This is a genomic window from Kineosporia rhizophila (assembly GCF_021277265.1).
GTDB lineage: Bacteria > Actinomycetota > Actinomycetes > Actinomycetales > Kineosporiaceae > Kineosporia > Kineosporia rhizophila.
The window spans coordinates 109,941-166,540 of the sequence record NZ_JAJSOH010000016.1 but is presented as its reverse complement, the minus strand read 5'-3'; the positions used below and the strand labels follow the sequence as shown (position 1 = coordinate 166,540).

The following is a 56,600-nucleotide window of genomic DNA, read 5'->3' as shown; positions in this document are numbered from 1 at the left end:
CCGTGCGGTCCCTCGGTCACCGCCAGTTCCCAGTGGTTTTCGAACTGAGGACGCTGGTGGGCCTCGACCGGTCCGGTCGGGTCGGTCTGTGGCGGGCTCGTGCGCAGGACGTCGCCCAGACGCAGCGCGCGCCCACCATGCCCGCCGAACTTGCCCAGGGTGAAGGTGGAGGCGCTGCCAAGATAGCCCGGAACATCGAGACCACCGGCAAAGGCGACATACGTACGCAGGCCGGCTACCGCGTCCCCAATTTCGAGGACTGCCCCGGCAGGCACCGTAACCGGCTCCCACATCGGAACTTCGGCGCCGTCGACGGTCAGGGTCGCCGGCGCACCGCTGACGCAGATCAGCGTCTCGTGGCTGAACTTCAGCGCCGGACCGGTGGCCGTGCACTCCAGCCCGGCCGCGTTCGCCTCGTTGCCCAGAGCAAGGTTGGCCAGCCGAAGTGACCGGTCGTCCATCGCCCCGCTCGGTGGCACACCCACCTGCCAGTGCCCCAGACGTCCGTCGGCATCCTGCACCGTGGTCATCAACCCGGCCCGCTCGACCGTGATCCGGGGCTCCGGATCGCCCACCCGATCGAGCGTTCGGGTGGTGTGGCTGACCTCGCGCACCTCGGCCAGGGCAGGCACGGCCCGCAGCAGGCCCAGGTTGACCTCGATGCCGTCGATCCGGGTGGACCTCAGCGCAGTGGCCAGCCGGTCGAGGGCACCGTCACGGTCCTCGGCGGTGACGATCACCTTGGCCAGCAGCGGATCGTAGGCCGGGGTGATCTCGGTGCCGGTGCTCACCCAGCCGTCCACCCGCACGTCGGTGGGCAGCTGCACGCCGGTCAGCGGACCCGCGCTGGGGCGGAAGTCGTTGGCCGGGTCCTCGGCGTAGATCCGGGCCTCCACCGCGTGCCCGTGCGTGGGCACGGCACCCAGGCCGGTCTCCGCGTCGACCAGATCGTCGAGGAGTTCCTTCTCGCCCCCGGCCAGCCGCAGCATCCAGGCCACCAGGTCCACGCCGGTGATCTGCTCGGTGACCGGGTGCTCGACCTGCAGGCGGGCGTTCACCTCGAGGAACGAGGCCTCCTGGCGCTCGGCGTCGTAGACGAACTCGACCGTGCCCGCGGAGCGGTAGTCGAGCGAGGCGGCGAGCCGGCGGGCGGCCTCGTGCAGCTGCTCACGCACCTGGTCGGGCAGGGCCGGGGCGGGGGCCTCCTCGAGCACCTTCTGGTTGCGGCGCTGCAGGGTGCAGTCGCGGTCGCCGAGCGAGACCACCGAGCCGGCGCCGTTGCCGAAGACCTGGACCTCGACGTGCCGGGCCCGCTCGACGTAGCGCTCGGCGAACACTCCGGCCGAGCCGAAGTTCTGCGTGGCCATCCGGGTGACCCGCTCGAAGCCGGCCCGCAGTTCGTCGGCGTCGCGGCAGACGACCATGCCGATACCGCCGCCTCCGCCGGTGGCCTTGAGCATGACCGGGTAGCCGATCGGCTCGACGGCCAGCACCGCCGCGTCGGCGTCGGCCAGCAGACCGGTGCCGGGGAAGATCGGGACACCGGCGGCCTGGGCGGCTGCGCGGGCGGTGTGCTTGGCGCCGAACACCCGCAGCTGTTCCGGAGTGGGGCCGACGAACACCAGCCCGGCGGCCTCGGCGCGCTCGGCGAAGGTGGCGTCCTCGGAGAGGAACCCGTAGCCGGGGTGGATCGCGTCGGCGCCGGTGGTCCGGGCGGCCCGGAGGATGGCCTCGACGTTCAGGTAGCTCTCGGCCGGGGGAGTGGGGCCGAGCAGCACGGCCTCGTCGGCCAGGTGCACGTGGGCGGCGCCGCGGTCGGCCTCGGAGAACACCGCGACCGTGCGCAGGCCGAGTTCCCTGGCGCTACGGATGATCCGGCAGGCGATCTCACCGCGGTTGGCGACCAGGAGCTTGGAGATCTCAGACACCGGCGTGCACCACCATCTCGGCCCGGCTCGGGTCGAAGCCGTTGCAGGGGTTGTTGATCTGGGGGCAGTTGGACACCAGCACCAGCGTGTCCTTCTCGGCCCGCAGGGTGAGTGAGAGACCCGGCGCCGAGATGCCGTCGACGATGCCCAGGGCGCCGTCCGGGTCGACCGGGACGTTCATGAACCAGTTCACGTTGGGCACGTGGTCACGCTTGCCCAGGCCGTAGCGGGACAGTTCACGCAGGAAGTTCTCCGCGCAGGCGTGCTGGTTCCAGGTGTGGTGGCCGTAGCGCAGGGTGTTCGACTCCTTGGAGCAGGCCCCGCCGAGCGTGTCGTGCCGGCCGACGTCGTCGCTCAGCACGGTGAGCAGCGGGTCGGACTCGTTGTCGCGCAGCACACTTCCGGTGGTCAGGAAGATGCTCCCCTGTTCCTGAAGGGTGGCCTGGGCGCTGTAGGCCCGGCTGGTCTCGTGCGCGTCGTAGGCCAGGAAGTCGACCGCCTGGTTGCCGTCCAGGTCCACGATGGTCAGGGTCTGACCGGCCTCGAGGACCCGGGACCACGGAGCGCGGGGCGGGACGGTCTCCCGGTGGATCTCGGTGCTGCTGCTCATGCCTGGCCCCGGCCCTTCAGGTAGTCGTGGGTGTTCTCGAAGGCGCGCCGGCCTTCCGGGGTCGCCGACCACAGCTCGTCGGACTTTTCGGTCGCGCTGTCCCGCCAGGCCGTGATTTCCAACGGAGTGCAGGTGTATTCGGGCCTTGGGTCGAGCGGGTGCGGCGCGTTGGCGACAAGCATGATCACGGGCATCTCGGTGCGGATGGTCAGCGACCGGCCGGGTCCGGCCGAACCCTCGAACACCGGGGCTCCGGCGTCGTCGATGCGTACGCCCTGGAAGAACGAGACCGAGGGCGGGATGTCGCGCCGGCCCAGACCGTGCTTGGTGGCGCCGAGCACGAACAACTCCCGGCCGGCGGGCGACGGGCCCTCGGGAGCGCCGTCGCCGTAGCGCCTTTCGTTACGGTCCTGGGTGGAGGTGCCGTAGATCGTGTCGTGACGGCCGGAGGTGTCCTGCGTCACCGAGGCCAGCACCCGCCCCTGGTCGGACAGCAGCAGCTGCCCGGCCGAGGTGTAGACCTGCCACTGCACCTTCACCGTGTCCGCCACGTTGAGGCGCTCGGCCGTGAGGTCGGCGTTGAACAGCAGCACGTGGGCGCAGGCGTCGCCCTCGAGGTCGGTCAGCCGCACGCTGGTGCCGCGGGCCAGGCTGCGATGGGCGTAGCCACCGCCGGAAACCCGCTCGGCCCAGACCATTGCGTCGCTCGGCACGCCCTCGGGGGGCGTCGGGACGGTGTGGACCGCCATGCCTTCCTGAGCCCGGGCGTGGGCGCGGGCTCCCGCGGTGGTCGCGGTGCCCGCTGCTTCGGGTGTCTGCTGTGTCATCGGCCCGTCCTGACTTTCTGTCGCTTGATCGAAAGTCAACGGGGGACGCGTGTCACGGGCGTCTCCGGTGTGTTAACTCCCGATGAAACGCGGCTTCGGGAGCCGGTTAACACGATTGTGTGCCGCCGGGTAGCACGGACGTAACACGAGGGGGGCTGAATCGGGCTCCATATCTGTCGATCGACAGAAATCTCCTCGTGTCCTCCGGTCAGGAGCCTTCATGATCACCATCGGTGTCGCGATCTCGGTGCTGGCCGTGCTCGTCGTCGGTCTGGCCGTCGCCCGCAAGGTCGACGGCGACAGCGCCAACTACCTCGTGGCCGGGCGCCAGCTCGGTGTCCCCCTGGTCGCCGTCTGCCTCACCACGGCCGCCGTCGACAGCAACGCCACCGTCGGCAACACCGACCTGAGTGCGGCCGCCGGCTTCTGGGCCGGTGCCTCCCTGGCCCTGGGCCTGGCCATCTGCCTGCTGCTGGCCGGGCTCTTCCTGGCCAAGCCGATGAACCGGATGGGCCTGTTCACCCTGGGCGACTTCTTCGCCCGCCGCTACAACCGCCCGGTCGAGGTGGTCGCGTCGATCCTGATGATCTTCGCCTTCACCATCCTGCTGGCCGGGAACCTGGTGGCGATGGGCTTCCTTCTGGAGACCTTCACCGGCCTGCCCTACGAGGCCGGCGTGGTGCTGGCGGTCGGCCTGATCCTGGCCTACACGATCGGCGGCGGGATGTACTCCGACGCCTACACCTCGATCATCCAGGCGGTGATCACCGGCGTCGGCACCGTTTCGCTGTTCGTCTGGGTCGCTGTCAACTACGGCATCTCCTCGCCCGAGGGCATGGGCCCGTTCGACCTGGGCCAGCTCACCGACCCGGGCCAGGGCGCCGCGATCAACTGGGCCACCCTGATCTCGCTGGGCATCGGCGACCTGGTGGCGATCGACTTCATGCAGCGCATCTTCGCCGCGAAGACCCCCGAGGCGGCGCAGAAGGCCTGCTTCATCGGCGCCGGGGCGACCGCCACCGTGGGTGTGCTGTGGTCGCTGATCGCTCTGACCTCGGTGGTCGAGCTGGGCCTGACCTCCGCCTCCGGACCGATCGTGTACCAGTTGCTCGACAACCACGCGCCGGTGCTGCTCGCCATCCTGGCCCTTTCCGGCATCGTCGCGGCCTCCTTCTCCACCGCCTCCGGCGCCATCCTGGCCACCTCGGCGGTGGCCGTGCGCAACATCGCCGGCGTGCGCCGCGAGGTCGCCCCCGGCCACCACGACCCGCTGCTGCGCTGGACCCGCGTGGTGATGATCCCGATCGTCCTGGTCGGCATCCTGCTGGCGCTGCGGGTGAGCCAGACCGGCATCCTGCTGACCCTGGCCTTCGACCTGATGCTGGCCTGCCTGATCGCCCCGTTCCTGCTCGGGCTGTTCTGGAAGCGCTCCACCTCCACCGCCGCCCTGGCCGCGGCCGGCGTGGGCCTGGTGCTGCGCCTGACCCTGCTCGCCCTCACGCCGACCCTCTACGGCGTGCCGAACGACCTCATCTACGTGGACAACAGCCTGGTGACGGCCGACTTCGACGGCTGGGCAACCATGCTCACCGCGATCGTCAGTCTCGCCGTGTTCGTGGGCGTCTCCCTGGCCACCCGCGCCCACGCCGACGAGGAGCCGGAACTGCGCACCGCCGACCGCTTCGCCACCGAACCCGCCGCTCTCGCCACCGCCGACTGATCCGCTTCACCGGAGGCCGGCCTGGGCGTTGGGTGCGTCCAGGCCGGCCTCCGGGCGACCCGGGGCAAAGCGACGGATCTGCGGGACCCGGACCTACTGGGCCAGGAACTCCCGCACGATGGTCGCGATGAGCTGGGGGCGCTCGCGGATCAGCAGGTGGCCGGCGCCGGGCACGATGCACAGCTGGGCCCGGGGGATGCTGCGGGCGATCAGGGCGGTGTGTTCCAACGAGATCATGTCGCGGTCGGCCGCCATCACCAGGGTGGGGGCGGTGACCCCGGCCAGGGACTCGGGGGCGATCTGGGGCTCCTGCTTCCACAGCTCGACGAGTTTGCCCACCACCACGTCCTCGTGACCGCCGCCGTCGGGCGAAAGGCGCGCATACTCGTCCGTAAGCTGTTGGTGTTGTTCGGCACTCATCGTTCCGGCCGCCTCCTCGTCGGACACGAAGCCCGACGGGTCGAGATTCGCCGCGATCGCCACCAGTGAAGCGACCCGGTCGGCGTGGTCGCGGGCCAGCAGCAGGCCGGTGATCGCGCCGTCGCTGAAACCGACCAGGTGGGCCTTGGGCAGGTTCAGAGCGTCGAGGTAGGTCAGGGTGTGCTCGACCATCGCGCTGTAGGCGAAGGGGCCCTCGACGTCGGCCGTGCGACCGTGGCCGGGACGTTCGGGGGCGTGCACCTCGTAGCTGGGGGCCAGGGCCTCGCCGATCTCGCGCATCGCCTCCGCCGAGCAGAAACCGCCGTGCAGGAGGACGAGGGGTGCGCCGGAGCCGCTCACCTCGTAGTGGGTGGGGCCGTGGGGGAGGTCGATGGTGGGCACCCGGTCACCCTAGGGCTTGGGTGGCGTCGGGCTCGTCGGGCACCAGATCTTGCTACCGGAGAGGCGGGCGGGCGAATAATTTCGGGCCGGATCGACCGGCGGGCGCCGATTGTTTGGTGGGGCTCCGTGCGGCGTCCTATCCTCGCCCGTGACCATTTCCGTGTTCGATCTCTTCAAAGTCGGCATCGGGCCGTCCAGCTCGCACACGGTGGGGCCGATGCGCGCGGCCTACCTGTTCGTCACCCGTTTGCGTGCGGCCGGGCTGCTCGGGCGCACGAGTGCGGTGCGCTGCGAGCTGTTCGGCTCCCTCGGCGCGACCGGGCACGGCCACGGCTCGGTCAAGGCGGTCGTGCTGGGGCTGGCCGGGGAGCAACCGCATCTGGTCGATCCGGTGGCGGCCGACCCGATCGTGCAGAAGGTCCAGGACAATGGACGACTGGTGCTGGCCGGGGAGCGCGAGATCGGTTTCTCGGTGGCTGAGGACGTGGTGCTGCACCGGCGCCGCAAGCTCGACTTCCACACGAACGGCATGATTTTCAGGGCCATGGACGAGTCGGGTCAGGTTCTCGAGGAGCGCGAGTACTACTCCGTGGGCGGCGGTTTCGTGCTGGACGAGGACGAGGCCGGGCGGCCGGTGCTGCGGGCCGACAGCACGCCGGTGGCCTATCCGTTCAGCACCGGCGACGAGCTGCTGGCGCTCACTCGCAGCACCGGCCTGCGGATCAGCGACATCATGCTGGCCAACGAGCTGGCCTGGCGCTCCGAGGCGGAGGTGCGGCAGGGGCTGCTGGAGATCTGGCAGGTGATGCGCGAGTGCGTGGAGAAAGGCACCCACACCGGCGGGGTGCTGCCGGGAGGGCTGAAGGTGCGCCGCCGGGCGGCCCGGCTGCGTGAGCAGTTGGAGAACGACCTGAGCGAACCCGATGCCCTGCACGCCATGGAATGGGTCACCCTGTACGCCCTGGCGGTCAACGAGGAGAACGCGGCCGGCGGGCGGGTGGTCACGGCGCCCACGAACGGAGCGGCCGGCATCGTGCCCGCGGTGCTGCACTACGGCGCGAAGTTCCTGCCCGGCTTCGACGACGACTCGGTGGTGCGGTTCCTGCTCGCGGCCACCGCGGTGGGTCTGCTCTTCAAGGAGAACGCGTCGATCTCGGGGGCGGAGGTGGGCTGTCAGGGTGAGGTGGGCTCGGCCTGCGCGATGGCTGCCGCCGGGCTGGCCGAGATCCTCGGCGGCACACCGGAACAGGTGGAGAACGCGGCCGAGATCGGGATCGAGCACAACCTGGGGCTGACCTGCGACCCGGTCGGCGGGCTGGTGCAGATCCCGTGCATCGAGCGCAACGCGGTGGCCTCGGTGAAGGCGATCACCGCGGCCCGGATGGCGCTGGGCGGCGACGGTATCCACCACGTCTCGCTGGACAAGGCGATCAAGACGATGCGCGAGACCGGGGCCGACATGTCGGTGAAGTACAAGGAGACCGCCCGGGGCGGGCTGGCGCTCAACGTGGTGGAGTGCTGAGCCGTTAGGCCGGGGGAGGGACGCTCCGGAGAGGCGTAAACAGGGGACAGGCCTGGCCGAGAGAGACCGTGGCACGCAAGTGGCACCCACGGCAGCTCAACGGAATGAGGCGAATGTCCACGCGCACGGTTCGGTACGCCCTGATCAGCACGATCGCGACGTTCGGTCTTCTCGTGGGCTCGGCCTCGGCCGCCTCGGCGGCGCCGCAGGCGTCCAAGGCACCCAAGGCGTCCAAGGCTCCGGTCTCCTTCGGGGCCGGCGGTCTCTCCACCTCTTCGGACAGGCCCGACCACGCCTGCCTCAGCGGCGGGGACAGCTGCGTCAGCAGCGACCCGAAGGTGAGTCTGGCCTGGTCCAGCGCGGTCAGCACCGCCGGTTGCCGCTTCCGCGTGGTGATCGACTGGGGTGACGGCCAGGCGGCCCAGACCGCCGAGCTCGGCGGCTCCAAGGACGCCAAGGTGTGGAAGGTCGGCCGCAACTACCCCGGTGGGGTGGCGGCGCGGCAGGCCTACCGGATCACCGCCAAGGCGAGTGTGCTGCAGGACAAGGACAAGCGCGGCTGCAGCATCGAGTCGGCGGCCACCGCGCTGACCCTGATGTGCACCCCGCAGCAGCTCAGCGGCCCGGCCTGGAACACCCGCTTCCCGGGCGGCCAGAGCGCGGTCGAACTGCTGAACGACAGCTTCCGCCCCCGGGTGGAGAAGTTCGTCGCCGCGATGACGAACGCCGGGATCACCGTGCGGCCCACCTCCTCGCTGCGCTCACCCCAGCGCTCGTACCTGATGCACTTCAGCTACCGCATCGCCAAGGGCCAGATCTCCCCGGCCGAGGTGCCCGCCTACGTGCCGGTGGGTTCGGAGCCGGCGCCCAAGGTGTGCTGGCAGCACCGCACGAAGACCGGCAAGACGGACACCCAGGCCTCGGTCGCGGCGGCCCGCCAGCTGCTCGGCGCGCTCGGCGTGGACTCCGCCCTGGCCACCCCGCCGGCCCTGCGCAGTCGGCACAACACCGGCGACGCGATCGACATGGCCGTGTCCTGGTCCGGCCCGAGCGTGAAGATCAAGAACGCCGAGGGCAAGTCGGTGCGGATCACCTCCAGCCCGCAGGACGGCACCAACGCCCGGCTGATGGCGGTGGGGGCGAGCTACGGCGTGCACCACTTCAGCCCGGCTGCGGTCGACCGGAACCACTGGTCGAGCGACGGCCGCTAGGGCTTCGGGGAGCCAGGCGGCCGGTGCCGGACATCCAGCAGATCAGTCCCGCTCCGGCCAGCCCCACCAGCAGCAGGAACAGGAAGGGCAGGGCCCGGCCGGGGCCCTGCCCGAAGCGGTCGAGCAACTGGCCCACGGCCACGTTCACCACGGTCGCGGCCAGGGCCTGCACCAGGTAGTAGAAGCCGTAGTAGGTGCCCCCGAGGCGCTCGCTGCCGACCTGGGGCAGCAGGGTCATCGAGAACGGGTTGGCCACGGCCGTGCCCACGGTGAACAGGGCCGTGCCGAGCAGCACCGGCAGCACGGCGAGCAGACCGCCGGTGCTCCACCGCCCGGCCGGGGCGTCGGCCAGGGCCGGGCCGGCCAGCGCCAGCGGCAGGAAACCGGCGCCCATCAGGGCCAGACCGGCGGCCATCGAGGCGCCCTCGCTGTAGCGGGCCTTGAACCACGAGGTCAGGGGCACCGAGCCGAAGATGCCGATCAGGGTCGAGGCGATGAACACGGCGCTGACCGCGGCCTCCACCCCGGAGACCCGCTGGGCCTCCACCGGCAGGGCCAGGTAGAGCTGCCCGAAGAGGGCGAAGTAGGCCGAGCCGCCGAGCGCGAAGAGCAGGAACCGGCGGTTGGTCAGGACCTCGTGCCAGCCCTGGAGCAGGCTGGTCTCCAGCCGGGGTACCGGCCGGGCGGGCAGGACCAGCACCTGGCCGAGGGTCAGCACGGCGAACACGGCGCAGGCCACCCCGGCGACCAGGCGGAAGTCCACGGCGATCAGCAGGGCGCCGAGCAGTGGGCCGATCAGGGCACCGGCGTGGCCCACGGTGTTGAGCAGGGCGAAGGCCTCGGCGCGGCGCTCGCCCGCGTCCTGCATCAGGTAGGCGCGCACCGCCGGGCCGAACACCGCCCCGGCCAGACCGGTGAGCATGGCCGCCGCGATCAGCCCGGGCAGCGAGCCGACCAGGGTGAACAGGCCGAAGGCGAGCACCCGCAGGGCACAGCCGAGGATGATCATCGGGCGGGCGCCCAGGCGGTCGGCGGCGGCCCCGGTGAACAGGGTCAGGCCCTGCTGGGCGAGCATGCGCAGGGCTAGGACCAGGCCGATGGTGCCCGCGGCGTAGCCCAGGCCGTTCATGTACCCGGCCAGGAAGGGCAGCACCAGGAAGAAGCCGAGGTTGATGCCGAACATGTTGATCATCAGCAGCCGGCTGGCTGCGGGCAGGCCGCGGTAGGCGCTGAGCACGGACGTTCCTCACGGCCTCCGGACGGGTGGACCAGGTCAGCGTAGGCTCCAGATCCGCACTTGCCACCGACTGTTGCAAAGATCTCGCAGTCCGGCGTCATGCCTCCGAGCTCTATTGCATAGGCTTCGCAACAACGGCCGGTGCACTGCGGGCCGTGAACCGAAGGTGGGTGACATGGCGGGGGAACTCGTCGGCGAGAGGCGGTCCCTGCAGCCCCAGGTCTCCGACCTCGGCCTGTCCGGGCAGCGCCGCCGCGGCTCGGCCTGGCTGATCGGCCTGTCCGGGCTGCTGGTGGTCAGCGTCCTGCTCGGGGTCGGCGTCGGCGCCGTGGCGATCGGCCCGGCCTCGGTGGCCCGGATCATCGGCCACCACCTCTTCGGCCTGCCCGGCACCCCGACCTGGAGCCTGCCGCAGGACGCGATCGTCTGGCAGGTTCGCCTGCCCCGGGTGCTGCTGGGCGTGTGCGTCGGGGCCGGCCTGGCCGTCTGCGGCATGGCCCTGCAGGCGATGGTGCGCAACATGCTGGCCGACCCCTACCTGCTGGGCATCAACTCGGGCGCCTCCAGCGGGGCGGCCGCGGCGATCCTGTTCGGGGTCGGCGTCGGCTTCGGCGAGAACGCGCTGCCCTTCACCGCCTTCCTGGGGGCGTTGGCCGCCTCGTTCCTGGTGTTCCTGATCGCCCGCAGCGGCGGGCGGGTGACCTCGGTGCGCCTGCTGCTGGCCGGGGTGGCCGTCGGCTACGCCCTCTACGCCCTGACCAGCTTCCTGATCTTCGCCTCGGACTCGGCCGAGGGCTCCCGCTCGGTGATGTTCTGGCTGCTCGGCTCGCTGGGCCTGGCCCGCTGGGGGGTCTCGCTGGGCATCGTGGTGGCCGTGGTGCTGCTCACCGTGGGCCTGCTCACCCTGTGGGGCCGCCGACTGGACGCGCTGGCCATCGGCGACGAGACCGCGCACACCCTGGGCATCTCGCCCGACCGGTTCCGCACCCGCCTGCTGGTGCTGGTGTCGCTGTGCATCGGCGTCCTGGTCGCCGCCTCCGGCAGCATCGGCTTCGTCGGCCTGGTGATCCCGCACGTCGCCCGGCGCCTGGTGGGGGCCCCGCACGCGCGCGCCGTACCGGTCGCCGCCCTGCTCGGCGCCATCTTCCTGGTCTGGGCCGACGCCCTGTCCCGCACCCTGCTGCAACCCCAGGAACTGCCGATCGGGATCATCACCTCCCTGGTCGGGGCGCCCTTCCTGCTGGTCCTGATCCGCCGCCTGCACGCCACCAGCGCCTAGAACCTTTGAACACTCAGTCGAGGAGCACGTTCATGCCAGTCATCACCCGCCCCGCCATCGCCGCCACGGCAGCCGGGGCACTGCTCCTCCTGAGCGCCTGCGGGGGTTCGTCCGAGACGAACACCAGCGACGTCGCCGCCGGGGGCAGCAGCAACTACCCCGTCACGGTCGAGAACTGCGGCGCCGACGTCACCTTCACCACCGAGCCGGAGCGGGTGGTGCTGCTGAAGAGCGCCTCGGTGCCCTACCTGCAGGCCCTCGGCGTGCTCGGTGACGTGACCGCCCGGGCCGGGCAGTACCCGGAGGCCTACTACGACGACGCCACCAACGCCGCCCTGGCCAAGATCCCGCTGCTCACCGACAAGACCGACACCAGCGGTCACCTGCAGATCTCCAAGGAGATCGTGATCAGCCAGGAGCCGGACCTGGTGCTGGGCGAGACCGACAACCTGAACCGCGAGACCCTCGACGCGGTCTCGATCCCGCTGATGGAGGAGCCGGGCCTGTGCGGAGAAGGCCTGAGCGACCCCGGTTTCGACGACATCTACTCCCAGATGGAGACCTACGGCAAGGTCTTCGACCGCCAGAGCGAGGCCGACCAGGCCGTCGCCGCGTTGAAGGAACGCCTGGCCTCGGTCGAGAAGAGCGCGGCCGGCACCGAACCCCGCACCGCCGCAGTGCTCTACCCGACCGTCGGCGGCGGCGTCACCTACGCCTACGGCACCCGCAGCATGGCCCAGCCGCAGCTCGAGGCCGCCGGTTTCACCAACGTCTTCGGTGACGTGGACGAGCGGGTGTTCGAGGTGACCCTGGAGAAGCTGATCGGGCTGAACCCCGACGTGCTGATCCTGCTGTACTCCGACGGCGACCCCGAAGCGGTCACCAAGTCGATCACCGACCTGCCGGGGGCCGAGAAGCTCACCGCGGTGGCCAACGGCGACGTGATGCCCCAGCTGTTCAACTTCACCGAGCCGCCGAGCCCCCTGGCGATCGACGGTCTCGAGGCGATCATGGAGCGATTCGGCTCCCAGTCGTGATCCAGGCCGAGGGGCTGCGGTTCGCCTACGGCAAGAGCCCGGTGGTCGACGACGTCACCGTCACCGCCCGCACCGGGCGGGTGCTGGGCCTGATCGGGCCCAACGGCAGCGGCAAGACCACGCTGCTGCGGCTGCTGTACGGCTCGCTGCGGCCGGCCTCGGGAACGGTCAGCGTGGACGGCCGGCCGCTGGGGCAGCTGGGCGCCCGCGAGGTGGCCCAGCACCTGGCCGTGGTGGTGCAGGAGAACGGCACCGAGACCACCATGACGGTGGCCGAGATGGTGCTGCTGGGCCGCGGCCCGCACCTGGGCACGTTCGCCCGCACCAGCACCCAGGACGAGGAGATCGCCTGGACCGCCCTGCAACGGGTGGGCGCCCTGCACCTGGCCCCGCGCAGCTTCGCCGGGCTCTCCGGCGGCGAGAAGCAGCGGGTGCTGATCGCCCGCGCGCTCACCCAGCAGGCCAGTCACCTGCTGCTCGACGAGCCGACCAACCACCTCGACATCCGCTACCAGCACGAGATCCTCAGCCTGGTCAGGGATCTGGACACCAGCGTGGTGGTGGTGCTGCACGACCTGAACCTCGCCGCCCGCTACTGCGACGACCTGGTGCTGCTGGAGAGCGGCCGGGTGGCCGGGTCCGGGCCCGCCGCCGAGGTGATCGACGCCGGCCTGATCGAGCGGGTCTACGGCATTGGGGTGGAACGGATCGAGCACAACGGCGGCATCCATCTACTGTTCGAACCGAGGGTTTTCTCCGGAATCTGAGCATGCGAGCCTGGTCTTGTCCGCCAGTCAAGGAAGACGAGGACAGGAGCTCGCATGCCCCAGCCCATCGGTCGCCGCAGCGTCCTAGCCGCCGGCCTGGTTCTGCCCGGTGCCCTGAGTATCACGAACGCCGCCGGCGCCGGAGCCGACGAGAGGCCCACCCGGTTCCGGCTCGAGGCCGAGACCCTCGACGGGGGTGAGCAGGTCACCGCCGTCACCCTGGACACCGCCCGGCTCGGCCCGATCACCGCCGGAGGCCTCACCACCAGCACGTTCACCGTGCACGCGAAGGCCACCAGCCCGATCCCGGGCGCCAGTGGGTACGACCTGGACCGGGTGGTCACCCGGGCGCGGCTGGATCACCGCGGCAACATCGTGCTCGAACTGGAGCACGGCGAGGGGAAACCCGGTGCGGCGACGCTCGGCTACGTGGTGACCCGCAGCCGGAACGTGCGCCTGAACCTGGAATACACGATCACCCAGAACCAGCCCCTTCCCCGGCGGTTCGGCAAGCCCCTGCTGATCGAGCGTTTCGAGCAGGGCAGGCTGGTCAACCCCGAGGTGGACGCGTTCGGTCACCACGAGATCAGCAACGGCCTGAAGTACCGGCTCTACACGCCTTCCGGGCGGGGCAGGCGTCCTCTGGTGGTCTGGCTGCACGGCGGCGGTGAAGGAGCCTCGCTGCCGGACGGCTACTACGACAACGAGACCACGCTGCGCGCGAACCGGGGCGCGCTCGGCTTCGCTACCCGGGAGGGGCAGAAGATCTTCGGCGGCGCGTATGTGGTTGCCCCGCAGAGCACCTCGTACTGGATGGAGGACGGTCCGCGGTTCGCCCCGATGATCAGGAAGGTGATTGAGGACGTGTCGGCGCGGCACCCGATCGATCGCGACCGGGTGCACGTGGTCGGGTGCAGCAACGGCGGTTACATGAGTCTGAAGATGACCACCACCTACCCGGACCTGTTCGCCTCCTCGGTGCCGATCTGCGGCGTGGTGGCCGGTAACCCGCCGCTCATCCCGGACGCCGAGCTCCGGGCCATCCGTACCCCCACCTGGCTCGTCACCTCGCTCGACGACGCCACCGTCGACCCGCAGGCCAACACCGTGCACGCGAGCGAACTGATCCCGCGCTCGCGGGTGACGCTCTACGACGAGGTGGTCTGGAACGGCTACAAGTTCCCCGGCCACTGGTCGTGGATCTACGTGGGCCGCAACGATCCCAGCATCAAGGGCACCCACGTCTGGCAGTGGATGGCCCGGCAACGCACCTGAACCGTATGCCCGGGGCGGGAGTGTCGGGATGAGAAGCTGACCCCGTGATCTCTGTAGCCACTCCCGCCGACCGGACCCCGATCGTCCGCACCCTGGTCGCCGCGTTCTCGTCCGATCCGGTGCTGCGCCACATCTTCCCCGACCAGGAGGAGTACGAGCACGGCGCCGCCGCCTTCTTCGGTCACGTGTTCGACAAGAGGGTCGGCATGGGGGCGATCTGGACCGTCGAGGGCGGTGTCTCGGTGGCGATCTGGGAACCGCCGGGCACGCCCCCGGCCAGCAGCCCTCTGGAACTGCCGGAGCCCGCCGCATCCCGGCTGCGCGCCTACGACGAGGTCGTGCACGCCGCCTTCCCCGAGTCCTCGTACTGGTATCTCGGGGTTCTCGGCACCCACCCCGACCACACCGGCCGGGGTCTGGGGCGGGCGGTCATGCAGGCCGGGCTGCAGCGCGCGGCCGAGGCCGGGCTGCCCGCCTACCTGGAGACGGCCACCCGCCGTAACGTGGCCCTGTACGAGCGGTCCGGCTGGAAGGTCGTCGCCGAGATCGACGAGCCGGTGCCCACCTGGGTGATGCAGCAGTAGTCCCGCGTGCTAGCCTCCGGCACGAACCGATCGCATCCGGGTGGATGCCAGGGAACTCCGGTGCAATTCCGGGACTGGCGCGCAGCGGTAAGGGCGACGGCGGCACGACTCGCCACTGGGGAGCCTCTCCCTGGGAAGGCCGTGCCACCGGTTGACCCCGAGTCCGAAGACCTGTCGGTTCACGTGTTCGTCGACGGGCTCTCGCGACCAGGGCCCGGGACTGGAGAGGTCATGCGTGGACCCGTCGCCCACCCCTGCCCGGCGCCGCCTGAAGTTCTGGCCCCTGGCCGCCGCGCTGACCGTGGCGTGCCTGGTCAGCGTCGTTCTCTCCCTGGCCTTCGGCTCTGAGCACATCCCGCTGGGTGAGGTGGTCTCCGCCGTCACCGACCGCCTCGACGGCAGCGGACCGGGCCGCTGGGACGTCATCGTCTGGGAGTTGCGGCTGCCGCGCGCCCTGATGGCGGTGGTCGTGGGTGCCGGACTTGCGGTGGCCGGCGCCGGAATGCAGACGCTGGTGCGCAATCCCCTGGCCGACCCGTTCCTGCTGGGCATCAGTTCGGGCGCGTCGGTCGGGGCGACCGCGGCGATCACCACCGGTTCCCTGGCCGGGTTCGGCATCTACGCGGTCTCGGGCGGCGCCCTGCTCGGGGCGATCGGCTCCGCCCTGCTGGTCTACCTGGTGGCGATGACCCAGGGCGGGCTGACCCCGTTGCGGCTGGTGCTGTCCGGAGTCGTTCTCTCGTCCGGACTCTCGTCGATCGCCTCGTTCCTGGTCTTCCTCAGCGACGACCCCCGGGCCGCGGACTCGGTGATGTTCTGGATGCTCGGCAGCGTGGGCGGTGCCACCTGGGAAAAGCTCTGGATCCCGGCACTTGTCGTGGCCGTGCTGGCGCTGGGCATGCTCGCCCTGCACCGCTGGCTGGACGCCCTGGCCGCCGGCTCGGACACGGCCGCCGCCCTGGGAGTGAACGTCGTTGCCTTGCGGACGACCCTGTTCGTCGGCCTGGCGGTGCTGGTCGGGGTGCTGGTGGCGGTGAGCGGTGGGATCGGCTTCGTCGGGCTGATCGTGCCGCATGCGGCCCGGCTGGTGGTCGGTGCTCAGCATCGGGTCCTGCTGCCCGTCGCAGCCCTCGGTGGTGGTGTATTCCTGCTCTGGGTGGACGTTCTCGCCCGATTGGCGGTTCGGCCGCAGGAGATTCCGCTGGGCGTGGTCACCGGGGTGATCGGAGCGCCGTTGTTCCTGCTCCTGATGGGCCGGGGCCAGTACCGGTTCGGCGGCGAACGATGAGCGTGGCCCTGCGTCTGAAGGGCGTGTCGGCCCGGCTCGGCGGCCGCGACATCCTGAGCGACATCGACCTGGACGTTCCGGCCGGGCAACGCCTGGGCATCGTCGGGGTGAACGGCGCGGGAAAATCCACCCTGCTGCGGGTTCTGGCCGGAGTGCTGCGCCCCAGCGCCGGAGAAGTTCAGATTGCAGACGCCTCAGGGCACCTCGAAGACTCCCGTCACCTTGCGTCCCGGGAGCGGGCGCGCCGGCTGGCCTTCGTGCCGCAGGAAGAAGTCGTGGCCGCGGAACTGCTCGTGGGTGAACTGGTGGCCCTCGGGCGAGTGCCCCGGACCCGCCCCTGGTCGCGCGGCGGCCGGGACGAAAGAGCCGTGGTCGAGGCGGCTCTGGACGCGGTGGGTCTGGCCGACCGGATCAGTTCACCGTGCGACCAGCTCTCCGGCGGCGAACGGCGCCGGGCGGTGCTGGCCCGCGGTCTGGCCCAGCAGTGCCCCGTGCTGCTGCTCGACGAGCCCACGAACCAGCTCGACGTCGCCTGGCAGCTCCGGCTTCTCGAGGTGTTCGCCACCCAGTCGCAGACCCTGGTCGCCACCGTTCACGACCTCGACCTGGCGCTGCGCTTCTTCGACACCCTGGCGGTGGTCGGCCGCCCGGAAGGCATCAGCGCCGGACCCGCCCGCATCGTCGCGATCGGTCCACCCGCCGACGTTCTCAGCGCCGCCCACGTCGACGCCCATTTCGGCGTCGGCTCGGTGCAGGTGCCCCATCCCCAGCTCGACCAGCCCCACCTGCTCATCCACCCCCGAGAGGAAACCCGGACCAGATGAACCGCCCCGCCACGAGACTCGCAGTGCTCGCCCTGGGCTGCACCGTCCTGACCGCCTGCAGTTCTTCCGACTCGCCGGAGGCAGCCTCCGGCGCGGGCGCCATCACCGTGGAGAACTGCGGGGAGAAGGTGAGCGTGGACGCGCCGGTCACCGAGCTCTACGCCTACGACGGTGGCATCATCTCGATCGCCCTGGCGGTGGGCGCCCGCGACGAGCTGGTCGCCGTCACCGGCATGGCCCGCGACCAGGACGTGCTCGAGCTGGCCTACCCGGACGCCCGGGTGGACCAGCTCAAGGTGGTCGGCGACGAGTTCCCCACGCTGGAGAACGTGCTCGCGGTCGATCCCGAGATGATGTTCGCCGGCTACGGCTACGGTTTCAGCGAGTCGCGCAACCTCATGCCGGAGATGCTGCACGAACGCGACATCAAGACCTACCTGCTCAGCGAGACCTGCCGGCAGGACGACGGGGCCCGGGGAACGATGGAGGCGTGGACGGCGCTGACCACCGACCTGCGTAACCTGGGCGAACTGACCGGGCACGGCGAGAGCGCCGAGGCGGTGGTGGCCGACATCGAGAAGCGCCGGAGCGCGCTGGAATCCGCTCCGAAGGGCGAGGAGAAGCCGACCGCCTTCCTCTTCGACTCCGGCACCGACGCCATCTTCACCTCCGGCTCGTTCGGGGCGCCGCAGGCCATCTTCGACACCGCCGGGGTCACCAACGCCACCGCCGACGTGGAGGACACCTGGACCGAGGTCGGCTGGGAGCGTCTGTCCGCCTCCGACCCGGACGTGATCTTCTTCGTCGACTACCCGGGCCAGTCGTACGAGGAGAAGGTGGCCGTGCTGAAGGCCAACCCGGCCTCCCGCGACCTGACCGCGGTGAAGGAGGAGCGCTTCGTCAACCTGCCCTACGCCCTGTGGGTCTCCGGGCCGCTGAACATCGACGCGGCGGAGTGGGTGCGGCGCTCGATCGAGCACTTCGGGCTGGCCCCGGAGTCGGGGATCCGCTCCGACCTGGACATCACCGGCCTCCCGGAACTGCCCGGGAACACCTGGGTGGAGTGACCTTCTAGCCGGATTTCGCGGGTTTCGGGCGTTACCTCCGTGAGATGTCTGACATGCCGTCGCCCCCGTGGGTCGATAACGTGCAGGTCAGGTATGTCCAGGAGGATGTCGAGGCAGGCGGAGGAGCGCACCGATGAGGATCGACAGCCAGGTGGAACCCCTGGTCCGTCAGACCCTGGCCGCGGTGGTGGCCCGTAGCCCGGAACGCTCCACCGGTGCCATCCAGGCCCTGGTCGACCAGGGCGACGAGGCCTACGGCGAGGCGGTCGACCTCTGCTTCGCGGTGGGCAACCAGGTTCTCTGCGACCTGCACGAGGGGCCGCCCCAGCGGGACCGGATCGCGACCCTGGCCCGCAGTGCGGTGCGGATGGAGGCCTGGGCCGGGATGGACCAGCCCACGGTCGAGACCTTCATGACCGCGCTGGCCGAGGAGCGCGATCCGGCCGCCGAGATGCTGCCCGCCGACGCCGCCCTCACCGGCTTCGTGGTGGGCGGCTGGCTGCTGTCGGCCTCGGCCCCCGAGAACGCCTCGTGGGAAGCAGTTCTGGACGATGCTCTGGACACGATCTTCACGGTTCCGTGACCGGACGCCGGCGGCGAGGTGCTGCGCTGAACCTGCCGCGGCCCGTAAAGATCGTTGGCGGGGTGGGTTTCGGCCTACTTGAAGTACTGGGACACGGCCCAGAGCACGAGCAGGATGATCAGGATTTCCACGGAGCACCTCACATCGGGGTGGGGACGACTCCAGCCATGGTGGTGAAGTACCGGCCGGTGGCCAAGACTCGGGTCAGGCCGGGGGCAGGGCCGGTTCAGTCCCACGCACGAACGCTGCACCCGAGGTGTTGTGGGGGCAGCGGTTCTGTGTTCACGGCTCCAGCAGGGCCTGCTCGATCTGCAGCAGTTCGTTCGGGCTCAGGGCCGGCTGCTCCCAGCCGCGCAGCTCGATGTGCAGGATGAACGGCAGCGGCACGGCGGCGTCGTACTTGTCCACGTAGTGGGCCAGGTCGCGGGGCCAGACCCAGGCGCCGTCGGTGACCACGGCCATCGGCGCCACGGCGGTGACCGACGGGTCGAGCACGTCGTCGAACATCGCCGCGGTGGCCGCCAGCACGGTGTTGCCCCACAGGTAGTCGAGCAGCATCTCCTTCTTCGCGCCCACCGGCTCGCGCCGGCCCGTGGCCAGGGCCTCGTGCAGGCTCGGCCCGTCGGGGCGGCCGTGGGGCAGTTCCCGGAAGAACCCGGCCTCACTGATGATCATTGCTGCCCCTGGGGCTGGTAGACGGCCCACTGCCCGGTCGGCACCAGCGGGGAGGGGCCCACGACGAGGCGGCCGGAGTCGAAGGCGTGGACCGTGTCGTCGGGGGCCATCACCGGCACCCCGAGCTTGTCGGCCAGGGCCTGGGCGGCGTGGGCCGCCGTCCCGCCCACGGCCCCCGGAACCAGCCGGATCGGGCCGCCGGCGTAGTCGGTGTCGTTCAGGATCAGCTTGGCCACCGTGCGGGGGTTGAATCCGTTGCCACTGCTGCTCAGGTCGGTCTGGAGCACCACGTCGTGGAAACCGGCGGGCGGGATGGCGCGCGCGGTGAACTCGGCGAACACCTCGGCCTTGGTGGGCACCCCGGCTCCGCCCAGCTGGAAGGTGTGCAGGTAGTTCTCGCAGGTGCGCCGCAGGGCCCGGCCCTCGACGGCACCGGCGAAGGTCACCGGGGTGAAGGTCAGGCTCAGCTCGGCCGCGTCGGCCAGCAAGGCTGCGGGAGGGGCCGAGCGCAGGTAGGTGCCCAGGGCCGCGCGGGGATCACGCACGAAAGTTCCGGCCCCGTAGCCGTGCCAGGAGAGGAAGGATGCGGCTCCGGAGACCGCGTACCCCTGGCCCAGGTAGCCGGTCGACAGCAGCATCAGCGCCACGCCTGTGCCGACCAGGAGCACCTGCTCGAGCACCGTCATCCCGGCCCACCAACCGCCCAGCTCGGCCAGGAGACCGGTGAGCCACAGCGACGTGGTGGCCCGGACATCGGCGGGCACCGCTGAGTAGGCCAGCCAGAGCGCAGCGGCCAGCAGGACGAGCAGGAGCCCGGAGCTGACCCGCCAGACGATGAGCTGGGACCGGCGGGCCGGGCCGCTTCGCCGGGCGTGGGCCTCCAGCCGCGCGTGCCGGGCCATCTCCATCGCCGCCCGCCCGCGCACCAGCCGGGTCAGGCGCGATTCCCCGCTCACTCCGGCGTGCGCCGCCAGGATGACCATCTTGTCGCGTGCCGCGTAGGCCGCCAGGGCGCACACGTCGACCGTCAGGGCGCGCCAGAGCCGGGCCAGCAGCCACTTGCTCACGGCCAGGCTTTCGCGGGCCACGGCCTTCACACCTGAGCCGCGCGAACCGGAGCCCCCTGTGGCGCGATGCCGCGCCCGGTCGCGGTCGTCGTCTTCCTCGCTGTCTTTCGCTTCCGGTGGTTCGGGCAGACCGGCGGGCGACGTCGGCTGGCCGGGAGGGGTGAGCTTCGAGGCACCAGTCGGCTGCGAGATAGGGGGCGCCGGGTCTTTCGCGGCCGAGGCGGCGGGCCAGGCACTGGGGGGAGTGACGGTGGGCCAGGCGGTTGAGGGAGTCGGCGAGGTCAATGCGTCTGGAGTCATCCGGCCGACGGTGCCAGCGGTGCCGACGGTGCCAGCGGTGTCATTGGTGCCGGGTTGTCCGCCTTCGGCGGCGGGCTGGGTGGCCGGCGGGCGCACCCGGACCGGCTCCGTGGACACGCGCGCGGCCCAGTTCTTCGTCCATCGGGCGGCCGACCAGGGCGTGGGCAGGATGGTCAGGTCGTTGCGCTGCTCGTCGACGGCGAGCAGGTGCCGGGCGTCGGTCAGCAGTGCGGCCAGTGCGGCCAGCCCGCTGGCGACCACCAGGATCGGCACCAGGGGCAACGACTCCAGCATCCCCGAACCCAGCCGGAGCCATTCCGGCACCAGCGCCGGTGAGGCGGCACCGACGTCCTTTGTTGGTGCCAGAACCGTGGGCCACCACAACAGAACCGGTGACACCAGCGAAACTGCGCGCAACAGGACGGCGCTCGCGCCGTCGAGGCGCGCCGCGCGCCGCCACCCCGCAATGGCGAGGCCTACTGCGGTGGTGACCAAGGGCGTCCACACCTGGACGGGGTGGGCGACTACGGGGGAGAACCACAGTCCCAGCACGGTGCGTTGGGCGGCCAGGAAGGCCAGGCCGCCGGCGAGACCAACGAGGAGCCAGTCACTGACGGCGAAGGCGCGCAGACGTTCGGGGCGGCTCAGGGCGATGACGAGCACCGGCGCCAGCGTGAGCACCGACTGGCCGAGCGCCGCACCGGTGAGTTCGGTGGCCACCGTGCCGGCGTGGGGAAGCAGGGCTGCGCCGAGCCCGGCGGCCGCAAAGGCCCAGACCAGGCAAACCGCGAAGAGGCCGGACAGGTGGGCCCAGCGCAGGGTGCGGGTGACCATGACCAGGAACCCGAGAACGAACAGCAGGTAGACCTGCCCGAACGAGGTCACGGCGGGGCGGGTGACCGGCAGCAGGGCGAGGGTGAGCACGATCCAGGCCACCGCGGCCCACAGGCTCACGGCCCGGGCCGTGGGCCCCGGCCGGAGCCGGGCCCGGAGCCGGTTCCTGAGCCAGGGGATGCGCCTGCCGCGGTCCTGCTCGTCCTCGTGCTCCTCGTCCAGCGTGGCCGGACCGTTCCCGATCGTCTGCGTCGCCATTCCCGGTTCCTGTTGTGACCCTGACACTCCCTTCGCGCCTGAAGAAACGGGCAGCGAACCACGCGATGCTGCCCGGCCGGGTGTTATCCGGGTGCTGCGTCAGGGGTATGTCCTGGTCAAGAACCGTCAGGCGCCCACGGTCTCCAGGGTGGGCCGCAGGACCGCGTTGCGCCGCTTCCAGACGAAGAAGCCGGCCAGGGTGAACACCCCGTAGAAGGCGTACATCAGGCCGGAGGCGTAGTAGCCGGCCGAGAACAGCAGCGGCACCCCGACGATGTCGACGGCCACCCAGATCAGCCAGAACTCGGTCCAGCCCTTGGCCATGCCGTAGGTGGCCAGGATCGAGCCGCCGAAGATCCAGGCGTCGCTCCAGACCGGCTCGTACGAGCCGAGCGCCCGGAACACCGGGGTCAGTGCCAGCGTGCCGCCGATCATCGCGGCGACCAGCAGGAGCCGGGTGCGCCCGGAGGCCCAGCTCGGCTCGACCACCTCGCTCTGTGCGCTGGGGCGGTGGGTCCAGCGCCACCAGCCGTAGGCCGAGACCGCGATGAACATGATCTGCCGCCCGGCCTGGCCGAGCAGGTTCACCGGGTTCGGGGTGCCGAAGGCGACGCCGAGGAAGACGGTCAGCAGCAGCACGTTGCCGACGATGCCGACCGGCCAGGCCCAGACCCGGCGGCGCATCCCGCCGAGCGCGCTGAGCAGACCGAAGAGGTTGCCGATGACCTCACGCCAGAGAATGGTCTGGTTGCCGATGGACAGCTGGGCGTCGAACACCCAGTGGATCAGGCCCATTTGTCACCCTTTTGAATGATCTGCTCAGGTCGCGTCCCGGTGAAGCGCACGACGGGGGAACTCGGCGGCCCCCGTCGGCATTCCGCCGGGTGCCGACTCAGGTGAGGCGGCGGCAGACGGCGGCCACCGGCTCCGGATGCACGGCCATGGCCAGGTGACGGGCGTGGGGGATCTCGAGCACCTCGGCGTCGGGTACCTGCTCGGCCAGGCGGTGCAGGAATCTGGCGGGGGCGATCGGGTCGTGCTCGCCCCGGATCAGGACGACCGGCACGAGCACCTTGGCCAGGCGCTCGGGCAGGGGGTAGCCGAGCATGTGGGGCAGGGTTCCGAAGAAGGACCGGGGCCCGCCGCGCAGGTAGTCGCGCAGCACCAGGGCGTTCAGATGCATCGGCTCGCCCAGGGTGTCGCGGCCCAGGCGCCAGGCCTGCCTGAGGGCGGTGGGGGCGTCGGGATCGGTGACCGGGCCGATCAGGACCACCGCGGCAGCCAGGCCCGGATTGCGCACCGCGAGCTCGGTGACCACCTGGCAGCCCATGGAATGCCCGACCAGCACCGGGTTCTGCAGGCCGGTCCGGTGCAGGACCGTTTCCAGGGCCTCGGCCTGCTCGGTGATGCTCAGGGCCGGGCGGGGGCGGCCGCCGGCGCCGAAGCCGGGCAGGTCGGGGACCACGACGCGGTGGGTGCGGGCCAGGTTCCCGGTGAGCGGGGCGAAGTAGCGGCCGGAGACGCCGATCCCATGCACCAGCAGCGCCTCCGGGCCATCGTCGGGGCCGGTGCTCAGGTAGGTCGCCTCACGGTCGTTCGCCATGTCCGCCACCGTAGTGTGATGCTCAGGACCGCCACCACGGCCAGCAGCCCGAGGCAGAGGTGCAGCAGGACGCTGACGTCGGGGGCCCAGAGGAAGACCTGGCTGCGGGTCACGCCCAGCTGACCGGGCAGGGCCAGGAGACCGACGGCCAGGGTGGTGACGGCAGCGCCGGACCAGATCATCGACCTCGAACGAGGATGGTTACGACGCAACAGGAGTCGGACGATGACGGCTCCGAGCACCAGGGCCAGTACTGAGAGCACGGCCAGGAGCACCCGGTAGAGCGGGTCGGGGCCGTGAACCTGCGGCTCGGCCCCGGCCAGCAGTGATGCGATGCCCATCGAGGTGTCCATGAGCTGGGCGTCGCGGAAGGGGCTGTAGGCGTTCTGCAGCAGCACCACTGCCTGATTGCGCTGGGGGAGCAGCAGGACTCCGGCCTGGAATCCGGGGGCGGCGCCGCCGTGCCAGACCATTGGTTCGTCGGTGCCCGGGACCGTGGTGGTGCGCCAGCCCAGGGCGTAGTCGTCGACCTGCTCGGCGTGCAGCAGGTCTCGTTCGGAGTCGGTCAGGACGGGGCCGCCGGGTAGCTGGGTGCTCGCGAAAGCGGCCAGGTCACCGAGGGATCCGGTCAGGTAGCCGGCCGCCTGGGTGGCCGCGTCCACCCGGCTGTCGAAGGGCCGGACCGAACCGAGAACGTAGCGGTGCCCAGGTGGCAGCGCGCGTTCGGCCTGCTCGGGATCGGCCGGTACCGAGTGCATTCCGGCCGGCGCCAGGAGTCGTTGCTGCAGGGCCCGCCCGAAGCTCTGCCCGGTGACCGACTCGGCCACGGCGGCCAGCACGACGTAGTTCAAGCTGGAATACGAGTGTTTTCGCTCGCCGAAGCTCTGCTGATCGAGGGCTCCGACGATCTGGGTGGCCGAACGGCCGGGGCCGTAGTGGTCGGTCAGTTCCAGTCCGCGGGGCAGGCCGCTGGTGTGGTCGAGCAGCTGCCGGATCGTGGTGCTCGGGTCAGGGAAGCTCGGGACGTGTTGTACAACAGGATCTTCGAGGTCGAGCAGGCCGTCCCGGGCCAGCAGCACGACGAGTGTGGCGGTGACGGGCTTCGACACCGAGCCCCAGAGGAAGGGGGTCTGTGCGGTGATCGGCTCGCCGTCGCCGTCTTCGCCGAAAACGGCTGTGTGCTGCGGTCCCTCGGCCCCGATCACGGCATAGGCGGCTCCGGGAACGCCGGTGGCTTCCAACTGCTTTTGGACGTAGGTGTCCAGCGCGGCTGGGGCGGTGGACGTGGGTGGTGGGCCGGCTGCCGAGGACAGGAGCAGCAGGGCGCTCAGAAGAGCTCTTGACCATATGATCATATGAAAACCATAACCATATGGATGTATGATTATCCAGTGCCGAGGATTGTGGATCATGAGGAACGGCGCCGGCAGATCGCCCGCGCGCACCGGGCCCAGGTGGCCGAGCACGGCTTCGGGGCCACCACCTACGCCCGCACCGCGGCCGCTGCCGGGGTGTCGGTCGGGACCATCCAGCACTACTTCGCCGACCGCTCCGAGCTGGTGCGTTTCTCCTTCGAGGCGCTCCTGACCGAGCGCGACGAGCGGGTGGCGGCGATCGTCGCGGCGGGTGAGGTGAGCCGGCTGCCGATCCGCGCGATGGTGCTCACCGCGCTGCACGAACTGCTCCCGGTCGACGAGGCCCGCCGCCAAGAGCACAGCGTGGGTCAGCAGTTGCGGGCCGAGGCCTGGCGGGAGCCGGTGCTGCACCAGCTGGCCCTGGAGAACGACGAGCGGCTGTCAGCCCGGCTGCGCACGGCCGTGGAGAACGGGAAGCTGTGCGGCGAGGTCCCGGAACAGGCGGCCGCCGACGTGGCGGTCACCCGGATCCTGGCCACCACCTACGGGCTGGCCGACCAGGTGGGGCTGCTCTCCGGCCGCGGGACACCGGCCTACGACGAGGTGCTGGAACCCGTGATCGGAACCGTCTTCACCGGCCGGTGCCGGCACTACGACGGTTGAGAGGCCGGCTGAGGGTTCAGCGGCGGGGGCGCTGCGCGGGGTCCTGGGTCTTGTAGGTGATCACCGGGACGGTGGTGGCGACCGGGGTGGCCAGGTGGTGGGTGGTGAGGTCGTCGATCACCTGCTCGATGCGCTTGTAGGCGGCCGGGGCCTCCTCGAACAGGAGCTGGCGGTCGCCGCAGACCACGATCGAACCCACTGCGGTGCGGCGCAACTCGGCCACGGTGTGCTTGGCCTGGTTGCGGCGCAGGGCGTCGGAGCGGGACATCTTGCGGCCGGCGCCGTGCGCCACCGAGAAGTTGGCCTCGGCCGGGGAGTGGGTGGCGACCAGGGCGGAAGGCGTGCCCCGGGTACCGGCGACCAGCACGTCGCCGCCGTCGCCGGGGGCGGCGCCCTTGCGGTGCAGGTAGCTGCCGTCACGCAGTTCGACCAGGTTGTGGCAGACGTCGACGACGGGTTCGTCGAGGCGGGCGCCGATCGCGTCGGCCACGCGGGTGGCGATGGTCCGCCGGTTCAGTACGGCCCAGCGCACGGCTGCGTCGTGGGCGGCCAGGTACTGCTCGGGGGAAGCGGCCGGGCCGGCGCCGTGTTCGTCGGTGTGCGAGCGCAGGATCCGCTCGCCGAGGCCGCGGGACCCGCTGTGCACGATGAGCACCAGGTCGCGCGGCTCGAGGCCGAGCCGGGCGGCGTGGTCGGGGGCCTGGATCCGGTCCACCCGGGCGAGCTCGACGAAATGGTTCCCCCGGCCGACCGTTCCGAAGCCTTCCAGCCGATCGAGGTGACCAAGAGCGTCCATGGTTCGGATCTCTTCGAGTGCCTCGGGCGGCGGTTCGACGCTCTGGTCGAGATCGGGGAAGCGCCGGGCCAGCCGTTCGGGGGCGAGCTTGCGCACGTGGACCGGAAAGACCGCGATGCCGCAGCCGATGTCGCCGCCCACCAGGTGGGGGTAGAGCACGGTGGACGACATGGCGGCGCCGATCGGCGCGCCCTTGCCGGGGTGCAGGTCGGGCATGCCGGCGACGTGGAGCATGCCGGGCAGCCCGGCGACCTGGTGGCACTGGTCGAGGGCCGGGGTCTCGATCCAGCTGCGGGGTGAGGCAAAGACGGTGACGGTGGCCTGGTCTGGGATGGAGACGGGCACGGGACTTCCTCGACGGGGAGCGGTGAGTTGTGCCCGTCACTGTTGCCGACGGTGGGGAACCGGGCAACGGGTTATTCGTTGATCAGGCCGTGTGGTTCACGAGATCTTCGGGGTCTGCTTCTGGGCCGGCCGCAGTGCGGCGCGCCGGAGCTGTACGGCGCCGATCCAGAGCGCGTGGGCGGCGAAGAAGGTGAGCACGACCAGCAGCAGAGGCGCCCCGGCGAAGAGCGCACCGGTCACGAGAACGGCAATGGTGATCTCACCCAGAGCCAGGATCTCGAGCCCCTTGCAGTCGTGAGGGGGTGGGGTTTCGAGCATGCGCAGGACCCTAGGCCGGATAGGGATAGCGCGGTGTCAACTAAAGGATGAGAAGGAGTACGACTTTCGTCGTACTGCCCTGACGCAGCGTGATATCGGGGCGATCCTCGGTGACAACGACGGACTTCGGCGAAACCTGCTGTCTCTGAACCTCAAGATCGTCCTGTCAGTCGATCAAGGAGTCCTTGCCTGAAGACGTCCGTGGTCACCATGGGTAGCCCCCGGCCGTGGGTGGTTGATGCCGATGATCCCTTCTGTCACGATCGTCGGGCGGTGCCGGCGGTCCGAGGCGAGCCCGAGGGGTTGGGGACGATGATCTGGCGGCTGCTCGTGCGCTGGTGGAAGACGCTGGTCAGCAGACTGGGCGGGGCCCGGCCGGTGCGCCCGGCACCCGTACCTGAGGAGGAACCCGTGGCGCCGGATCTGATCACCTGGTCCTCCGGGGTGCACACCACCGGCCACTCGGTCGAGGAGGCCCGCGCGTTCGGCGAGCAGCGGGGGCGCCCGGTCGGGCACTTCGCCGCCTTCCCGACCCGCGACGGCGGGCCGGCCGGGCTGGCCGACATGTGGTGGCTGCCGCCGTCCGACCTCGGCGACACGATCAGCGTCGGGGTGCCGATGACGTACGACGGCGGTTCGCTGGCCGACGAGCTGGCCGGGCCGCTGCAGCAGATGGCCAAGGCGCTGAACGCCGACGGCCGGGTCTGCCTGATCCGGCTCGGCTGGGAGTTCAACCTCGACGACTGGCCGTGGTTCCTGTCCGAGCAGACGCTGCCGCAGTGGCGTGAGCGCTTCGCCGAGTACGCGGGCGTGTTCCGGGCCGAGATGGGCGAGCGGGCCGTGGTCGGGCTGAACGCGAACATCGGGGGCTCGCAGACCGGGATGCGGCCGGACTGGGCCGAGCGGGTCTGGACGGCGGAGCACATGGCCTGGGTCGGCGTGGACGCCTACGACTGCTACGAGCCGTACACCACCGACGCCTGGGTGGCCGCGCACTGGAACGGCCGGCACGGGCTGCGCTGGTGGTCCGACTTCGCCCTGGAGCGCCGGGTCCCGCTGGCCCTGCCGGAGTGGGGTGTGGCCAACGGCACACAGTGGGAAGGCCACCGCGGCGGGGACAACCCGCGCTACATCACCGAGATGCACAAGTTCCTCCGCTCGCACGTCGAGCGGGGCGGAGAAGTGTTGCTGGACACCTACTTCCACGATCGCGAGCCCTACCTGCGCAGCGACTTCGAGGCCAATCCGAAGGCCGGGGCGCAGTACGCCCGGTTGTGGGGCCTGCCCCGGGCCTGACTCGCTGACCCGGACGGGTTCGTAGGGTGGGGGAATGATCGACACCCCCGGCCCGTGGCCCACCCGTCGTCGTGTCCCGGTCCGCCCCGCCGCCGTGGATCTGCACCTGTCGGCGATGACTCTGCGCTACGCGTCGTTCTCGGACCGGGTCGTGGCGGCGGCCGCGGCCGGGTTCAGCGGGATCGGCCTGGGCGCGGTGGACTACCTGGACGCCCGGCGCTCGGAGTTCTCCGAGGAACAGCTGGCCGACTACGTCGAGCGGCACGACCTACGGGTGGTCGAGCTGGAGTTCCTGACCGACTGGTGGCGGGACGCCGACGTGCGGGGCGTGCGGCTGGAGGAGGACCTGCTCTTCTACCTGGCCGACCTGCTGCACGTACCGCAGATCAACGTGGGCCTGTTCGCCGACGTCCCGTTCGAGGTGCAGCAGCGGCAGTTCCGGCGGTTGTGCACCCGCGCGGCCGACCACGGCGTGCGGATCGCGCTGGAGTTCATGCCGTACAGCGCCCTGCCCAGCCTTGAGAAGGCGCGAGAACTGCTGGCACAGGCCGGATCCGGAAACGCCGGGCTGATGCTGGACGCCTGGCACTGGCACCGCTCCGGCGGCACCCTGGAGGAGCTGCGTACGCTCTCGGCCTCCGAGGTGCTGGCCGTGCAGCTGTGCGATGCGGACGCCACCCCGCACGCCGACCTGCGGCAGGAAGGGCGCCACCACCGTCTCCTGCCCGGGGCCGGGGTGGTCGACCTGCCCGGGTTCCTGGGCGTTCTCGGTCAGATCGGGGTCGACCTCCCGCTCGCCGTCGAGGTGCTCTCCGACGAACTGGACTCCCGCAACCCGGTCGAGGTGGCGATGCTGGCCGCGCGGTCGGTCACCACGTTGCTGAGCGCGCCCGGCGCAGCCTGATCCGGCGCCTCCCGCCCGAGGGGGGAGGCGCCGGATCCCGGTGCGGTTCAGACCAGTTCGTAGGCCGGGTCGCGGTGCAGGGTGGCGTCGATGCCCTGCTCCTCGGCCTCCGGCGGGATCCGCAGGCCCATGGTCGCCTTCAGCACCAGGGCGATGGCCAGCGAGACGGCGAACGAGTACAGCAGAACCGCGGCGGCCGCGACGAACTGGCGCCAGAGCTGGTCCACCCCGCCCCCGTAGAGCAGGCCGTCCACGCCCTGCACCGAGTCGGCCGAGCCGACCAGGCCGATCATCAGGGTGCCGATCAGGCCGCCGACCAGGTGCACACCCACCACGTCGAGCGTGTCGTCGTAGCCGAAGCGCTCTTTCAGGCCGACCGCCAGCGGGCACACCGCCCCGGCGACCAGGCCGACCAGGATCGCGCCCATCGGGGTGACGTCACCGCAGGCCGGGGTGATCGCGACCAGGCCGGCGATCGCCCCGGAGGCCGCGCCGATGCCGCTGACGTGACCGCTGCGCAGCTTCTCCACCGCCAGCCAGGCCAGCACCGCCGCGCAGGTGGCCAGGAACGAGGTGACCATGGCGAAGCCGGCGCCGTCGGAGGCGGACAGCCAGGAACCACCGTTGAAGGCGTACCAGCCGGCCCAGAGCAGGCCGGCGCCCAGCAGGGTCAGGGGGACGCTGTGCGGCTTGGGGCCCTGGCCGAAGCTGCGCGACTTGCCCAGCACGATGGCCAGGGCGAGGGCGGCCGCACCGGCGTTGATGTGCACCGCGGTACCGCCGGCGAAGTCCAGCGCCTTGAGGCTGTTGGCGATCCAGCCGCCGCTCTCGGAGACCGTGCCGTCGAACGAGAACACCCAGTGCGCCACCGGGAAGTAGACCACCACGGCCCAGACCGCGGCGAAGACCATCCAGGCGCCGAACTTCATCCGGTCGGCCGCCGCCCCGGAGATCAGGGCCACCGTGATGCAGGCGAAAAGGGCCTGGAAGAGCGAGAAGAGCAGGATGGACAGACCGTTGACCGAGGTCTGTTGGGTGGAGCCGTCGCCGCTGTAGAGGCCACCGCTGCCGAAGAAGTCGCCCGGGTTGCCCAGCAGGCCGCCGAGCGAGTCGCCGAAGACCAGCGAGAAACCGAAGACGAACCAGAGGATGCCGACGACGGCGACCGCCCCGTAGGTCATCATCATCATGTTCACCGAGCTCTTGACGCTGACCATGCCGCCGTAGAAGAGGGCCAGGCCGGGGATCATCAGGGTGAGCCCGATGATGCAGCACAGCATGAGAGCTGTTGTTCCAGTGTCCATGGGATTCTCCGCGTTCTCCTGCGCCTGAACGTTGTTTCCGGAAAAGAAACTGCGTGGCGCTTGCCGCGGCGAGGCGTGGGTGTTGCGAATGGGTAAATCTCCTCCATGAGGTCGGGCACCTCGGGGGCGCGTGGTAGCCCGAGGGTCACCGGAACACCCGTTCGCGCTATGACGAAACCCGGATCGGCGGCGACAGTACAACCGTGAGTGTTCGGCAGGCCGCTCTCCTGCTTCTCTGATCGGCGGGGACCGGCGGCATTCGACTGGAGTCGTCGGTGACATGGAGAACTACTACGACGTGCTGGGGGTGACCCCCTCGGCCGACCGCGGCGCGATCCGCCGCCAGTACCGTCGCCTGGCCCGGGCGTTGCACCCGGACCGGCGTTCCGGGGCGGCGGCCAAGGCCCGCGCGGTCGCGGCCATGACCCGGGTCAGCCAGGCCTACGAGACTCTGCACGATCCGCAGCGGCGTGCTCAGCACGACCAGATGCTGCAGGGCGAGCTGCCCCTGCCCTCGGTCAAGGAGCAGCACAGCGAGGCCCTGCTGCGGATCGCCGGTGCGCTGGGCGACGTGATGCGCCGCGAGTCCGTTCCCGGTCTGGAGCAGGCCCTGGTCAACCGGATCCTCGAAGGCGCCGCCGAGCACCTGCCGCGAGCCGTGGAGCTGGTCCAGGGCCGGGTGCCGGTGCTGGACGGGGCGGCCCAGGTGGCCGCGTTCATGGCGCTGGCCAAGTCGTTCACCTCCTTCGTCGACGGGCTGGGCCCGGGGCAGGTGCCCGAGCCGGCCTACCTGTTCCTGGTCCGGGCCACCGCCGAGGAGTGTGTGCACAGCACGGTCTGGCGCTCCCGGCTGGCCTGGCCCGAGCTCCCGGCGGTGGAGGCCTCGGCATCGCCGCCGGACCTGGTTCTGGACCTGACCCCGGAACTGGTCGTGGTACCGGAGCAGGGCCCTGAGGACGCGCCGGCCTGGAATCTCCAGCCTCCCCGGGTGCCCGGTTTCCGGGCGATGCGGGGCAGGCTGCGGAACTGGTTGCCGCAGCTGCGCTCTCGGGTGGACGTGGCCGGGGCCGAGCCCGAGGTGGGCGTGGGCCAGGTCTGAGGCCGGCCGTTCGAGGGCGAGGAACTTCGCTGCCGCCAGCCGATCACTGGGGTTTCTGACTCGCCCGGAGACGGGTGGGAATGACATGCTCTACTCCGCGACTACTATGGTCGGGGCGCCTGCCGCGAGACCGGAGCCGGTCGCGGTCGGCCCGGGCGCCGGCCGTCACCGCAGATGTGGTCGCGGCGTTGTCGCAGAGTCACCGCGCTGTCACCGCGGGGTCACTGCCAGTTTCACTGCGGCGTCACTCCGGTGTCGCCGCCGAGGTTCGAAGGGCTCGTGAGGGGCGAGCCCGGTCGGCGCCGATCACGTCGTGCCCACCGGGGCCCGGCGTGTGTTCCGCACGGTCGTCCCGGTCGGTACCGGGACCCGGTGGAAGTCAGTGGTCATCGGGCATCGCCGTTCGTGCGGCGAGTCAGGTGGCGAGTCAGGTGGCGGGTCAGGTGCGGCCGTCCGGCCGCGAACCGGCCCGTGATCGAGCAGGGTGTTGTAGGAGGAGTCAGTGGTCCCACCAGGCCAGCGCGGAACTGGTCGCCGGGGAACCGGGCGGCGTCAGCCGGCCCCGCGCAACCAGGGCCGGTCCGCCCCGGCGCGGCCCCGCCAGCGCGGCGACGTGCTCGCCGTGCTGGCCGTGGCCGCCCGGGAGATCGAGCAGGCCGTCCAGCGCGGCCAGGTCACCCCGGCCGTGCGCAGCAAGTTCCAGGCCGTCGCGGCGCTGCTGCGCGAGGAACGGGCCCGGGTCCGGGCCGCGGCCGACGGCGCCCGCTCGGCCGAGCGGCTCAAACGCCTCGACGGCCTGGCCACCGTCCTGGCCACCACCGCCGTGCAGGACTCCGGGTTCCTGCCCCTGCTGGCCGAGGACGTGGCGCTCTCCGAGGGGGCCCGGGCGATCCGGCGCGACCTGCTCAAGGCCGCCGGTCTCGAGGTCAAGGCCGAACGGGCCGCCCCCACCGCGGCCCCCTCCACCCCGGCCGCCCCGGCCGGACCGCCGGCCGGTGTCGTGCCCCGCTCGGTGGTCACCCGCAAGCTGGCCAACCCGTTCCTGGCCCCCGACTTCTCCGCCGCCCAGCCCACCGCCGCCCCGGCCCACCGCCTGGCCGGCTGGGAACTGCTCGGCCCGCTGTTCAGCTCGTTCGAGCGGGCCGGCGGGGGAGCCCCGGCCTGCATGTCGCTGCCGATGGGCACCGGGCTGCCGATGGGCGCCGAGCTGATGCCGCACCAGCGCCGGCTGGTCGCCGCCGCCGCGGCCGGGCACCGCACGTTCCTGCTGGCCGACGAGCCCGGCCTGGGCAAGACCGCGCAGGCCCTGCTGGCCGCCGAGGCCGCCGGGGCGTTCCCGCTGCTGGTCGTGGTGCCCAACGTGGTCAAGACCAACTGGGCCCGCGAGGCCGCCCGCTGGACGCCGAACCGCCTCGCCACCGTGGTGCACGGCGACGGCAAGTCGGTCAACGGCTTCGCCGACATCGTGATCGTCAACTACGAGATCCTCGACCGGCACGTGGGCTGGCTGGCCGACTTCGGCTTCGGCGCGATGGTGGTCGACGAGGCCCACTTCATCAAGAACAAGACCTCCCAGCGCTCGCAGCACGTGCTGCACCTGTCCGAGCGGCTGCGCGCGGGCCGCACCCGGCCGCTGCTGATGGCCCTCACCGGTACCCCGCTGATCAACGACATCGACGACTTCCGGGCGATCTGGCAGTTCCTGGGCTGGATCGACGACAAGAAGCCGCTCGGTGAGCTGATGGACGCGCTCGAGGAGACCGGGTTCGACCCGTCCGACCCGGGCTTCTACCCGGCGGCCCGGCAGTGCGTGATCGAGCGCGGCATCGTGCGCCGCCGCAAGGTCGACGTGGCCGCCGACATCCCGGCCCGCCGCATCGCCGACCTGCCGGTCGAGCTGGAGGGCGCGGCCGGCCGCTCGGTCCGCGCGGCCGAGCGCGACCTGGCCCTGCGGATGGTGTCCGGCTACCGGTCCGCGCTGGCCGCCCGCGAGATGGTCACCTTCGAGGAGGGCAGCGACGGCATCGACCACGACCTGGTGCGCCGGGTCGCCCGGGCCGAGCTGAAGGACGCCACCACCCGGACCGGCGAGAACGTGTTCAGCATGATGCGGCGGATCGGGCAGGCCAAGGCCGGCCTGGCCGCCGACTACGCCGCCCAGCTGGCCCGCAGCGCGGGCAAGGTGGTGTTCTTCGCCAAGCACGTCGACGTGATGGACACGGCCGAGGAGGCCCTGGCCCGCCAGGGCGTGCAGACCGCCTCGATCCGCGGAGACCAGACCCCCACGGTGCGGCAGCGGAACATCGACGCCTTCGTGAAGGACCCGGACGTGGCGGTGGCGATCTGCTCGCTCACCGCCGCCGGGGTCGGGCTGAACCTGCAGGTGGCCTCCAACATCGTGCTGGCCGAGCTGTCCTGGACCGACGCCGAGCAGACCCAGGCGATCGACCGCAGCCACCGGATCGGGCAGACCGAGCCGGTCACCGCCTGGCGGGTGATCGCGGCGCAGACCATCGACGCCCGCATCGCCGCCCTGATCGACAGCAAGGCCGGGCTGGCCGCCCGGGCCCTCGACGGCTCCGACGCCGACGACGAGGGGGCGGTCAACGTCCAGCTCGAGGCGCTGGTCGCGCTGCTGCTCGACGAGCTGCGGCGCTCCGCCCCCTCGTCGTCTGCGCTCTGATCCGTCCGATGGCCGGTCCGGTGCGGGTGAACGCCGCCGTCAGCATCCCCGAGGCGGAGCTGCGGTGGCGTTTCTCCCGTTCCTCGGGGCCGGGTGGTCAGGGCGTGAACACGGCCGACAGCCGGGTGCAGCTGAGCTGGCACGCGGCGGCCAGCGAGGCCCTCACCGGGCCGCAGCGCGAGCGGCTGCTCGAGCGCCTGGGCCCTCGCCTGGTCGACGGGGTGCTGCAGGTGACTGCCTCGGAGCAGCGCTCGCAGCTGCAGAACCGGGAGACCGCAGAGCGTCGCCTGGCCGAGATCGTCGCGGCCGCGATCGCCCCGCCGCCCCGGGCCCGGCGGGCGACCCGGGCCACCCGGGGCTCGCAGGAACGGCGCATCGCCCAGAAGAAGCGGCGGGGCAACGTCAAGCGGCTGCGGCGGGACACCTCCGACTAGGACACGACCTGGCTCCGGGCAGTCGCCAGGGCCTCGGCCGCCGTCGCCGGGCCGAACCACGCACCCTGCCCGGCGTCGCAGCCCACTGCCCGCAGAAGGTCCGCCTGGGAACGGCGTTCCACTCCGTCGGCCACGACCAGGTGCCCCAGCGCGTGCCCCATCGAGATCGCTGCACCGGCGATCGCGGCCCCGGCCTCGTGGCGGTCCAGGTCGGCCACGAGCGCCGGATCGAGCTTGAGTACCATCTGCGGCACGCCGCGCAGCCGGGTCAGGGCGCACAGGCCGGAACCCAGACCGTCCATGCCCAGGCCGACCCCGAGCTCGCGCAGCCCGGCCAGGTTCGCGGTGACCGGGGTGCTGGTGCTCATGAAGACCTCCTCGGCGAGCTGGATCCACATTCGGCCGGGAGCAAGACCGTTGTGCTGCAGGCAGTCCCGCACCACCCCGACGACGTCCAGCGAGGTGAAGGTCTGCAGCGACACGTTCACCCAGACCGCGCCCTCGGGGCCGCGGGCGCCCTGCCGGCAGGCCTCGCGCAGCATCCAGGTGTCCAGATCGGCCATCAGCCGGTACTTCTCGGCGATCGGCCGGATCTCCCCGCCGGTGATCGGCGCGGTCGACTCCGGCGGCCGCCAGCTCAGCACCGCCTGGGCACCCAGCAGCCGCTGCGGGTCGGCCTGACCCAGGTCCACCACGGGCCGGTAGCGCAGGTCCAGGTCGCCCTCCGCCACGGCGGTGCGCAGCTGGGCGAGCAGCTGCAGGCTGCGGTCGGCCTCCAGCTGCATCTTGGGGTCGAACACGCTCATCCGCGAGCGGCCGCCCTGCTTGGCCGCGTACATGGCCAGGTCGGCCCGCTGCAGCACGGCCTCGGTGGCCGGGCCGGAACCGTCGTCGTCGGCCATCGCCACACCGATGCTGGCGCCGACGGTGACCTCGTGATTGCGCACCAGCAGCGGTCTCTGGAGCTCGGCGGCGATCCGCTCGGCCAAGGCCTGGGCCTGGCCGACGCCGTCGAAGCGGCCGGCCACGATGAACTCGTCACCGCCCAGGCGGGCGACCACGTCGCCGTCGCGGCACACCGCCTGCAGCCGGTCGGCGGTCAGCACCAGCAGTTCGTCCCCGGCGTCGTGGCCCAGGCTGTCGTTCACCAGCTTGAACCCGTCCAGGTCGATGAACAGCACGGCCACCGCGGGCCCGTCCGGGTCCTGGGAACCGACCAGGTACTGCAGGCGCTCCAGCAGGGCCCGCCGGTTGGGCAGGCCGGTCAGCTCGTCCGACATCGCCTTGCGGCTGAGGCTGTTGTGCAGCCCCAGCATCTCCGCCGAGGACACCTCGAGCGAGCGTTCCAGCAGGTACCGGTCGTTGTCGGCCTGCTCGTAGGTGGCCGAGACGACCGACAGCAGACGGGCCCAGGCCGGCTGGGGCGGCGACTGGTCGCGGTCCAGCTCCAGGCGCCGCAGCTGACGGGTGAGCAGGCGGTGCAGGCCGGGCTCCTCGCTCACGACGTGAGTTCCTGGATGGTGGTGACGGTGAGGGTCTGGTTCTGCAGGGCGGAGGTGCCCGGGCCGGTGGGGGAGATCTCCCCGTAGGAGTAGAAGCCGGTGACCTGCGCGTGCCCGGGCAGCCGGGCGAGCACCGTCTCCAGTTCGTCCTCGGTGCGCTGGCCCAGCACCGCCCGGCGGCCGATGCAGCTGATCACCAGGGCGAGAACCGGCAGCCCGTCGACCAGTTCGGCGGTCTCGACCGCGTCGCCGGCCCCGTCGATCAGCTCGTCCACGTTCGCGCGCATCAACCGGGCCATCGAGTTCTGCGGGATGTCCCCGGTGAACACCATGCTGCGCTCGTCCTCGCCGAAGGCCTGCACGGTGCGCACCACGGCACTGCGAGGGTCGTCGGTGGTGCGCACCGACAGCGGGAACAGCAGGGTCGACTCGGGGTTGGGGCCCATCCGGTCGCCCAGGTAGTTGCGGTAGAGGCCGAGGGCGGGCCGGCCGTCGAGCTCGTGCAGGACGTTGCCCTCCGAGCGGGTGACCCGGCGCTCGGGGCCCAGGATGCTCCAGCCGCCGCCGGCCCCGTGCCCGATCCGCACGTCGGGTCCGCTCAGGCCCAGCAGCGTGACCACGCCGCTGCGCGGCCGCCCGCCGGACAGCACCCAGGTCTGCTCGAACCGGATCCCGTCGCCGGCCAGCCCACCGATGACCAGGGCCCGGCCCCGGCAGGCCTCGCTCAGGCCCCGGGCCAGTTCGGCCCCGTTGGCCAGCAGGCCGTCCGAGAGCACCAGGACACCCTTGAGATCGCCGTCGGCGGCCAGCATCTCCTCGGCCAGGTCGCGCCCGGTCAGGTACGAGTCACCGGTCCCGCCCATGTCGCGTTCGAGCAGGGTCAGCCGGGTGCTGCGGAACCGGGTGACGGCGATCGTCAGGGTGCCGTCCTCGATCGTCTCACCGAGGATCTCGCCGGCCGTCGAGCAGCCGATCAGCACCGACCGCGGGTAGGCGGCGACCACCTCGGCCAGCGGCCCGTGCGGTCCGTCCGCCCCAGGGGGCTCGGCGGCGGCGTCCATCACGGCTCCGGAACCGAAGACCACCACCAGCGTGGCCGGCCCGTCCCAGGGTGGCAGGGGCGCCGAGAAGCCCGATTCCGCCCGCCATCGACCCGTCCAGGCCTCCACCACGTCCCCTTGTCCGTCCAGCCGTGCATTCGGCAAATAGCTCGGAACCCGTCGAGCCGCCCGGCGACGGCCTGAGCGATCGGCGGTCTCATCCCCCGATCGGCGCAGGCTCCACCAGTTCGGCGTGCACGATCCAGCGCTGCGAGTCGGAGTACTCGGGATGACAGGTGGTCATGGTCAGCCGGGCCTGACCGGGTACCGCGTCGAGCACGGCGGTCTGGTCGGGCCGGACCAGTTCGTGGTCGGTGACCCGGTAGGTGAAACGGGCCTCCCGGGTCTGCACGACCACCTTGTCGCCGGCCCGCAGGCGGTCCACGTCCTGGAAGGGGCGGGCCCAGGTGGTGCGGTGCCCGGCGACCGCGAAGTTGCCGATCTCACCGGGCCGGGCGGTGCCGGCGTAGTGCCCGACCCCGGCCCGCAGGGCCGGGGCCCCGGTTCCCTCGAACACCGGCATCTTCCAGTCCGGGCCGAAGCGCGGCACGGTCATGATGGCGAAGGCCTTGCCGGGGACGGTCGCGGCGGCCGAGGGCGCCGGGCCGGAGCCGGGCTGCTCGCCCACGACCGGGGCCTGGGGGCTCTCGCGCCACTGCTCCTGCAGGGCCTGGACGGTGTCGGCGGCCCGCTCGCTGCCGCTGTGCCGGGTCCAGGACAGGAATCCGGCCACACCGACCAGCAGCAGGACCCCGGCCAGGATGGCCAGTTTGGCCAGTGCGGCGGCGATGTTCGGGCCCGGTGGCGGCGGCAGCACGGTCAGCGCCCGGCTGTCGGGCGCCACCGGCTCGACGAGTGTGGCGCTCATGCCTTGTGCCGTCCCCGGGGCTGAGCCCGTCGCACCACGGGTGCGCTGTGCACCCGCACCGCGACCGGGGCGCCGCCGCGGGTGCGCAGGAGCACGATCACGCCGCCGCCGATCAGCACCAGCGCCGTCACGGTCAACGGCACGAGCACCCGGCTGCCGGTGAAAGCGAGCTCCCCGTCGTCATCGTCGCCGCCGGCCGGACTGCCGGCCGAACCACCGTCGGGGCTGTCGTCCGGATCCACCGAGCCGTCGTCCCCGTCGTCCCCGTCGGAGACCGGGGCCCCGCCCACCTTGAGCCGCACAACCCCCTCGGAGCAGGCGCCGGTGCGGTTGCAGGCCCGGTAGCGGATGGCCACCACGGTCCCGGGGGCCACGGAGGCGGGTGCCTTGTAGCGGATGGTGCCGTCCGGGCCCACGGTGGCGGTGCCCACGGCCGGCTGCTGGGTGATGCTGAGGCTGCCGATCGGGTAGCCGTTCGGGTCCAGGTCGTTGTCCAGCACGTCCACCACGGTGGTACCGCCGGGCCGGACGGTGCCCGCATCCGGCTTGAGGGTGGGGGGCGCGGCGGTGACCCGGATCGTGGCCACGGCCTGGTCGCACAGACCGGTCGGGTCGCAGACCTCGTAGCGCACGGTGTCCTTGCCGATGAAGCCGGCGGCCGGGGTGTAGACGAGTTTCCCGTCCACAATTCTCGCGGTTCCGTCGGTGGGTCTGGTGACGATCCGGGCCAGGGTCAGCGGATCTCCGTCCGGGTCGCGGTCGTTGGCGGTCACGTCGACCGTCACCGGGTTGCCGGTGACCACCCCGGCCGAGTCGGCGGCGGCGACCGGGCCGCGCTGGTGGGCCGCCACGGCCACGGTGACCTCGGCGGTGGTGCAGCCGGAGCGGTCGTCGCAGACCCGGTAGGTGAAGGTGTCGTCACCGGCGAAAGCGGGGTCGGTGAGCGTGTACACGATCTTGCCGTCGACGATGGCCGCGGTGCCGTGGGCGGGCTTGCCCACGGTGTCGAGGGTCAGCGGGTCGCTGTCGGCGTCCTGGTCGCCCTCCAGCACGTCGATCGTGGCCTTCAGCGTGCTCGCGGGCAGGGGCACCGACTCGTCGTCGGCGGTCGGAGGGGTGTTCACCACGACGGAGGCCGAGGCCGCGTTGTTGGTCAGCACCGGGTCGGCCGAGCTGCTGGACACCACCGCGCTCGCGGTGGAGGGGTCCTTGGCGTCGGCGGGAAGTGTTGCGGTGAAGGTGATCTGGGCGGACTCGCCGTTCTTGAGGGCCGCCATCGGGCAGGTCACCTTCACCGTGTCGGCCACTGTGCAGGCGGCCAGCGACGAGGTCACCTCGGTCACCCCGGCCGGGAGCGTCTGCACGACCACCGGTTTGGCGTTCGCCTCCGGTCCGTCGTTGCGGACGTTCACGGTCCAGGTGGCCTTGCGGGTCCCGTTGCGCTGGAGCACCTTCGGGTCGGCGGTCTGGGTCACGACCAGGTCGGAGATCTCGTGGTCGGCCACGTCCAGGGTGACCGTGGCGTCGCTGCACCCGCCCCGGCCGTCGCAGACCCGGTAGGTGAGGGTCTCCGGCCCGACGAAGGAGTGGTCGGTCAGGGTGTAGCGGATCTTGCCGCCGACGATGGTGGCGGTGCCGTGCGCCGGGGTGGACACCGTGGTGATGGTCAGCGGGTCGCCGTCCGGGTCCTGGTCGTTGGCGGTCACGTCAAGATCCGAACTGAGGACGTCGGCCGCCAGCTTCGGGGTGTCGGCGGCCACCTGGGGGGCCCGGTTCACGGCCACCGGGGTGGTGGCGGTGTTGTTCGACAGGTCCGGGTCCGGTACCTGCCCGGAGAGCGTCGCGGTGCCGGTCGAGGGGTCCGGGGCGGTGGCCGGCAGGGTGGCGGTGAACTGCACGGTGCGGGAGATGCCGCTGTTCAGTGTGCCGAGCGGGCAGGTGTACGTAGTGCCGGTGGGCGCGTTGCAGGTGGCGCCCACCACCGTCACCGCGGTCACGCCGGCCGGGAGCACCTGCACGAGCTGGGCGGCGGGTTCGTTCTGCGGGCCGGTGTTGCTGACCACCGCGGACCAGGTGACCAGACGGGTGCCGTCCCGCTGCACCGTGGTCGGGCTGGCGGTCTGGGTGACCTTGAGATCGGCCCGCCGGTGGTCGTTCACCGCGACGTCCACGCTGCCGGTGTCGCAGCCGCCGCGTCCGTCGCACATCGTGTACTGGAACGTGTCGGTGCCCACGAACGAGGGGTCGGTGAGGGTGTAACGCACCTTTCCGCCCACCACAGAGGTGGTTCCGTGCGCCGGAGTGGTGGTGGAGGTGATGGTCCGGGCGGCCGGGAGGTCGGTCGGGTCCGGGTCGGTGTCGTTGGCCAGGACGTCGACGTCGACGGTGGTGGCCGGGGTGTTCAGTGGCGCCATGTCGTCGACCGCGGTCGGCAGGGTGTTCACCGGGACGTTGGTGGTCACCGAGTTGTTGCCCTGAGTGGCGTCGGTGGCCGCTCCGGAGACGGCTGCGCCGATGGCGGTCGGATCGGGGGCGTTCGCGGGCAGGGTCGCCTTGAACGTCACCGTGGCCGAGCCACCGGCGGCCAGGGAGGCCGCGATCGGGCAGGTCAGGGTGAGCCCGCCGTTGCTGGTGGTGCAGGTGGCGCCGGTGGCGGTGATCGCGGTTGTGCCGGCCGGGAAGGTCTCGACCAGCACCGCGGCGGTCTCGGTCTCCGGGCCGATGTTGTTCACCGTGGTGGTCATGGTGACCTCACGGCTGCCCGACTTCTGCACCACCGAGGGGCTGAAGGTCTGGGTGACGGTCAGGTTGGCCTGGGCCTGGGTGACGGTGATCGGGTCGGCCGCCGAGGTGGCGGTGCGGGGGGTGCTCTGGGCGTCCTCGTAGGTGGCCTGGCTGGTGCCGCCCACCGTGCCGCCGGCCGTGAACGGGGCGGTGATCTGCACGGTGTAGGTGATCCGGGTGGTGGCGCCGATCGCCAGCGCCCCACCGGCGCTCGCGGTGGCCCCGGTGCCCAGTCGCACGGTGACGTTGTCGCCGGTGACCTCACCGGTGGTGGGCACCGGATTGCCGTCCACCCGCAGGGAATTGGGCACATAGGCGGTGCCGGGCGGGATCAGGTCGGCGAGCCGGGTGTTGGCGGAGGCCGCCGTACCGGTGTTGGTGACGTCGACCGTGTAGGTGATCTGGTCGCCGGGCCGGGTCCGCCCGTCGGCCGGGGCCACGTCGACCACGGTTGCATCCCGGACGACGTCGAGCACCGGCAGGTAGACGTTGGAGACGAAGGTGGCCACGGCCGGGAAGAAGGTCTCGCCGCCGGTGGTCAGGTCCAGGGTGGCCTGAGTGACGTTGTTGCCCAGGGGGATCGAGGTGTCCTCGAAGACGTCGGCGTCGAACCCGAACAGGTTGGCCTCGTTGGGCACCCGGCCGGCCACCGGGGTGCCGGCGTCGGTGTTGGTCGAGTTGAACACGTTGTTCGCCGGGTTCGCCCCGTCGGACAGGGCGATCGCCGACCCGCCCTGCGGAGTGATCTGGAAGCCCTCGCCGGTCAGGCCCGCGTCACCCTCGAACACGACCGCGCCCAGACGGGTGAAGGCGGTGCCGTTGTCGGCCGTGGTCAGGCCGGTGAGCGGGATCGACACCGACCGGTCGGTGCTCGGGGTGTTCTGCACGGTGCCGAAACCGTCGAAGACCTTGAGCTTGCGCAGCGGCTTGGCCGGGTCGCGGACCACCACCACCAGAGTCCAGGCGGCGTAGGAGTTCTGGCCGGTCGCAGCATGGATGTCGGCGCCGGTGTAGGTGCCCGACCCGCCGGCGGCGACGATGCTGGTGACGTCGGCGAAGGAGACGTACGAGGTGCCGTCGCTGGGATTGCCGTCTACCACGTCGCTCGCAGCCGCGGTGATCTCGCGGTAGCTGGACTCGTTGGGCACCTTCAGCAGCAGCCGGTTCTTGGCGGTCCCGGCCGGGGCGGCGGTCCGGCCGTTGCCGTCCGCGTAGGCCGACCAGTACAGCCCGGCGAACCGCACCGAGGCGCCCGCGGGCAACGTGACCTCCGCCGATGAGCTGGAGTTCGTGGCGTTGCCGGTGCCGTCCACGTCGAGGAACTGCATCGTGTAGGAGTTGTTGTTCAGCGCCCCGCCGGTGGCCGACCGGTCCTTCGCGGCCGGGCAGTTGGTCTCGGCCACCGGGCAGGAGACCAGGCTGTTGCCGCGCAGCAGGATGTCGCCGCGGTCAGTGGCGTCGAACCGGCTGGAGAACGCCTTGTTCATCGCTCCGGTGGCCGGTCCGGCCACGGCGACCAGGACGGACAGCGCCGCCACCGCCGCCGCCACGAAGGCCGCACTCCATCTCGACACGTGCCACATTGCAAAGTCCCCCAGCCGGAAACGGTCTCGCCGCACTGGGGAAGGCGTCGTCTCTCCAGGACCGCCGGTGAACCGGTGACGCCCGGATCGGCCCGGCCGCCACACGGGGGATGCAAGCCGGTACGCCGTTCGGGACGCATCGGCCCGGGGCTGAGGCCCGGAGTGGGCGGTTCGCAGGGATTGTCAGAGGACGGGTGCGGTCACCTCGGGCGGGCCGGGGACCGCGGACGGATGATCGAGCCGCCCGGCGGTGACTCTGCGCAGTCAGGCCCGCCCGGCGAAACCCGTGCGGTAGGCCCAGACCACGGCCTGGGTGCGGTCCCGGACCTCGAGTTTGGCCAGGATGCTCTTGATGTGCGTCTTCACGGTCTCCGGAGTGACCCAGATCTGTTCGGCGATCTCGGCGTTGGAGAGTCCATCGGCCAGGGCCCGCAGGACGTCGGCCTCCCGGCCGGTCAGCCGGGTCGCCTCCGCAGGAGGTGCGGTCAGAGGTGCGCGGCGGGCGGCGTAGGCCTTCAGCAGCCGACGCGTGACCTCGGGGGAGACGAGGGCGTCACCCGCCGCGATCGTCCTTACGCCTTCCAGGAGTTGCTCCGGGGTGGCGCGTTTGAGCAGGAAGCCATCGGCCCCGGCGTCGATCGCCTCGTCCACCACCTCGTCCAGGTCGAACGTGGTGAGCACCAGCACCCGGGGGCGGCCGGGCCCCCACGACACGATCTCGCGGGTCGCCTCCACCCCGCTGAGCACCGGCATCCGGACATCGATGAGGACGACGTCCGGCTGCAGTTCGCGGGCCAGGGCGATCGCCTCGCGGCCGTCGGCCGCCTCACCCACCACCTCGGTGCCCGGATCACTGCGCAGCAGCATGCTCAGGCCGGTCCGCACCAGCCGGTCGTCGTCCACCAGCAGCACCCGGATCATGCGCCGAGACCGGCCACCGGCAGATGCACCTGGACCCGGAATCCACCCGGCACCGGCCCGGCCTCGAACCGGCCACCCTCCATCCGGGCCCGCTCGCGCATGTTGGTCAGCCCCCGGCCGGCCCTCCAGCCGGTCTCGGCGCCCGGCGTGCGGTCGGCCCGGTCGGCTCGGCCGGCTCCCTCGTCGGACCGGCGGTTGTGCACCTCGGCCGTCACGTCGGGGCCGACGTGACGCACCGACACCTGGATCGGGGCGCCCGAACCGTGGCGGACCGCATTGGTCAGGGCCTCCTGCACGATCCGGTACAGCGCCTGGGCCGATCCGGCGGACAACGGCAACTCCGGTTCCGGGCCGGTGGTCAGGTGCACCTCCTGACCGGTGGCCCGCACCTGCCCGACCAGGGCGGTCAGGTCGGGCAGACCGGGAGCCGCCGGTTCCTCGACGTTCTCGCCCGGGCCGGAGGGCTGCAGGACGCGCAGCATCCGGTCCAGCTCGACCAGGGCCCGGCGGCCCACCGTCTCCACGCTGGACAGGGCTTCCTGGGCGAACTCCGGATTCTCGCCGAACACCCGCCGCCCGACCCCGGCCTGCAGCACCATCACGTTCACCGAGTGCCCGAGGGCGTCGTGCAGTTCCCGGGCCAGGCGGTTGCGCTCGGTCAGCAGCACTCCCTCGGCGACCAGGGCCTCTTCGCGGCGGCGCCCCAGTTCCTGCTCGTGCAGGCTCACCGCGTGGGCGCGGCGGGCCCGGGCCGCCTCACCCCCGATCGCCGCGATCAGGCAGCACATGGCTATGCCGGACACAGTGGACATATCCACTCCGCCGCGGTCCAGGAGCAGGAAACCCGCGATCGACAACCCCGCGAGCGCCGAGGACGCGAGGCGCAACCATCGTCCATTGGTGGAAAAGCACAGGAAGACCGCGATCCAGGGGGGCCACTGGAGCAGCCCGATGGTGTAGCCGAGGGCCGCGTTCACCGTGATCACCGAGCCGGCGCCGGCCAGCGCCAAGGGGGCGCCCCAGGTTCTGCGGGTGGGGTACCGGGCCAGCAGCAGGGCCAACGGGCCGGCGGCGGCCAGCAGCAGAGCCACCACATCGGCCGGACGGTAGGGCGTCTGCTCCGGCACCACGGCCGTGGTGATCACGCACAGCAGAGTGAGCCCGACGGTCAGAACGATGAACACCGACCCATCCTGCCGATTCGTGGCGTTCTGCACACCCCTCTTGCGAGGGAGATCCACTTCCCCCGCCGGGGGCTCGTGGAGGGGCGGGCTCGAGATCCAGCATCGTGCTCATGACCGCGGACCTGATCACCGCCCCCCGCCGCCCTTCGCGCTCCGCCCGCGGCGCCCACTGGTGGATCGTGCTGACCTCGGCCGCCATCGCGGTCTTCGCACCATTGCCGTACATGACCACGTCGCTGGAGGGGCTCGGCCGCGACCCCGACGCGCTGGCCGCCAACTACGTCACCCAGCCCGCCTGGTTCCAGGTGGCGCTGTACGTGCACATCTTCGGCTCGGCGCTGGCCCTGGTGCTCTCGCCGATCCAGCTCTCGGCCCGGGTCCGGGCCCGGGTGCCGCGCCTGCACCGGGTCACCGGCCGCATCGTGCTGCTGGCGATCCTCCTGGGCGGCACCTCGGCGCTGGTGATCGCCCCCGCCAACGACGCCGGCCCGATCGGGGTGGCCGGGTTCGGGCTGCTGGGCCTGTCCTGGCTCGGCTGCGCGGGGCTGGCCCTGCGTAGCGTGCTGCGCCGCGACTTCGCCGCGCACCGGCGCTGGGCGATCCGCACGTTCGCGCTCACCTACGCCGCGGTCATGCTCCGGCTCTGGCTGCTGGTGCTGATCACGGCGCAGAGCGCGGCCGGGGTGGCCGACCAGATGGCCTTCGACCGCGCCTACCTGCTGGTGCCGTTCCTGTGCTGGGTGCCCAACCTGGTCGTGGCCGAGCGCTTCCTGCGCCTCAGGCGCCGCTGAGCGGGACCACACCGACCGGGTTCAGGCGGAAGACCCGGGCCTGCGGGTCGGTGCCGACCTCGAGCAGGTGCACCGCGTCGATGTGCATCCGGGCGTGGCTGGGCCGCACCCGGCGCAGCCGCCGGGCCAGGTCGTCGGTGGAGGCCTCGGCGTGGGCGTAGCCGAGGGTGAGATGGGTGACGCCGGGGTGGAACGTGTCCGCCTCGGCCCCGCGCAGCTCCCGCACGGCCGAGCGGATCAGGCCGATCAGCTGCTGCAGCGGCTCGTCCTCCAGGTCGCACAGGGCCCCGGTGGCGTAGGCCAGGGGGCTGCCGGCGGTGATGCTGAACGGCTCGACGGTGCTCAGCCGCGAGCGCACGGCCTGCAGCAGGGCGGCCCGCTGCGCCTGGTCGATCTGGCCCGCGGGGGCGTCGCCGACCTGGGCCAGCGTCACCCGCAGGGTCTCGTCGGGCACCGGGGCGATCGGGAACCCGTCCATCGCCTCCCGACAGCCCCGGAACAGCTCGGCCAGGGCGGTGTCGCGGGCCAGATCCGGTACGGCGCAGAAGAAGAGCCAGGTCTCGCCGGTGGACCAGGGGCCCTGGGCGGGCCGGAACTCGAACGGTTTCACCCGGTCAGGCTAGACCGGCTCTTCCGGGGTGAAGATCAGGGGCAGGTCGGCCGGGATCCGGGGCACCACCTCGTCCTCCGGGACCGGCTCGTCGGTGAAGACCAGCCGGGACATCAGGCCCTCGGGCACCGGGAACGTCACCGCGCCGCCTCCCAGGCCTCGAACTCGGCCAGCTCCGGCGCGCTCATCTCGCGGGCGCCCAGGCACTGCCAGGCCCAGGCCGAGCGCTTGCGGGTGGCGATCACCAGCGGGCGGTCGTCGGCCGTGCGGGCCCAGATGGTCAGGACGCGCAGACCCAGCTCGCCGTCGGTGGCCAGCCGGGGCCAGCGGCGCTCGGCGGCCAGGGCCTGGTGCACCTCCCGCGGTTCGATGCCGCTCAGCTGGCGCAGGGAGTCGTGTAACCACTCAAAAGCCACGGGCCGAACCTAGCAGCGGCCGGTCCGACCGCCACCTGGAAACCTCCTGCTAAGAGCGGATTTCGGTAAAACGGGGTTCGGGTCGGGGTGGCCCGGGACGGGTGCGGGCGGCCCGGTGTCGTCAGCACCCCCGCAAAGCCGGGAGAATGGCCGGGTGAGCGCCGATACCCAGACCCCCGGACAGACCAGCGACGTAAGTCCCGCCCAGATCCTGGCCGAGGCGGCCCGGCGCCGCACCATCGCCGTCATCAGTCACCCCGACGCCGGTAAGTCCACGCTGACCGAGGCGCTGGCCCTGCACGCCAAGGCCCTGCGCGAGGCCGGGGCCGTGCACGGTCGCGGCGGCCGGGCCGGGGTGGTCACCGACTGGCAGGACATGGAGAAGCAGCGCGGCATCTCGATCAGCTCGGCGGTGGTGCAGCTGGACCACCGCGGGCAGGTGATCAACGTGGTCGACACCCCCGGGCACGCCGACTTCTCCGAGGACACCTACCGCGCCCTCACCGCCGTCGACGCGGTGATCATGCTGGTCGACGCGGCCCGCGGCATGGAGGTGCAGACCCGCAAGCTGTTCGGGGTGTGCAAGCAGCGCGGCCTGCCGGTGATCACGGTGGTGAACAAGTGGGACCGCCCGGGCCGCGAGGCCCTGGAGCTGCTCGACGAGATCGAGTCGGTGACCGGCCTGAAGGCCACCCCGATGACCTGGCCGGTCGGCATCGCCGGGGACTTCCGCGGGCTGCTCGAGCGGGGCACCGGCGCCTACGTGAAGTACACCCGGGCCCCGGGCGGGGCCACGCTGGCCCTGGAGGAACGGATGAGCGCCGACGAGGCGGCCGCCCGGGAGGGCTCGGCCTGGCAGCAGGCCCTGGAGGAGCACGACCTGCTCACCGAGACCGGCGCCGACCACGACGAGGAGTCGTTCCTCGCCTTCCACACCACGCCGGTCTACTTCACCGCCGCGGTGGCCAACACCGGCGTCGGCCAGGTGCTCGACTCGCTGGTCGACGTGGCGCCCTTCCCGCACGACCAGCTCGACGTGGCCGGCGGCACCCAGACCGTGCAGGGCCGCTTCAGCGCCCAGGTGTTCAAGACCCAGACCGGCATGAACCCGGCCCACCGCGACCGCCTGGCCTTCGCCCGGATCCACTCGGGCGTGTTCCACCGTGGCATGACGGTGCGGGACAACCGCAGCGGCCGGCCGATGGTGCTCAAGCACGTGCAGACCGTCTTCGGCGCCGACCGCTCCACCGTGGACGTGGCCTACCCCGGCGACGTGATCGGCCTGGTCAACGCCCGGCACATCAACGTGGGCGACACCCTCTCCGAGAGCGGCCGCATCGCCTACCCGCCGCTGCCGGTCTTCGCCCCCGAGCACTTCCGCACCGTGCGCCCGAAGGATCTGGGCTCGGGCAAGCAGTTCCGGCAGGGCCTGCGCGAGCTCGACGCCGAGGGGGTGGTGCGGGTGCTGACCTCGGACTCGCGCGGCCACGGGGAGCCGGTGCTCAGCGCGGTCGGCAGCCTGCAGTTCGACGTGGTGCAGTACCGGATGAGCAACGAGTTCCGCTCGCCGGTCACCTTCAACGAACTGCCCTACACGGTGGCCCGGATCGTGGCCGCGGCCGACGCCCCGCTGCTGCGGGCCAAGCGCGACGTCGAGGTGCTGGAAGACGCCGACGGCACGATGTTCGCGCTGTTCACCGACGAGTGGCGGGTGCGTGGCATCGAGCGCGACAACCCCGGTCTGGAGCTGCAGAAGCTGGTCGCCACCAGCGTCTGATCCGGGTCTGGAGCTACCCGACCCCGTTGTGGATGAAGTAGGCCTTCTTCACCTTCTGCCGCTTCGGGGCCGGGAAGCTCTCGTCGTAGCTGCCCACCTCACCCACACGCACGGTCCAGACCGGCTTGGAGCGGTTCACCCCGTGCCCGCCGGAGGAGAGCACGGCCAGGTCCTTGCCGGTGCGCTTCTTCGAGCAGACCTTGTTGGCGCACAGGTACACGCCCTGCAGGCCGTCCTTGCGGGCCGGATAGGTGCCGCCGGTCTTGAGGTTCCAGCGGCTGCCGTCGGCCAGTTCCAGGGCCAGCGGACGCGGTGTTCTGGGGGCGCGGGTGCTGGTGGGGAGGTTCTTGACCGCCATGCTGCGCAGGGTCTTGGACCCGGGCGCGTTCAGGCACAGCAGCTGTCCGGCGTACTCGGGCGAGGACCAGCAGGCGTAGGCACCGAGAACGGTGGGCGGGCACTCGTAGGTGCCGTCGTTCAGGGCGAAGCTGGGGCTCATGGACTCGCTGCAGTCGATGCCGTCGTCGGGGTCAGCGTCCTCGTCACGGGGCTCCACGTCGGCCTTCCAGGCCTTCTTGAGGGCGCCGGAGGAGGTGAGGGGCGAGATCCGGACGATCTGGGTCGCCTTCTTGCCGGCCATGGGGATGACCTCGTTCGGGGCGTGCTGCTGATGCGCCGAGGCGGCCGAGGCGCTGAGCGCTCCCAGCGAAGTCAGGGCGATCAGGCTGAGGGCGGCGGCGAGAGCGATGGCTCGCTTGAGGTTGGGCACCCTCGCAGATCGAACCGGGCGGCGCCGGGATGGTGTGGACCAGCCCGACGTCACCCGGTCGGAGCAGCTGTGCTCACCCAGGGTGTGGCTAGCGGACCTGCTCGGCCCCGAACTGCAGGCGCGGTGAGGCGTAGAACTCCTGCGCCTGCACCAGCTGCAGCTCGCGCTGCCCGGACTTGTAGGTCAGGTCGATCAGGTCGAACACGCTGGAGGCGGTGCGCTCCAGGGCCACCGACGCCTTGCCGGTCTGCCCCAGGTGAGCGGTGAACAGGGCCGCGGTGACGTCACCGGAGCCGTTGGCCTTGAACGGCAGGTGCGGGGTACGCACGATCCACGCGCCGCTGTCGTCGACCACCAGCATCTCGATGGTCCCCTCGGGGCGGTCGGGCCGCTCCACGCTGGTCACCAGCACGGTCGAGGGGCCCATCGCCCGGGCCAGGTCGGCCGAGGCCAGCGTCGACTCCAGGGTCGAGGGCTCGGTGCCGGTCAGGAACCCCAGCTCGAACTGGTTCGGGGTGATGATGTCGGCCACCGGGACCACCCGGTCGCGCAGCAGGTCGGGGATCTCGGGGGCGACGAAGCACCCCGAGCGGGCGTTGCCCATCACCGGGTCGCAGGCGTACACCGCCGCGGGGTTCGCGGCCTTGACCCGGCGCACCGCGTCGATGATCACGTCGGCGATGCCGGCCCCGCCCTGGTAGCCCGAGAGCACGGCGTCGATCTGCGGGAACACCCCGCGCTCCTCGACCCCCAGCAGGACCTCGGCCACGTCGGAGGGCGGGATGAGCGGACCGCGCCACGCCCCGTACCCGGTGTGGTTGGAGAAGTTCACCGTGTGCACGGGGACGACCTCGACCCCGATGCGCTGCAGTGGGAAGACGGCCGCGGAGTTACCGACGTGCCCGTGGGCGACCGCCGACTGGATGGACAAGACCTTCATCCTGCCCACCCTAGTGACTGTCCCGGCTGAGTAGGTTGGTACCCGTGGCCGAGGACCGGGAACAGGAAGTTCTGGAGCGCATCCGCCGCGGGCTGATCTACTCCGAGGGCGAGGCGTCCTTCCAGAACCACCGCCGCCGTCCCGAAGCGGTCTTCGAGTACAACCACACCCCGCCGGGCGAGGCCGGCCGCCGCCGGGAACTGCTGCAGGAGATCTTCGGCTCGGTCGGTGAGCGCACCGTGCTGCTGCCGCCGTTCCACGCCGGCTTCGGCAGCAACGTCCACCTCGGCGACGACTTCTTCGGCAACGTCAACCTCACGTTCGTCGACGACGTGGAGATCCGTATCGGCCACGGCGTGATGATCGCCCCCAGCGTCACCCTGACCACCACCGGGCACCCGGTGCACCCGCAGCGCCGGGTCGACTTCGCCCGCTTCTCCGAGCCGATCGTGATCGAGGACAAGGTCTGGATCGGCAGCAACGCCGTGGTCCTGCCCGGGGTGCGGATCGGCTACGGCTCGGTGATCGGGGCCGGAAGCGTGGTCAGCCGGGACGTTCCGCCGATGGTGGTGGCGGTCGGCACCCCGGCCCGGGTACTGCGCCCGATCACCGACGGCGACCTGGTCACCCGGCAGGCCGAAGCGCAGTCGTGGGGCTGACCACCGGGAAGAACCGGACGGCGTCGAAGTTTAGCTTCAGCGAGGCCAGTTCGTAGTAGTGCTCCGCGTCGCGTGCCGGGTCGTAGAGGCCGGAGATCAGGCGCATCCGGGTGGGTGTGCCGGAAGCCTCGGTGACCAGGTACTCGGTGCCCGAGGTCAGCAGGTCGTGCTCGAGTGAACCGGGTTGTGGCGCGGGCACTCTCGCTCCGGCCACCACCCCCGAACCGAACGTCACATGAACGGCGCGGTAATCGTCCTCGATCCGGCTTCTCAACCGGGCGCCGAGCGGGTAGCCGGCCGCGACGTGGGCGCTGCCCTCCCAGAAGACGGTCCGCCGCCCGCTCTCCTGGTGCCAGGTCAGCAACCGGTCCGCGGTCTCGGTGTCGTCCTTCACCGCGTCGTAGCCGGCTCCGACGGCCCGGGCATGATGGTCGACGATCGCGGCGGCCAGTTCCTCGGCCTCCGGTCCCGCGCCCTGCACGAGTTCCTCTGCCTCGCGGGCCAGTTCGACGAACGGCGTACCGGGGTGCACCCCCATGGCGCGCTGCACATGCTCGCCGTTGGCGTGGGCCACCCGGATCACGTCGAACAGTGCGCGGACCCGCTCGGGGTTGCCCGACAGCTCGAGCACCCGGTCGTAGTCCGCGACCAGTACGCGTGAGCCGCCCACCCCGACCACGCGCACGGGATCGTCCTGGGCCTGGTTGAGCGTCCTGAGCCGGATGAGGGCGTCCCGGAACTCGACGGTCTGCCAAGGCCCCCACGCCTGGGGCAGCACGTGTTCCAGGGAGTCGATGCCCCCGGTGACGAACTGGTCGTACAGAGCGCCGACGCGCTGGTTGTCCCGGATCGCGATCGCCCGGAAGCCGCGCTGCAGCAGCAATCCGGTGACTTCTTCGACGAAGGCGAACGTCTCGGCGCCGGACCGGGTGGAGGTGCCGAGTCCGACGACGGCCGCGTCACCCACCTGCTCGGCCAGCTGCTGTGCGTATCCGGTCATGCGCCCCAGCCTGGATGCTCAACCCCGGTTGAGGTCAACCGGTCTAGGGTGACCGCATGCCCCGTACCGATGAGGCCGCCCGTACCGTGGCCGCCACCCCGGAACAGGTCTTCGAGGCGTTCGTCTCCAAGGACGCGCTGCTTCAGTGGCTGCCGCCCGAGGGGGCCACCGGCCGGTTCGAGCACTTCGACCTGCGGCCCGGCGGCTCCTACCGGCTGCGGCTGACCTTCGAGGGCGCCGCGGGCAAGACCACCGCCGACTCGGACGTGGTGCTGGTGCGCATCGTCGAGCTGGTGGCGGGGGAGCGGCTGGTGCAGGCCGTCGACTTCGACTCCGAAGACCCGGAGTTCGCCGGCACCATGCTGATGACCTGGCAGGTCTCGCCCGCACCGGAGGGCGGGGCGCTGGTCCGGATCCGGGCCGACGACGTGCCCGACGGCATCTCGGCGGCCGATCACGCCGCCGGGCTCGCGTCGTCGCTGGACAACCTGGCCGCCTACCTCGCCGGCTGAACCGGCTGGACGGGCTGAACGGGCCGGGGCCGGGACCGCCAGGCCCAGACCGCGACCAGGGTGAGCGGGATGCAGCCGATCAGGTTGACCTGCGAGGAGCTGAGCTGCCCGGTCTCGGTCATCAGCAGCCCGGGGAACGACCAGAGCACGAAGTTGTTCCCGGCGTGGGCCAGGCTCGGTACCCAGATGCTGCCGCTGCGGTCGTAGAGAGCGGTGAAGACGGCCTGCAACGGGAAGAAGATCGCGGTCCAGCAGAGCAGGCCGACCAGCACGTTGTCGAACTCGGCGTAGTCGGTCCAGGCCAGCGGGTAGTGCCAGGCCGCCCAGACGAACGAGGTGGCCAGCAGCGACATCAGCTGGTTGCCGGGCAGCAGACGGGGCCGCAGGTAGCCGGTCCAGCCGAACTCCTCGCCCCAGAACAGTGGCATGCAGACCACGCTGAGCAGCATCAGGGCCCCGACGGTGACCGGGAGCGGCATTCCGCCCAGACCCTCCTGGAGCTTGGAGTCGTCCCACTCGTACCAGCCGAAAAGCACTGCGGTGCCGACGATCCCGCCGCTGAGCAGCAGGGGCCCGACCAGTGCCAGCAGGTACTGCTTCCAGGCCCGGCGCAGGCGCAGCGGCAGACCGGCGTCGGCGAAGCCTTCCTTGGTGACCCATTTCCGCACGATCACCGCGGCGACGGCCGGCACGATCGCCGGGCCCAGCTGGACCAGGGGGTTCTGCAGCGACCAGCCGAACACGACTCTCTCGACGAAGCCGATCCCCCAGGTGGCGGCGAAGGTGATGAGCAGGAAGGCACGCACGCCCTGGCGCCGCAGCTCTTCATCGGTGCTGAGTGCAGGAATCATGCGGACCAGCCTGTTTCACGGCTTCGGCCCGGAGAATCCGGATCTCCACCGGTTGTGAAGGGGGTCTGCCCCCTTCACAACCGCCGGTTCAGCTCCACCCGAGCTCGTGCAGCCGCGCGTCGTCGATCCCGAAGTGGTGGGCCACCTCGTGGCGCACGGTGATCCGGACCTCCTCGGCCACGTCCTGCTCGGTCTGGCAGATCCGCAGCGTGGGATTGCGGAAGATCAGGATCCGGTCGGGCAGACTGCCGGCCGCCCACCAGTCACCCCGCTCGGTCAGCGGCGTGCCCTCGTACAGGCCCAGCAGGTCCGGCTCGTCGGCCGGGGCCTCGTCCTCCACCAGCACCACCACGTTACGCATCTGACGGGTCAGCGCCGCCGGGATCTCGTCGAGGGCCAGCGACACCAGCCGCTCGAACGCTTCACGGGTCATGTCCACCACGGGCTGATCCTCCCTCATCGACGGGTCAGGGCCGGCGGTGCTGCTCCCACGTCTCCTCGGTCACCTGACCGGCGAAGAGCTGCTGCTCCGGTTCCTCCCGGGCCCAGCGCTCCTGCTCCTCGTGCCCCTGATCGTCCGGGTCCGGGTCCGGCCCGGCCTCCTGGGCCACCCAGTCCCGCGGCATGGCGTCGGCCTGCAGGAAGATCACCCAGCAGGCCACGAACCCGGTGACCTGTGCGGCGGCCATGCCCCAGGCCGCGCCCTCGGCGCTGCCCAGCCAGCCGCCGACCGAGCCGAGCCCGAGCATCAGCGGGGCCTGCACGAAGGTCACCCGCAGCATCTGGTCGGCCCGCCGCAGGGCCTTCAGGCCCAGGCTGGCGCCCAGCACGAAGCCGACGGTGACCGTGATGATGCCCATCGGCAGCATCACCGAGCGGGCGCCGTCCCAGCTCTCCCCGAGGATCTCCACCCCGATCGAGGACGGGACGAACAGCAGGATCAGCAGCCAGGCCCCGGTCATCCCGCCGATCACGAAGCTCATCAGCAGCGCCGGGCGGACCAGCGAACGGCCCGACATGGCGATCCGGGTGAGCGTGGGCAGGGCCGCCGAGGAGACCCCCGAGAACAGCAGGTTCAGCGGGCTGAACAGGGTCTGGGCGGCCCGGATGGCGCCGATCGCGCGGTTGCCCACGATCACCGCCACCACGTAGGAGACCAGCGTGGTCGCACCCTGGTTGAAGGAGAAGTCGGCGGCCATCTTCAGGTTCAGGTCGCGGGTCTCGCGGAACCAGGCCATCGTCTCGCCCGGGTTCGGCAGGACCCGGGTCTGCCCGACGCCCATCACGGCGCCGACCAGCGCGCCCACGCCCCAGGCGAGGGTGATCAGGAAGAGCGAGCGCTGGTCCTGGCTGATCAGGAGGCCGAGCAGGGCGAACTGGATCACGGTGCGCACGGCGTCGTTGGCGGTGGCGGTGCGGGGCCGGCCGGAGGCGAAGAACAGGCTGCGCCAGGTCTCCTGCAGCATCAGGCCGGGCATGGCGATGCCCAGGCCGAGGATCGCCAGCACCGCCTGCCGGTCACTGCCGATCCCGTGCATCACCGCGGCCGCGGCCACACAGACCAGCCCGGTGAGGACACCGAACGTGATCGCCGAGCCGGCCGCCTGCCGGGAGGCCTGCCGGCGCACCTGCGGGTCGGCGTCGGTGAAGCGGACCACGTACGGGTCGCCGATGCCGGCCCGGCCCAGGCCGATCAGGAAGGTGAAGGTGACCAGCATCAGCCCGAACGAGCCGTAGTCGTCGTCGCTGAGCGAGCGGGCCATCACGATCGACAGCGCGAAGTTGGACAGGCTGGCCAGGGCCTGGTCGCCGAAGGTCCAGACGATCCGGCTCTTGCCCGACTCCCGGCCCGACTCCTCGGTCACAGCCGTCGGTCACCGGTGGCGGGACCTGACATGGGCGTACTCCTTCGCATCGCGGTCGGCGGGCCGGGTGGCTCCGCCGGACGATCGACCAGCACGTCGGCAGGCGGTTCGATCGGGCTCCGGGCTCCGTACGGTGCTCCGGCGCGTCAAACTACCCGGCCATCTCATAAGACCTGCTTAACTGCTCAGCGCGTTCTCAGCCGCCGGACAAGGGCAAAGAGCCTTTACGGACGGGATGCCCGGGTTCCGGACGATGCCTCCGGTCGGGTGGGGGCCGGTTCGCGGGAACCGGGGCCGCGGTCGGCGTGGGCTACGATTCCGGCGTGATCCCCCCGACGGCCCTGCGCGTGGTGCGCCCCGCTGTCGTCTTCGGTGACCACTCGTTCCGTCAGGACTTCTACCAGTAGGCGAGCCGACCCGTCCTCAGTTGTCGCTGTTCGCTCCCTGCCGGAAGGTTCTCTTCGTGCTGTCTGCACCCACCCTGATCGATCTGCACCGTCATCTCGAGGGCGCGCTGCGGGTCCCGACCATTCTCGAACTGGCCGCCCGCGACGGCCACCCGCTGGCCGGTGCCGCCGACCCGGAGGACCTGCTGGTGGCCTCGGGCCCGCTCGGCGGTCTGGTGCCGTTCCTGACCAAGGTGGATGCCGCCCCCTCGGCCTTCTCCCGCCTGGAAGACTGGGAACGCGCCGCGCACGAGGTGGTTTCGGATGCGGCGGCCGACGGCCTCAGCTACCTGGAACTGCGCTTCAGTCCGTGGTTCGTCCGGCAGGAGAGCGGCCTGGCGCCCGAAGGGGTGATCGATGCAATTGTGGACGGGGTGTCGGCGGCCTCGCGCGAAAGCGGGCTTCCGGTCGGGTTGATCGGGATCCTGCTGCGGGATCTCGGCCCCGAGCAGGGGGTGGCGCAGGTCGAGACCCTGCTCTCGCGCCGCGACGTGTTCTGCGCGGTCGACCTGGCCGGCAACGAGGCCGGAGTGCCGGCCGCGGAGTTCGCCCCGGCCTTCGCCCGGGCCCGCGACGCCGGCCTGCACGTCACCGTCCACGCCGGCGAAGCGGCCGGGCCGCAGAGTGTCTGGGACGCGGTGACGTACCTGGGGGCCGAGCGGATCGGGCACGGGGTGCGGTCGGTGGAGGATCCGCAGCTGCTGGAACACCTTGCTGCCCGCGGGATCACGCTGGAGGTGGCGCTGACCAGCAACCTGCACACGTCGGTCGTGCCGGGCTACCGCGAGCACCCTGTGCACGCCCTGCTCGCCGCCGGGGTTCCCGTGGCGCTGGCCACGGACGACCCGCGGGCATCGGCGATCACCCTCTCGGGTGAGTACGAGGCCGCCCGGCACCAGGTCGGGCTGAGCGAGGACCAGATCGAGCTCATCCGCCGGGCGGCGTACGAGGCACGGTTCCTGAGCCCGGGCGAAAGCCTCGTACAGTAACGGCGTGGACGTTCCCGACCCGGCCCCGGCGCGCTACCCGTCCACCATCGCCGCACCGCTGGAACACGAGCTGGTGATCAAGAAGTCCCGCTTCATCGCCCAGGTGGCCCCGGCGCGGACCACGGAAGAGGCCGAGGCCGTGATCGCGGCGGTGCGCAGGCAGTACTGGGACGCCCGGCACCACTGCGTCGCCCTGGTCATCGGTACGCACGCCGACCAGCAGCGGTCCTCCGACGGCGGCGAACCGTCCGGCACTGCGGGCGTGCCCATGCTCGAGGTGCTGCGCCGCCGTGAGCTCACCGATCTGGTGGCCGTGGTGGCGCGCTACTTCGGCGGGGTGAAACTGGGCGCCGGCGGCCTGGTCCGGGCGTATTCGTCGGCCGTTTCCGAGGCGCTCGACGCGGCGCGGACCGTGCGGCGCACCCCGGCGGTGCGGATCGCGGTCGAGGTCCCGCACACGGACGCCGGTCGCCTCCAGTCGGTCCTGCGCGAGTGGGCCGACCACCACGAGGCCCAGA

52 protein-coding genes and 1 riboswitch (2 of these 53 cut by a window edge) are annotated in these 56,600 nt (G+C 71.4%); of the genes, 24 read left to right on the top strand and 28 right to left on the bottom strand.

Features of this window, described 5'->3' with window-relative positions; genetic code table 11:
• The 3 genes in view from uca to LWF15_RS22305 are tightly spaced (each overlapping or abutting the next) and all read right to left on the bottom strand, a layout consistent with a single transcriptional unit that may run on beyond the window.
• Nucleotides 1-1,928: the 5' portion of an urea carboxylase gene (gene uca, locus LWF15_RS22315; protein ID WP_232812840.1), read on the bottom strand. The gene continues 1,651 nt to the left of window position 1, outside the view; the window shows 1,928 of its 3,579 coding nt (coding positions 1-1,928); it begins with the start codon at nt 1,926-1,928; the stop codon falls past the left edge of the window.
• Nucleotides 1,921-2,538: an urea amidolyase associated protein UAAP2 gene (locus LWF15_RS22310; RefSeq protein WP_232812839.1), complete on the bottom strand. Its 618-nt coding sequence runs from the start codon at nt 2,536-2,538 to the stop codon at nt 1,921-1,923. The genes uca and LWF15_RS22310 overlap by 8 nt, the downstream gene beginning before the upstream one ends.
• Nucleotides 2,535-3,365 (bottom strand): urea amidolyase associated protein UAAP1, encoded by an 831-nt coding sequence (locus LWF15_RS22305; protein WP_232812838.1) that lies wholly within the window; start codon nt 3,363-3,365, stop codon nt 2,535-2,537. The genes LWF15_RS22310 and LWF15_RS22305 overlap by 4 nt, the downstream gene beginning before the upstream one ends.
• Nucleotides 3,366-3,585: 220 nt before the next feature.
• Between LWF15_RS22305 and LWF15_RS22300 the strand changes: the two genes are divergently transcribed.
• Nucleotides 3,586-5,085, top strand: a complete 1,500-nt coding sequence (locus tag LWF15_RS22300; protein ID WP_232812837.1) for a sodium:solute symporter family protein — start codon at nt 3,586-3,588, stop codon at nt 5,083-5,085.
• A 93-nt stretch (nt 5,086-5,178) separates the two neighbouring features.
• Here the strand turns inward: LWF15_RS22300 and LWF15_RS22295 are convergent, their stop codons facing one another.
• Nucleotides 5,179-5,907 (bottom strand): alpha/beta fold hydrolase, encoded by a 729-nt coding sequence (locus LWF15_RS22295; RefSeq protein ID WP_232812836.1) that lies wholly within the window; start codon nt 5,905-5,907, stop codon nt 5,179-5,181.
• 148 nt (nt 5,908-6,055) lie between these two features.
• On the opposite strand from LWF15_RS22295, the gene LWF15_RS22290 reads away from it, so the two are divergent.
• Nucleotides 6,056-7,429: an L-serine ammonia-lyase gene (locus tag LWF15_RS22290; RefSeq protein WP_232812835.1), complete on the top strand. Its 1,374-nt coding sequence runs from the start codon at nt 6,056-6,058 to the stop codon at nt 7,427-7,429.
• Between the two features lie 113 nt (nt 7,430-7,542).
• On the top strand, nt 7,543-8,640 hold the full coding sequence (locus LWF15_RS22285; protein ID WP_232812834.1) for a hypothetical protein: 1,098 nt from the start codon (nt 7,543-7,545) through the stop codon (nt 8,638-8,640).
• On the opposite strand, the gene LWF15_RS22280 is transcribed toward LWF15_RS22285, so the two are convergent.
• Complete coding sequence (locus LWF15_RS22280; RefSeq protein ID WP_232812833.1) at nt 8,591-9,877, bottom strand: MFS transporter; 1,287 nt, start codon at nt 9,875-9,877, stop codon at nt 8,591-8,593. The two genes, LWF15_RS22285 and LWF15_RS22280, sit on opposite strands and share 50 nt — an antisense overlap.
• Before the next feature lie 175 nt (nt 9,878-10,052).
• Here LWF15_RS22280 and LWF15_RS22275 point away from each other — a divergent pair, with 175 nt between their 5' ends.
• From LWF15_RS22275 to LWF15_RS22235, 9 genes are all read left to right on the top strand, one after another.
• A complete protein-coding gene (locus LWF15_RS22275; RefSeq protein WP_232812832.1) occupies nt 10,053-11,156 on the top strand; it encodes a FecCD family ABC transporter permease in 1,104 nt (367 codons plus the stop codon).
• A 32-nt stretch (nt 11,157-11,188) separates the two neighbouring features.
• Entirely contained in the window at nt 11,189-12,193 is a 1,005-nt protein-coding gene (locus LWF15_RS22270; protein ID WP_232812831.1) for an ABC transporter substrate-binding protein, read from the top strand.
• Nucleotides 12,190-12,960, top strand: coding sequence for an ABC transporter ATP-binding protein (locus LWF15_RS22265; RefSeq protein WP_232812830.1), 771 nt, complete (start codon nt 12,190-12,192; stop codon nt 12,958-12,960). The genes LWF15_RS22270 and LWF15_RS22265 overlap by 4 nt, the downstream gene beginning before the upstream one ends.
• A 54-nt stretch (nt 12,961-13,014) precedes the next feature.
• On the top strand, nt 13,015-14,235 hold the full coding sequence (locus LWF15_RS22260; RefSeq protein WP_232812829.1) for a prolyl oligopeptidase family serine peptidase: 1,221 nt from the start codon (nt 13,015-13,017) through the stop codon (nt 14,233-14,235).
• Nucleotides 14,236-14,279: 44 nt separating this feature from the next.
• Entirely contained in the window at nt 14,280-14,819 is a 540-nt protein-coding gene (locus LWF15_RS22255) for a GNAT family N-acetyltransferase (protein ID WP_232812828.1), read from the top strand.
• A gap of 10 nt (nt 14,820-14,829) precedes the next feature.
• Nucleotides 14,830-15,012, top strand: a riboswitch (cobalamin riboswitch).
• Between the two features lie 42 nt (nt 15,013-15,054).
• A complete protein-coding gene (locus tag LWF15_RS22250; RefSeq protein WP_232812827.1) occupies nt 15,055-16,107 on the top strand; it encodes a FecCD family ABC transporter permease in 1,053 nt (350 codons plus the stop codon).
• Nucleotides 16,104-16,931: an ABC transporter ATP-binding protein gene (locus LWF15_RS22245; RefSeq protein ID WP_408623759.1), complete on the top strand. Its 828-nt coding sequence runs from the start codon at nt 16,104-16,106 to the stop codon at nt 16,929-16,931. The genes LWF15_RS22250 and LWF15_RS22245 overlap by 4 nt, the downstream gene beginning before the upstream one ends.
• Entirely contained in the window at nt 16,928-17,998 is a 1,071-nt protein-coding gene (locus LWF15_RS22240; RefSeq protein WP_232812825.1) for an ABC transporter substrate-binding protein, read from the top strand. The genes LWF15_RS22245 and LWF15_RS22240 overlap by 4 nt, the downstream gene beginning before the upstream one ends.
• A 133-nt stretch (nt 17,999-18,131) precedes the next feature.
• Nucleotides 18,132-18,581, top strand: coding sequence for a hypothetical protein (locus tag LWF15_RS22235; protein WP_232812824.1), 450 nt, complete (start codon nt 18,132-18,134; stop codon nt 18,579-18,581).
• Between the two features lie 282 nt (nt 18,582-18,863).
• On the opposite strand, the gene LWF15_RS22230 is transcribed toward LWF15_RS22235, so the two are convergent.
• The 5 genes from LWF15_RS22230 to LWF15_RS22210 form a co-directional block, all read right to left on the bottom strand.
• Complete coding sequence (locus tag LWF15_RS22230; protein ID WP_232812823.1) at nt 18,864-19,256, bottom strand: hypothetical protein; 393 nt, start codon at nt 19,254-19,256, stop codon at nt 18,864-18,866.
• Nucleotides 19,253-21,715: a hypothetical protein gene (locus LWF15_RS22225; RefSeq protein WP_232812822.1), complete on the bottom strand. Its 2,463-nt coding sequence runs from the start codon at nt 21,713-21,715 to the stop codon at nt 19,253-19,255. The genes LWF15_RS22230 and LWF15_RS22225 overlap by 4 nt, the downstream gene beginning before the upstream one ends.
• A gap of 126 nt (nt 21,716-21,841) precedes the next feature.
• Nucleotides 21,842-22,510: a nicotinamide riboside transporter PnuC gene (gene pnuC, locus LWF15_RS22220; protein WP_232812821.1), complete on the bottom strand. Its 669-nt coding sequence runs from the start codon at nt 22,508-22,510 to the stop codon at nt 21,842-21,844.
• A gap of 97 nt (nt 22,511-22,607) precedes the next feature.
• Nucleotides 22,608-23,318 (bottom strand): alpha/beta fold hydrolase, encoded by a 711-nt coding sequence (locus tag LWF15_RS22215; RefSeq protein ID WP_232812820.1) that lies wholly within the window; start codon nt 23,316-23,318, stop codon nt 22,608-22,610.
• The gene (locus LWF15_RS22210) at nt 23,288-24,673 is read right to left on the bottom strand and encodes a serine hydrolase domain-containing protein (protein WP_232812819.1); all 1,386 of its coding nucleotides are present in this window, start codon (nt 24,671-24,673) and stop codon (nt 23,288-23,290) included. The genes LWF15_RS22215 and LWF15_RS22210 overlap by 31 nt, the downstream gene beginning before the upstream one ends.
• A 36-nt stretch (nt 24,674-24,709) precedes the next feature.
• Here LWF15_RS22210 and LWF15_RS22205 point away from each other — a divergent pair, with 36 nt between their 5' ends.
• Nucleotides 24,710-25,336, top strand: coding sequence for a TetR/AcrR family transcriptional regulator (locus tag LWF15_RS22205; protein WP_232812818.1), 627 nt, complete (start codon nt 24,710-24,712; stop codon nt 25,334-25,336).
• Between the two features lie 16 nt (nt 25,337-25,352).
• Here the strand turns inward: LWF15_RS22205 and LWF15_RS22200 are convergent, their stop codons facing one another.
• The gene (locus LWF15_RS22200) at nt 25,353-26,477 is read right to left on the bottom strand and encodes an RNA ligase RtcB family protein (protein WP_232812817.1); all 1,125 of its coding nucleotides are present in this window, start codon (nt 26,475-26,477) and stop codon (nt 25,353-25,355) included.
• Nucleotides 26,478-26,573: 96 nt separating this feature from the next.
• Nucleotides 26,574-26,795, bottom strand: coding sequence for a hypothetical protein (locus LWF15_RS22195; protein ID WP_232812816.1), 222 nt, complete (start codon nt 26,793-26,795; stop codon nt 26,574-26,576).
• 273 nt (nt 26,796-27,068) lie between these two features.
• Between LWF15_RS22195 and LWF15_RS22190 the strand changes: the two genes are divergently transcribed.
• Together LWF15_RS22190 and LWF15_RS22185 are read left to right on the top strand one after the other, a co-directional pair.
• On the top strand, nt 27,069-28,091 hold the full coding sequence (locus tag LWF15_RS22190) for a glycoside hydrolase family 26 protein (RefSeq protein WP_232812815.1): 1,023 nt from the start codon (nt 27,069-27,071) through the stop codon (nt 28,089-28,091).
• Between the two features lie 34 nt (nt 28,092-28,125).
• Nucleotides 28,126-28,995 carry a sugar phosphate isomerase/epimerase family protein gene (locus LWF15_RS22185; protein ID WP_232812814.1) on the top strand — a complete coding sequence of 290 codons (870 nt, stop codon included), beginning with the start codon at nt 28,126-28,128 and terminating at the stop codon, nt 28,993-28,995.
• Nucleotides 28,996-29,042: 47 nt separating this feature from the next.
• On the opposite strand, the gene LWF15_RS22180 is transcribed toward LWF15_RS22185, so the two are convergent.
• A complete protein-coding gene (locus tag LWF15_RS22180) occupies nt 29,043-30,299 on the bottom strand; it encodes an ammonium transporter (protein ID WP_232812813.1) in 1,257 nt (418 codons plus the stop codon).
• Nucleotides 30,300-30,579: 280 nt separating this feature from the next.
• On the opposite strand from LWF15_RS22180, the gene LWF15_RS22175 reads away from it, so the two are divergent.
• From LWF15_RS22175 to arfB, 3 genes are all read left to right on the top strand, one after another.
• Nucleotides 30,580-31,398 carry a J domain-containing protein gene (locus LWF15_RS22175; RefSeq protein ID WP_232812812.1) on the top strand — a complete coding sequence of 273 codons (819 nt, stop codon included), beginning with the start codon at nt 30,580-30,582 and terminating at the stop codon, nt 31,396-31,398.
• 502 nt (nt 31,399-31,900) lie between these two features.
• Nucleotides 31,901-34,081, top strand: coding sequence for a DEAD/DEAH box helicase (locus LWF15_RS22170; RefSeq protein ID WP_232812811.1), 2,181 nt, complete (start codon nt 31,901-31,903; stop codon nt 34,079-34,081).
• Between the two features lie 8 nt (nt 34,082-34,089).
• Complete coding sequence (gene arfB, locus LWF15_RS22165; RefSeq protein ID WP_352396510.1) at nt 34,090-34,515, top strand: alternative ribosome rescue aminoacyl-tRNA hydrolase ArfB; 426 nt, start codon at nt 34,090-34,092, stop codon at nt 34,513-34,515.
• Here arfB and LWF15_RS22160 read toward each other — a convergent pair.
• From LWF15_RS22160 to LWF15_RS22135, 6 genes are all read right to left on the bottom strand, one after another.
• Entirely contained in the window at nt 34,512-36,017 is a 1,506-nt protein-coding gene (locus LWF15_RS22160; RefSeq protein ID WP_232812810.1) for a putative bifunctional diguanylate cyclase/phosphodiesterase, read from the bottom strand. The genes arfB and LWF15_RS22160 overlap by 4 nt on opposite strands.
• Nucleotides 36,014-37,186: an FIST signal transduction protein gene (locus LWF15_RS22155; RefSeq protein ID WP_232812809.1), complete on the bottom strand. Its 1,173-nt coding sequence runs from the start codon at nt 37,184-37,186 to the stop codon at nt 36,014-36,016. The genes LWF15_RS22160 and LWF15_RS22155 overlap by 4 nt, the downstream gene beginning before the upstream one ends.
• Before the next feature lie 88 nt (nt 37,187-37,274).
• Nucleotides 37,275-37,985 carry a class E sortase gene (locus LWF15_RS22150; protein WP_232812808.1) on the bottom strand — a complete coding sequence of 237 codons (711 nt, stop codon included), beginning with the start codon at nt 37,983-37,985 and terminating at the stop codon, nt 37,275-37,277.
• The gene (locus LWF15_RS22145; protein ID WP_232812807.1) at nt 37,982-42,343 is read right to left on the bottom strand and encodes an Ig-like domain-containing protein; all 4,362 of its coding nucleotides are present in this window, start codon (nt 42,341-42,343) and stop codon (nt 37,982-37,984) included. Before LWF15_RS22145 ends, LWF15_RS22150 begins: the two co-directional genes overlap by 4 nt.
• A gap of 273 nt (nt 42,344-42,616) precedes the next feature.
• A complete protein-coding gene (locus LWF15_RS22140; RefSeq protein WP_232812806.1) occupies nt 42,617-43,273 on the bottom strand; it encodes a response regulator in 657 nt (218 codons plus the stop codon).
• Complete coding sequence (locus tag LWF15_RS22135; protein WP_232812805.1) at nt 43,270-44,457, bottom strand: sensor histidine kinase; 1,188 nt, start codon at nt 44,455-44,457, stop codon at nt 43,270-43,272. Before LWF15_RS22135 ends, LWF15_RS22140 begins: the two co-directional genes overlap by 4 nt.
• Nucleotides 44,458-44,567: 110 nt before the next feature.
• Between LWF15_RS22135 and LWF15_RS22130 the strand changes: the two genes are divergently transcribed.
• The gene (locus LWF15_RS22130; RefSeq protein ID WP_232812804.1) at nt 44,568-45,248 is read left to right on the top strand and encodes a DUF2306 domain-containing protein; all 681 of its coding nucleotides are present in this window, start codon (nt 44,568-44,570) and stop codon (nt 45,246-45,248) included.
• Here the strand turns inward: LWF15_RS22130 and LWF15_RS22125 are convergent.
• Genes LWF15_RS22125 through LWF15_RS22120 form a run of 3 tightly spaced genes read right to left on the bottom strand, consistent with a single transcriptional unit; the run spans nt 45,235 to nt 46,274 of the window.
• Entirely contained in the window at nt 45,235-45,858 is a 624-nt protein-coding gene (locus LWF15_RS22125) for a 2'-5' RNA ligase family protein (RefSeq protein WP_232812803.1), read from the bottom strand. The genes LWF15_RS22130 and LWF15_RS22125 overlap by 14 nt on opposite strands.
• 9 nt (nt 45,859-45,867) lie before the next feature.
• Nucleotides 45,868-45,999: a hypothetical protein gene (locus LWF15_RS36730; protein ID WP_269810613.1), complete on the bottom strand. Its 132-nt coding sequence runs from the start codon at nt 45,997-45,999 to the stop codon at nt 45,868-45,870.
• The gene (locus LWF15_RS22120) at nt 45,996-46,274 is read right to left on the bottom strand and encodes a hypothetical protein (RefSeq protein ID WP_232812802.1); all 279 of its coding nucleotides are present in this window, start codon (nt 46,272-46,274) and stop codon (nt 45,996-45,998) included. The genes LWF15_RS36730 and LWF15_RS22120 overlap by 4 nt, the downstream gene beginning before the upstream one ends.
• 154 nt (nt 46,275-46,428) lie before the next feature.
• Between LWF15_RS22120 and LWF15_RS22115 the strand changes: the two genes are divergently transcribed.
• The gene (locus tag LWF15_RS22115) at nt 46,429-48,051 is read left to right on the top strand and encodes a peptide chain release factor 3 (RefSeq protein WP_232812801.1); all 1,623 of its coding nucleotides are present in this window, start codon (nt 46,429-46,431) and stop codon (nt 48,049-48,051) included.
• 13 nt (nt 48,052-48,064) lie between these two features.
• On the opposite strand, the gene LWF15_RS22110 is transcribed toward LWF15_RS22115, so the two are convergent.
• Both LWF15_RS22110 and pdxY read right to left on the bottom strand, forming a co-directional pair.
• Nucleotides 48,065-48,820, bottom strand: coding sequence for a hypothetical protein (locus tag LWF15_RS22110; RefSeq protein ID WP_232812800.1), 756 nt, complete (start codon nt 48,818-48,820; stop codon nt 48,065-48,067).
• 88 nt (nt 48,821-48,908) lie between these two features.
• The gene (pdxY, locus tag LWF15_RS22105; protein ID WP_232812799.1) at nt 48,909-49,760 is read right to left on the bottom strand and encodes a pyridoxal kinase PdxY; all 852 of its coding nucleotides are present in this window, start codon (nt 49,758-49,760) and stop codon (nt 48,909-48,911) included.
• A 44-nt stretch (nt 49,761-49,804) separates the two neighbouring features.
• Here pdxY and LWF15_RS22100 point away from each other — a divergent pair, with 44 nt between their 5' ends.
• Entirely contained in the window at nt 49,805-50,419 is a 615-nt protein-coding gene (locus LWF15_RS22100; protein WP_232812798.1) for a sugar O-acetyltransferase, read from the top strand.
• Here LWF15_RS22100 and LWF15_RS22095 read toward each other — a convergent pair.
• Entirely contained in the window at nt 50,385-51,419 is a 1,035-nt protein-coding gene (locus LWF15_RS22095; protein WP_232812797.1) for an erythromycin esterase family protein, read from the bottom strand. The genes LWF15_RS22100 and LWF15_RS22095 overlap by 35 nt on opposite strands.
• A 56-nt stretch (nt 51,420-51,475) precedes the next feature.
• Between LWF15_RS22095 and LWF15_RS22090 the strand changes: the two genes are divergently transcribed.
• The gene (locus LWF15_RS22090) at nt 51,476-51,931 is read left to right on the top strand and encodes an SRPBCC domain-containing protein (protein WP_232812796.1); all 456 of its coding nucleotides are present in this window, start codon (nt 51,476-51,478) and stop codon (nt 51,929-51,931) included.
• Here LWF15_RS22090 and LWF15_RS22085 read toward each other — a convergent pair.
• The 3 genes from LWF15_RS22085 to LWF15_RS22075 form a co-directional block, all read right to left on the bottom strand.
• The gene (locus LWF15_RS22085) at nt 51,916-52,782 is read right to left on the bottom strand and encodes a CPBP family intramembrane glutamic endopeptidase (RefSeq protein WP_232812795.1); all 867 of its coding nucleotides are present in this window, start codon (nt 52,780-52,782) and stop codon (nt 51,916-51,918) included. The two genes, LWF15_RS22090 and LWF15_RS22085, sit on opposite strands and share 16 nt — an antisense overlap.
• 88 nt (nt 52,783-52,870) lie before the next feature.
• A complete protein-coding gene (locus LWF15_RS22080) occupies nt 52,871-53,215 on the bottom strand; it encodes a metallopeptidase family protein (protein WP_232812854.1) in 345 nt (114 codons plus the stop codon).
• Between the two features lie 34 nt (nt 53,216-53,249).
• Nucleotides 53,250-54,647 (bottom strand): oligosaccharide flippase family protein, encoded by a 1,398-nt coding sequence (locus LWF15_RS22075; RefSeq protein ID WP_232812794.1) that lies wholly within the window; start codon nt 54,645-54,647, stop codon nt 53,250-53,252.
• 463 nt (nt 54,648-55,110) lie between these two features.
• Here LWF15_RS22075 and add point away from each other — a divergent pair, with 463 nt between their 5' ends.
• Nucleotides 55,111-56,082, top strand: a complete 972-nt coding sequence (gene add, locus LWF15_RS22070; protein ID WP_232812793.1) for an adenosine deaminase — start codon at nt 55,111-55,113, stop codon at nt 56,080-56,082.
• A gap of 4 nt (nt 56,083-56,086) precedes the next feature.
• Nucleotides 56,087-56,600 carry the 5' portion of an IMPACT family protein gene (locus tag LWF15_RS22065; RefSeq protein WP_232812792.1) on the top strand. The gene runs 146 nt beyond the window's last position, so 514 of the gene's 660 nt are visible here — the first part of the coding sequence; its start codon is at nt 56,087-56,089; its stop codon lies beyond the right edge, outside the window.

Bases quoted from the DNA above. Each gene is read 5' to 3' on its own strand.
- LWF15_RS22310 (WP_232812839.1), bottom strand. From the start codon at position 2,538: ATGAGCAGCAGCACCGAGATCCACCGGGAGACCGTCCCGCCCCGCGCT.
- LWF15_RS22305 (WP_232812838.1), bottom strand. From the start codon at position 3,365: ATGACACAGCAGACACCCGAAGCAGCGGGCACCGCGACCACCGCGGGA.
- LWF15_RS22300 (WP_232812837.1), top strand. From the start codon at position 3,586: ATGATCACCATCGGTGTCGCGATCTCGGTGCTGGCCGTGCTCGTCGTC.
- LWF15_RS22285 (WP_232812834.1), top strand. From the start codon at position 7,543: ATGTCCACGCGCACGGTTCGGTACGCCCTGATCAGCACGATCGCGACG.
- LWF15_RS22275 (WP_232812832.1), top strand. From the start codon at position 10,053: ATGGCGGGGGAACTCGTCGGCGAGAGGCGGTCCCTGCAGCCCCAGGTC.
- LWF15_RS22270 (WP_232812831.1), top strand. From the start codon at position 11,189: ATGCCAGTCATCACCCGCCCCGCCATCGCCGCCACGGCAGCCGGGGCA.
- LWF15_RS22260 (WP_232812829.1), top strand. From the start codon at position 13,015: ATGCCCCAGCCCATCGGTCGCCGCAGCGTCCTAGCCGCCGGCCTGGTT.
- LWF15_RS22245 (WP_408623759.1), top strand. From the start codon at position 16,104: ATGAGCGTGGCCCTGCGTCTGAAGGGCGTGTCGGCCCGGCTCGGCGGC.
- LWF15_RS22240 (WP_232812825.1), top strand. From the start codon at position 16,928: ATGAACCGCCCCGCCACGAGACTCGCAGTGCTCGCCCTGGGCTGCACC.
- LWF15_RS22235 (WP_232812824.1), top strand. From the start codon at position 18,132: ATGAGGATCGACAGCCAGGTGGAACCCCTGGTCCGTCAGACCCTGGCC.
- LWF15_RS22230 (WP_232812823.1), bottom strand. From the start codon at position 19,256: ATGATCATCAGTGAGGCCGGGTTCTTCCGGGAACTGCCCCACGGCCGC.
- LWF15_RS22225 (WP_232812822.1), bottom strand. From the start codon at position 21,715: ATGGCGACGCAGACGATCGGGAACGGTCCGGCCACGCTGGACGAGGAG.
- pnuC (WP_232812821.1), bottom strand. From the start codon at position 22,510: ATGGGCCTGATCCACTGGGTGTTCGACGCCCAGCTGTCCATCGGCAAC.
- LWF15_RS22215 (WP_232812820.1), bottom strand. From the start codon at position 23,318: ATGGCGAACGACCGTGAGGCGACCTACCTGAGCACCGGCCCCGACGAT.
- LWF15_RS22210 (WP_232812819.1), bottom strand. From the start codon at position 24,673: ATGATCATATGGTCAAGAGCTCTTCTGAGCGCCCTGCTGCTCCTGTCC.
- LWF15_RS22195 (WP_232812816.1), bottom strand. From the start codon at position 26,795: ATGCTCGAAACCCCACCCCCTCACGACTGCAAGGGGCTCGAGATCCTG.
- LWF15_RS22185 (WP_232812814.1), top strand. From the start codon at position 28,126: ATGATCGACACCCCCGGCCCGTGGCCCACCCGTCGTCGTGTCCCGGTC.
- LWF15_RS22180 (WP_232812813.1), bottom strand. From the start codon at position 30,299: ATGGACACTGGAACAACAGCTCTCATGCTGTGCTGCATCATCGGGCTC.
- LWF15_RS22175 (WP_232812812.1), top strand. From the start codon at position 30,580: ATGGAGAACTACTACGACGTGCTGGGGGTGACCCCCTCGGCCGACCGC.
- arfB (WP_352396510.1), top strand. From the start codon at position 34,090: ATGGCCGGTCCGGTGCGGGTGAACGCCGCCGTCAGCATCCCCGAGGCG.
- LWF15_RS22150 (WP_232812808.1), bottom strand. From the start codon at position 37,985: ATGAGCGCCACACTCGTCGAGCCGGTGGCGCCCGACAGCCGGGCGCTG.
- LWF15_RS22140 (WP_232812806.1), bottom strand. From the start codon at position 43,273: ATGATCCGGGTGCTGCTGGTGGACGACGACCGGCTGGTGCGGACCGGC.
- LWF15_RS22130 (WP_232812804.1), top strand. From the start codon at position 44,568: ATGACCGCGGACCTGATCACCGCCCCCCGCCGCCCTTCGCGCTCCGCC.
- pdxY (WP_232812799.1), bottom strand. From the start codon at position 49,760: ATGAAGGTCTTGTCCATCCAGTCGGCGGTCGCCCACGGGCACGTCGGT.
- LWF15_RS22095 (WP_232812797.1), bottom strand. From the start codon at position 51,419: ATGACCGGATACGCACAGCAGCTGGCCGAGCAGGTGGGTGACGCGGCC.
- LWF15_RS22090 (WP_232812796.1), top strand. From the start codon at position 51,476: ATGCCCCGTACCGATGAGGCCGCCCGTACCGTGGCCGCCACCCCGGAA.
- LWF15_RS22085 (WP_232812795.1), bottom strand. From the start codon at position 52,782: ATGATTCCTGCACTCAGCACCGATGAAGAGCTGCGGCGCCAGGGCGTG.
- LWF15_RS22080 (WP_232812854.1), bottom strand. From the start codon at position 53,215: ATGACCCGTGAAGCGTTCGAGCGGCTGGTGTCGCTGGCCCTCGACGAG.